Genomic DNA, 54,797 nt, shown 5'->3' with positions numbered 1-54,797 from the left:
CCTGCTCGACGCGTTCCTGGCTGGCGACCCCACCTCCCGGGTCGCGGTGGAAACACTGCTGACCACCGGGCACGTGCACGTGGCCGGCGAGGTCACCAGCTCCGCGCACGTCGACGTGACCGCCGTCGTGCGGCGCACCCTCACCGACATCGGTTACGACGCCGCCACCGGCTTCGACGGCGCGACCGTCGGCGTGCTGGTCTCGATCGGTGCCCAGTCCCCGGACATCGCCCAGGGCGTCGACAAGGCCTATGAGGCACGGGTCGAGGGCGGCGAGGACACGCTGGCCCAGCAGGGCGCCGGCGACCAGGGGATCATGTTCGGCTACGCCACCGACGAGACCCCCGACCTGCTCCCGCTGCCGATCACACTGGCCCACCGCCTCGCCCAGCGGTTGTCGAAGGTGCGTCACGACGGCCTGCTGCCCTACCTGCGGCCGGACGGCAAGACCCAGGTGACCATCGAATACGACGGGGACCGCCCGGTCCGGTTGGACACGGTGGTCGTGTCCGCGCATCACGCCGCCGACGTCGACCTGGCCACCCGCCTGGTTCCGGACATCCGCGACCAGGTCATCGCCCCCGAGCTCAAGCGGTTGGCCGAGGAAAACCTGGGCCTGGAGGTAGACGGCTACCGGCTGCTCGTGAACCCGACCGGCCGGTTCGAGATCGGCGGCCCGATCGGCGACGCGGGCCTGACCGGCCGCAAGATCATCATTGACACCTACGGCGGTTACACCCGCCATGGCGGCGGTGCTTTCTCCGGCAAGGACCCGTCCAAAGTCGACCGTTCGGCCGCCTACGCGCTGCGCTGGGTCGCCAAGAACGTCGTCGCGGCCGGCCTCGCCCGTCGGGCGGAGCTGCAGGTCGCCTACGCCATCGGCAAGGCCGAGCCGGTGGGCCTGTTCGTCGAGACCTTCGGCACCGAGACCGTGCCGGTGCCGGAAATCGCGCGGGCCGTCTCGGAGGTCTTCGACCTGCGCCCGGCCGCCATCATCCGGGACCTTGACCTGCTACGGCCGATCTATGGGCAGACTGCCTCCTACGGCCACTTCGGTCGGACGCTGCCCGACTTCACCTGGGAGCGCACGGACCGCGCCGGCGCGCTGCGCGCCGCCGTCGGCCGCTGACACCGGCGGCCGCTGACACCGCGCCCCCGGTCTTGCCTGACGACGACCCCGGTCCGCGCGGCTACGGGAGGCGCCACCCCCGAGGGGCGGTCAGAGTGGACCGCATGACCACTTCGGACCGGTCCGGGCGACGCGCACCGTCCGGAACACGGCCGCCTCCCGGAACACGCCCCGTCCCCCGGGCACACCCCGCGACTGAATCAGGGTCCGGGGTGTCCCGGCCCGGGGAACGGCCCCGGGACGCGCTTGGCCGCCCCCTTCCCCACGGCGAGACCGGCGTGCCGCCGCTCGCCTCCTCGGCCCCGCTACCGCCGGCCGCAGCGCTCGCCGAGGCCCAGCGACTCCTCGACGCGGGACTTCCCTTCCAGGCACACGAGGTACTCGAAGCCGTCTGGAAGAGTCCGGAGACCGACCCCGGCGAGCGCGGGCTGTGGCGTGGGCTAGCACAGCTCGCCGTCGGCGTCACCCATCTGGCCCGCGGCAACGTCAAGGGCGGCGTGGCCGTGCTGCGGCGCGGCGCGGCGAACCTCATCCCCTACGCGGACCGGCCTCCGCACGGCGTAGCCGTTCCCGGTCTGCTCGCCTGGGTGGACCTGCGGATCGCCGACATCGGCCGGGCCCATCCCGGGCTGCCGTGCATCACCGCCCGGACCGCCCCGGCCGACGGCGGGCCCCGCCTCGTCGGTTAACCCCACCGCGCCACCCGCGGCGCGCCCCTGCCCGTTCTGCCCCGCCGCGGCGGGGCAGAACGGTGGCATTCATCCTAGAACGGCGGTACGATCATCCTTCAGCTGGAGCGAGCAGTCCGGAGGATTTCACAGGTGGGAATCGGGTGGACCAGGGCGACTTCTTCATCAGCTACTGCCAGCGCGACCGGGACTGGGCCGAATGGATCGCCTGGCAGCTGCAGGAGGTCGGTTATCGCGTGTTTCTCCAGGCCTGGCATATCGGCCCCGGCCGCAACTGGGTCAGGGGATGGAGAACTGCCGGCACACGATCGCGGTGCTCTCGCCCGAGTATCTGAATTCCCCGTACTGCCGGGCAGAATGGTAGGCGGCGTTCGAATACGATCCCGAGGGCAACCTCCGTAAGCTCATCCCGGTGCGGATAGCGGAATGCACCCCTACCGGGATGCTCCGGCAGGTGGTCCACTTCGACCTCATCGGCATCGACGACGAGGACGCCGCCCGGGAGGAGCTGCTGCGCAACGTCCGCTCGGCCTGGGAAAAAGAAGGTGGTCTCGCGCCCAAGAAGCGGCCGGGCTTCCCCCCGGCCCAGGGCACCCGGACCGAGCCACCGGAGCCCGACCCCGCCGGTACACCTGGCACCCCCGCCGCCGTCACCCCGGACACCGGCCCCACCCTGCCGTTGCCGCCCACGCAACGCCCGATCACCTCACGGCCCACGTTCCCGCCGGAGGTGCCGGGATGGCGCCGGGCGGCCCGCGCCATCCGTACCGCACTCACGCGGGGGTGGGTCATGCTCCCGACGCTCGCCGCGGCCATCGTCATCGGAATCGCTTTCCAGGTGGCGGACGGCGGCCCCGGCGGAGTGCTGGTCGGCTCACTCGTCGCCGCGCTCGCCGCGCTCGCCGCGGCCGCCCCGGCCTTCATGCTGTTCCCTCCGACGGACCGTACCGCGACGCTGGTGGTCGGTGGGGCCTGCGTGGTGGGCGCGCTCGGGGGGGCGGAAATCGCCCACGGCCGAGCGTGGGCGGCCATGGCCGAGGTGCTGGGCGCAGCGGCGTTTTCGGCCGTCTTCACCATCGCCATGCGCCCACCCCGCCCAGCGCCACTGGCCGATCCGGCGGACCCGGACCCGGACCCGGCTGCAGTCACGGAGCCGGGTGTTCGGAACAAATCGGTCGTTACCCCGTAGCCCTCGGGGATCAGGCACAAGAATCGGCAGCCCTCGACCAACGGCGTCCTGCGCGGCATGGTTGGTATGCGACGATCAGCGCGGTGGGAGCAGGATGCGCGACCGGCCAGGTTCTCACCACCGGGATCCGGGGCACCGGGATCCCGGTGCGGCGGCCCAGTGGCGGACAAGTGCCCCGGAGCTTGCCCCGCGCAAGGCCCGACGTCAGCGTCCCACGGATCGAGGAGTCGCCGCGATGTCCAATACCCGGTCGCGGCTGGGACGGCGTCCCATCGCGATCACCGCCCTGGTGATCCTGGCCGCCATCGTCGGCGTCTTCATCGGCCGGGCCTTCGGCGGAGACGGCCGTAGCCCGATGCTCGTGAGCACGCCCCGAAGCACGCCCTCAGCGCAGACGGCGGCACCGGAACAGGCTCGGCGCGATGCGGCGACGGAGGCGAAGGCGAACCTGCACACGACCACGTGCACGACCGTACGGATCATCGCCGGCCAGCCCCGCACCCCCTACTCGCAGTACGCGAGCACACTCGCGAAGCTCATCAGTGATCCGGCGCTGAACGGCGGCAACGGGTGGCGCGCCTTTCCTGATTCGGACACGAGCGGGACGTCCCAGAACCTCAAGAATCTCGGGGTTCCGGAGAACCGGCGCTGCACTCTCGCGCTGGCCCAACTCAACGTGGTGGTGGACGCCCAGAACGGCCGGGGCGACTTCACCGGCGGGGCCGTCGAGGGCCTGAGACTCGTCGGCCAGATCTATTACGACGTTCTCCAGCTCATCGTCCCGGCCGACTCCAGCATTCATAGCGCGGACGATCTGTGCGGCAAGACGGTCAAAAGCGGACTGCTCGACTCGGGCACCCACCAGATCGCCACCGTGCTGTTCCGTCAGATCACCCGGGTGAAGGGAGCGGGCTGCGTCGTCCGTCCAGTGACCGGGAACCGGATAACCGAGGCGCTCCAGAAACTTCACTCCACCGGCGCGGATCACGCCGACGCGGTCCTGTGGGCGGCGGGCGCTCCCACGATGGCGGTCCAGGAATATAACGACAGTTACCAGAAGATCAAATTCGTGCCACTCGACGACTGGCAGTCGGCGATCCAGCGGGACTGGTACTCCCAGTACCTCGATGTCGGAGCCAACGTCTTCACAAGGGCCGCTATCGAGCCGGGTGACTACAATATCATCCCGTCCCAGCCGACAGCGACCCTCGCGGTGCCGAACGGCATCGTCGCCAGTAGATACGCCGACCCCGCGCTGGTCGAGTTCGCCGCCTGGATGATGGACGAGCACTCCGCCGAGTTCAAGGCCACCCTGTGGGCCACTCATCAGGCGCAGGCGCGCCGCCTCGGTTTCGCGACTCCCGGCTCCTTCATCGCGACCAACATCTGCCGATACGTCCCGCTACATCCGGCGGCGGAGAGATACTATACACATGCGCTCGGTTATCCGACGGGATGCCCGGCCCCGACCCCCTGACCTCCGGTTCACTTGTTGACCCATCAAGAGGGTGGCCCGTAGCGTCGATCCGGGCAGGCGCCAGGCAACGGGCAGGGCGGTACGGGCAGGGCGACGGTCGATCCGCCGTCATTGTGATGCTTGTGACGAGGGAGAACCCATGGAGAACGCAGTCATCGTCGATGGGGTACGCACGGCGTCGGGACGGGGCAAGCCGGGTGGGGCGCTGTCCGAGACCCATCCGGTGGAGCTGCTGGCCACCGTGCTGAAGGCACTGATCGCCCGCAACGACCTTGATCCGGCGCTGGTCGACGACGTCATCGCCGGGTGTGTTGACCAGGCCGGCGAGCAGGCCGTCAACATCGGGCGCACCGCGGTGCTGTCGGCCGGGTTCCCCGAGTCGGTGCCGGCCACCACGATCGACCGCCAGTGCGGCTCGAGCCAGCAGGCCGCCCATTTCGCCGCGCAGGGGGTGCTCGCCGGCGCCTACGACATCGTCATCGCCGCCGGGGTGGAGTCGATGAGCCGGGTGCCGATGGGCTCCACCACTTTCGGCAAGGACCCCAACCGCCCGAGCCTGCACGCCCGCTACCCCGAGGGCCTGGCCCACCAGGGCATCGGCGCGGAGCTCGTCAGCGCCCGGTGGAAGATCAACCGGGAGGACCTGGACATCTTCTCCGCGCGGTCGCACCAGCTCGCGGCGGCCTCCGTCGCGGCGGGGGACTTCGCCGGGGAGATCGTCCCGGTCGAGATCACCCTTCCGGACGGCACGACAGCCCAGCACACCGTGGACGAGACGGTCCGAGCGACCACGACCGTCGAGACGCTGGCGAAGCTCAAGCCGTCTTTCTACACCGAGGCGTACGCCGCCCGCTTCCCGGAGATCACCTGGAACATCACCCCGGGTAACTCCTCCCCGCTGACCGACGGCGCCTCGGCCGTCCTGATCATGAGCGAGACCAGGGCGAACGAGCTCGGCCTGCGGCCACGGGCCCGGTTCCACACGTTCGCGCTCGCCGGGGACGACCCGTTGCTCATGCTGACCGCGCCGATCCCGGCAACCCGCAAGGCGCTCAAGCGCGCCGGTCTGAGCATCAACGACATCGACGCCTTCGAGGTCAACGAGGCGTTCGCGCCCGTGCCGCTCATGTGGGCCCGCGACACCGGTGCCGACCCGGCGAAGCTCGACCCGCGCGGGGGCGCCATCGCGCTGGGCCACCCACTGGGCGGATCGGGCACCCGCCTGCTCACCACAATGCTCAACTACCTGGAGGCCACCGGCGGCCGTTACGGCCTGCAGACGATGTGCGAGGGCGGCGGCATGGCCAACGCCACCATCATCGAACGGCTCTGACCTCCACCGGACGATCCGCCGGTATCGGTCCCCTGGTCCGCGCCCGGTGCACCGTGGGAGCCGGCCCTCACGCCGTGAACGCGGCCACGGTGAGCTGCCGCACGGCGGGATCCCGGCATGCCTGCGTGTCCGGGCCGCTCAGCCGCAGCGCCTCGGTGTTCCCCGGCGGGTACACGCGCAGCGCGGCGACCGGCGCGGTCCCCGAGGGAGGCGTGCAGCTTTCCGCCACGCCGAGATGCAGGATGCGCAGGACCGCCGTCGCGGCGCCCCCGGGCACGAGCCGCACCGGCGCGCCCGCCGGCCCCGTGCGCTCCGCCGCCGCGCCCACCTGCCGGCCGGCCGCGTCCACGAACGACACACCGGGGAATCCGCGTACCACGCAGGGGCTGTGACCGATGTTGGTCAGGACCAGCCGTTCGTAGTCGCTGCCCGCGGTTCCCTGGCGGTCGACGCTGCTCAGAGCGAGTTGAGCGGTCCGGCACCGGGCCGCCACGGACGTCGCCGGAGCCGCCACCGCGGTGGCGGTACCCCCGCCGCCGCCCGGGCCCGCGCCGCATCCGGCGACGAAGATCGACGTCGCGGCCAGGGCGAGTACCGCCGGAAGAGCCCTCCCACGAGACCTGTGCATGACGACCTCCTCGTCGCGCGGCGAGCCGGCTTGCCGGCAAGCCACCCGGTGATGTCACCTACTCCCTTCCCACTGCTACCCTCCGTGACACCGTCGGAGATCCGTCATACCGGGCTCCAGGGCTCTTGTTCTCGTCGGCGCGTCCGGTTCCTCACCATCGCGTACGGCCCACGCCTGCCGATCGGCCTTTCTCCAGTACCGGGCCTGCCGGGCCACGGCACCGGACTGGCTGACTGGCTGACTGGCTGGCCAGCCGGCCCACACAGTGATCTTCTACCGAGGCCCACTCGGGGTCTGGACCGTGCGCCAACCAGAGGTCATCGTGAAACGGACGGGCTATGAAGCGCGTTGTTGCCGCGTGACGGGGTAGGCCCGCGGGCCGGGTCGTCCCGCACCGACCGGAAGGGATCATGAAAGTCTCCGAAGACGCCGGATGTAGTTCCGGCCGACCCACGCGCGAAGAAGCGCCCGCGGGGGTCGACCGATGATCGAGGCGCTTCTGTTGGTACTCAGCCTGGTGCTCGTGGCCGCCTGCGGCGTTTTCGTCGCGGCCGAGTTCGCTTTCGTCACGGTGGACCGGCCCTCGGTGGAGCGGGCCGCCGAACGCGGTGATCGGGGCGCCCGCGGGGTGCTCACCGCGCTGCGCGGTCTGTCCACCCAGCTGTCCGGCGCCCAGCTCGGGATCACCGTCACCAACCTGATGATCGGTTTTCTGGCGGAGCCCGCCATCGCACGGCTGCTCGAGGGGCCGGTCACCTCGCTCGGCGCCTCGGACGGGCTCGCCCGGGCGGCGTCGGTGGCGATCGCTCTGGTCCTCGCGACGGGCCTGACGATGGTGTACGGCGAACTGCTCCCGAAGAACCTGGCGATCGCCCATCCCCTCGGCACCGCGTTGGCGGTGCAGGCTCCCCAGCGTGCCTTCACGAAGGCCACCGGCCTGCTGATCCGCTCGCTGAACATCACGGCGAACGCGGTGCTGCACCGCCTCGGCATCTCGCCACGCGAGGAGCTGGCCTCGGCCCGTTCGGCTCAGGAGCTGTTCTCCCTCGTCGGGCGGTCCGCCGAGCACGGCACCCTCTCCCACGAGACGGCGACGCTGGTACAGCGCTCCCTGCTGTTCGGTGACCGGACCGCCGAGGACGTCATGACACCCCGGATGCGCATGCGCACCATCCACGCCGACGAACCGGTCAGCGAGGTCATCACCCTCACCCGGCGCACCGGGCACTCCCGCTTCCCGGTACTCGGCACGGACAGCGACGACGTCGTGGGCCTCATCCACGTGAAGAACGCGGTCGCCGTCCCCGAGGACGCCCGGGACCATACCCCGGTACGTGACGTGATGGTCCCGCCGGTGACCGTGCCCTCGACGATCCTGCTCGACCCCCTGCTGGAGACACTGCGTGCCGGCGGCATGCAGATAGCGATCGTGGTCGACGAGTTCGGCGGCACCGACGGACTGGTCACCGCCGAGGACCTCATCGAGGAGATCGTCGGCGACGTCGTCGACGAACACGACCGGGTCAGCCCGCGCGCCCTGCGCCGGCGGGACGGCAGCTGGCTGCTCTCCGGCCTGCTGCGCCCGGAGGAGGCCCGCAACGTCACGGGGATCGACATCCCCGCGGACGACACCTACCAGACCCTGGGCGGTCTGATGGCCCGGGTGCTGGGACGCATCCCCCGGGCGGGCGACACGGCGGCCGTGGAGGGCGTGCGGTACACCGTCGAGCGGATGGACGGCCGGCGGGTCGACCGGATCCGTCTGGGCCCGATCGCACCGACGGACGCCACGCCGGAGACGGATGCGGATCCACCGGTCGCGGACCCCGCGGATCGCCGACCTGGCGCAGGCCCGGCAGGCCCGGCAGGCCCGGCAGAGGAGGCCGAGGAGGCCGAGACCGCCTCGGCCGAAAGGGCGGGGTGGGGATGACCGACCTGCTGGCGATCGTCGCCACCGTCGTCCTGCTGGCGCTGAACGCGCTGTTCGTCGGGGCCGAGTTCGCGCTGATCTCGGCCCGGCGGTCGAACTTGGAGCCGATGGACGAGGCGGGCTCGCGGCTGGCAAAGATCACCCTTGGGGCGATGGAGAACGTCTCGTTGATGCTCGCCGGGGCGCAGCTTGGCGTCACCGTCTGCACCCTGGGCCTCGGCGCTCTCGGGGAACCGGCGGTCGCGCATCTGCTCCGCGGGCCGTTCGAGGCGGCCGGGATGCCCTCCGCCCTGCTGCACCCGGTGGCCTTCGCCATCGCGCTGGGCCTGGTGACCTTCCTGCACGTGGTCGTCGGCGAGATGGTCCCGAAGAACATCGCGCTGGCGATGCCGGAGCGTACGGTCTTGCTGCTCGCCCCGCTCCTGGTCGGAGTCGTCCGAGGCGGCAAACCGGTCATCGCGCTGCTCAACACGATCGCGGCCGTGTCGTTGCGACTCGTCGGCGTCGAACCGAAGGACGAGATCGCTAGCGTCTTCACCCGCGACGAGGTCGCCGGGCTCATCGAGGAGTCGCATCGGGAGGGTCTGCTCGCCGAGGACGAGCACGACCTGCTGACCGGGGCGCTGTCGTTCGAGGAACGCACCGCGCGTGCCGTCCTGCTCCCGCCGGACGGGCTGGTCACCGTGTCCCCGGCGGTCACTCCCCGGCAGGTCGAACAGCTCGCCGCGCGCACCGGATTCACCCGCTTCCCGGTGCGGGACCCCGAGGGCGGGCTGATCGGCTACCTGCACCTCAAGGACGTGCTGGAGACCCGGCCGGAGCGGCGGTCCAGCTCGGTCGCGGCCAAGTGGATCCGGCCGCTGGCCCGGGTCGGCGCCGACGACAACCTGCGGACGGCACTGGCGACAATGCAGCACTCCGGCGCGCATCTGGCCAGGGTCACCGACGCCGACGGTACGGTCCTCGGGCTCGTCGCGCTGGAGGACATCCTGGAGGAGCTGGTCGGGGAGATCCGCGACGACGCCGTTCGCACGGCCGTGGTCCCCACCCACCAGCCCGCCTGAACCGTCCGGTCCCGTATCTCCCGTATCTCCCCGGCTACCTTGCCTATCCAGGCCTATCCAGAGGCTTTTGTGCCTGATTTATCCCTCTGGATAGGCAAGGTGGGGATCAGCGGCGGGGGTCCCGGGCGACGATGACCGCCATCAACGGCGCCCACCAGTAGCTGCAGTCCGCCGGCGGCTGCAGGCCGTCGACGACGCGCACGCTGAAGGTGCGGAAGTAGCGGAGCAGGGCCCGCTGATGCCGCCGGGACACCGAGTCGATCTCGTTCGAGTAGTAGGTGAACGAACCGCCGTCGGCCAGGTGGTCGGCGGCGTGCGCGAAGAAGTGCTCGGCGAAGGTGGAACTGCGCACGAAGTACTCATCGACCTCGGTCTCGTCAAGGGGGTAGGTGTCAAAGAGGATGCCGTCGAACCGGCCGAGGCCGGGCATGGCCTCCTGCCAACGCCCGGTGACGATCTCCACCCCGCGGCGCCCCGCGGGGCGGGCCCACTGCTCGGCGACGCGCACCGTGGCCGGGTTCGCCTCGATGATCGTGTGCCGGGCCGGACCGATCTCCTGGACGAACCCGGCGGACAGGCCCAGGCCGAACCCGACCTCGAGGACGGTACCGCCCGGCCGGGTCACCTCGGCGGCCAGCGCCCGCATCAACGGCGCCTCCCAGGTCTGCATCACCTCCTGGCCGGAGACGAGCAGTGTGCCGTCGACCACCGCGGGGACCGCCGCGTCGATGGCTGTGTCGATCGTCGGACGAGGCGCCCCGGCCACCATCGTGCCGGCCGTCTCGTCCAGCGCGCTGAGATCGGCGACGAACTCGTCAAGCGCCCGGTCGAGCAGCAACCGCCGTGGCTCCTCGGAGACCGGGGCGAGCAGGGACCGCGAGGTCGGGGTCGGTGTCACGTCGAACTTCGCCGCACGGCGGAGCACAGGACCTCCCAGATCATGCATCTTTGCCGGTATTGCGCTATGTTCCATCCATACTGGTTCTGTCCATACTGCGATCTTCCATCCCTTACTGCGATACTCGGCCTGTGCGCCCGCGCCCGTCCAGGCATCCGCCATATCTGAGAGGGTCGCCAGTCTCGGCGCACCTTGGGAGCGGGGCACGGTGACGGGGACGACGCCACCTCCGCTGCCCGGCGACGCCGTGCGCCCGCTTCAGCTGACCGATCCGCGGCGGCTCGGGGTCTACCAGGTGATCGGCCGGCTCGGGCAGGGCGGCATGGGCACCGTCTTCCTCGGCCGGGCACCCGACGGAAGCGCCGTCGCGATCAAGATGATCAGGCCGGAGCTCGCGCAACGGCCCGAATTCCGCGCCCGGTTTGCCCGCGAGGCCGAGAGTGCTCGTCGGGTCCGCCGGTTCACCACGGCCGCCGTACTGGACGCGGATCCGTACAGGCCCCAGCCCTATCTCGTGACCGAGTTCGTCGAGGGTCCGACGCTGTCGAGGCGCGTCTCCGTACGGGGGCCGCTGCGGCCCGCCGATCTCGAACAGCTCGCGGTCAGCGTGACGACCGCCCTGAGCGCCATCCACGCGGCCGGGATCGTGCACCGCGACCTCACCCCCGGCAACGTCCTGCTGTCCCCGGTCGGCCCCAAGGTGATCGACTTCGGCCTGGCCCGCGAGTTCAACGCGGACACCGACCTGAGCCACAACGTCCGGCACGCCATCGGTACGCCCGGTTACATGTCCCCGGAGCAGATCCTCGACGCACCGATCACCTCGGCGGTCGACATCTTCGCCTGGGGCGCCGTCATAATCTTCGCCGCCACCGGGCACGCGCCGTTCGGCACCGGTCGCATCGACGCCATTCTCTACCGCATCGTCAACGAGCCGCCGCGGCTCGACGGAGTTGGCGGCGAGCTGCGCAACCTCGTCGAGATCGCGATGGCGAAGGACCCGGCGGCCCGGCCGAGCGCGGAGGAGCTGCGGACGGCGCTGATCGGCGGGGGTACCCTCCCCGCGCGCCCGGAGCCCGGCACCATACCGTCCGGACCGCCCGGCACCGCCCGGCACCGCCCGGCCCACCGGACGTGCCCGCCGCTGGGCCCGGCGCCGGCCGTCAGGCGCCGCGGGGTCGGCGCCCAGGTCGGAGCCGCCGCCCCGCGGCACGGGCAGCACCGCCGGTACCGCCGCGAACGTGGCGGACATGCCCGTCACCCAGCTGTCCCCGCCGCCTGTCGCCTCGCCGCCGCCGATTCCAGCCCGGACCTCGCCGCCGATACCGGCCCGGACCCCGCCGCCGCGTGGACAGCCCGGGTCGGTACCCCCGCATCCAGCAGGAACCCCACACCCACCGGCACCCAGCCCATCACCGGCCCCATCACCACCAGCCCCATCCAGGCTGCGGTGGTCTCGGACGGCGCTGCTCGTCGCCGGACTCGCCATCGCGATCACCGCCGCGACGGTGCTGATCATCGTGCCGCGCGGCGGTGGCCCGTCGCCGGTGTCGGCGGCCGACCGCGCGTCCATCTCGTCGCGCCTGGCCGCGGACGCGGCGGCCCAGCGGGCCCGGCAACCGGACCTGGCCGGTCGGCTGAGCCTCGCGGCCTACCGGATCGCCCCGACGGAGGCCGCGCGCGCGGCCGTCCTCGCGTCCTTCGCCCAGTCCACCGCCACGCGGATCCCCGCCGGCCCCGCAGCCTTCTCCGACATCGCGCTCAGCCCGGACGGCACGACCCTCGCCGGCACCGACGACACCGGCAGCCTCCACCTCTGGAAGGTCGACGCTGCCGGCCGGCCCACCGCCACCACCGGGGGCTCCGCGAACGACCATGCGCACGGCGTCGTGTTCGACCGCTCGGGCACCCGACTCGCAACGGGTGGGGAGACCGACGCCGGCCGGCTCTGGGACATCGCCGATCCGGCGCGCCCCCGACCGCTCAGCACGCTCGACCCCCAGGCCACGCCGGTCCATCGGCTCGCGTTGTCGAGCAGCGCGCATCTGCTCGTCACCGCCGGCGAGGACTGGTCGGTGGGGCTGTGGGACGTCGCCAACCCGGCGCGGCCCGTCTCGATCCAGTTGCTGATCGGCCGCGCCGGACCGGTGACGGATGTGGCACTGCGACCGGACGGCGCCGTCCTCGCCATCGCCGGCGCCGGCGGCCCCGTGCAACTGTGGAACGTCCGCGACCCCCGCAGGCCCGTCCAGATGGCCTCGGTGCCCGGCCACACCGGCGCGGTGAACACCGTCGCGTTCAGCCCGGACGGACGGCGGCTGGCCACCGGCGGCGACGACCGGATCCTGCAGGTCTCCGACGTCGGCGATCCCGGCCATCCGCGGGTCCTGCGCCGGCTGTCCGGCCACACCGCCCCCGCCGTCGCCGTCGCCTTCACCACCGACGATCATCTGGTGAGCGCGGACGGCGGTGGCGCGGTCGCCTACTGGGACCTCTCCGCCCCCACACCCGCGATGACCCCCCTGGGCGTCCTGGACGCACCCGCCCGGGCGGTGGCCGTGACCGGCACCGAGACCGTCGCGCTGACCACCGGCAAGGGGTCGGTCCTCCTCGGGACGCTCGACCCGGCCAGGCTGCGCCGGCTGGCCTGCGCCAGGCCGGGCGCGGCCCTGAGCCCGGCCGAATGGAGCCGGCTCATTCCCCGCCTCCCCTACACCGACTCCTGCTCCGGTTAGGACCGCTCCCCGGCTCCGGTCAAGGCCCGTTCTCCCGCTCCGGTGCGGACCGCTCCCCGGCGCCATCCGGCACGTCACGCCCCGGGGCCCGGCGACGCCGGCAGCCGAGCTCACCCGCACGCCCGGTCCTCACCCGCGGCCGCTCGCCGGTGACCGCTCCCGCACACGGGGGCCCAGGGGCGGAGGCCCAGGCGGGGGCGCGGGCGCGGGCGCGGCTAGGCCGGCACGGGTCCCACGCCGGCCGTCAGGCTCGCGAGCTTGGCGACGTTCTCCCCGACCGTGTCGTCGTTGCGGGGGACGTAGTGCGCGTCGAAGGCGATCTTCCGGCCGTTCGCCAGGTAGTAGCGCAGGAAGGCGGCGGTCGCTGGCCGGCGCAGGGCGTCCGTGCGGGCGTAGACGAACAGCGGCTTGCACAGTGGCAGGTAGAGGCCGGTACCGACCGACACGGCGTTCGGCGCGACGCACCCGTCACCATTGTTGATTTCGACGCCGCGCAGCTTGGTGCCGAAGGTCTCGTAGGTGGGGAAGTCGAGGTAGCCAATGGCCGAGCGGTCGGCGGCCACGTCGTTGGCGACCCCGCTGAGATCGGTCTGCCGGTAGTCGCGAGACCGGTCGCTGGCGTCACTGATCGTGGCGTTGAACACCTGCGCCTGCACGGAGCCGCGCGGCGGCCCGACAAACGTGATCGGCTCGTCCGGGAACGACGGGTCGATCTGGCTCCACCGGGTGACGGCGGAACCGGCCCCCCACACCTGCTTGACCTGCTGCAGAGTCAGACAGTGCAGCCAGGTGTTCTGCGGGTTGACCACGATCGGCAGGGTGTGGTGCGCCACCTCGAACCCGACGACCTTCTTCTCGCAGTCGGGGTTCTTGATGAACCCGGGATTGAGTTCGAACGAAGCGTCGGCGATGTCGGCCTTGCCGCTGCACAGCGCGGCGAAACCGTCCTCGGTCGTCGTGGACTCGATGCTGACGGTGACGTTGCGCTGGACCTGACGAAATTCGTTGTAGGCGGTCTCGGTAATCGGGGCGACCTCCGAGGATCCCGCCACCCGGACGAGGTTCGCGGCGGAGGCGGGTGGCCCGGTTGGGCCGGTGGCGGATGGGGCCGGCGACGACCGCGGCCCGCCGGGAGCCGAAGATTCCCCGGCCGTCCCCGGCGGAGGCACCGTGCGGGCCGCCCACACCGCCCGTCGAGGAGTCCGAGGGCAGGTCGAGCCTCCCCGGCGGCCCGAGCAGAACGTGGTCCCGATCGGCGCCCACCGTCATGAGGCCGGGTGGGATCCGGTGACCGGACGTGTCGGACGGGCCCGGCCCGCCGGCGACGATCCCCGGCGGTGGGGAATCCGCCGCGCCACCCGAGGAGATCATCGTGTCGTCCCCGGCGCCCAAGCCGTGCGGCGCGGAGCCGTCCGGGCCGCTGAGCACCGTCGCCGCGGCCGTCACGCCGTCCGCCTCCGGCACGCCTCGGATCCCGGCCGGACCCGCTGCGCCCGCGAACCCCCTCGGCCCGGACAGCCCCCTCGGCCCGGACAGGAAGGGCGGCCGCGAGACCAGGTACGCGGCGTCCGGCGGCCGGATCACCGCGGTGACGTCGGAGGGGTCCTGAGCAGAGGGTTCCTGAGCGTCACCGACCTCGCCCGACGCGCCGAAACCGCCGGCGGTCACCGCCCCGACGGCCCCGAAGGCCGCGGGCGCTCCCGGAACGCCGACCGCACCGGGCACACCCGGAAGATCGGGTGCACTCCCGGCGCCGACGGCGCCGAACCGGTCAGCGAGGTCGGCGGCGAGCAGCGCCGCGCCCATCGCCACATCCGCGTCCGAACCGTGGTCGATCCGGCCGATCCCGCTGAAGGTCTCCCGCAGCCGGCGGGCCACCAGCGGAAGGTGGGAGATCCCACCGGACAACAGGATCCGGGACAGCTCGGCGGAGGTCACCGGCACCGAGCGGAGCGCCCGGCGAAAGGTCATGATTGTGTCATCGACAATCGGGCCGATGAGGGTCTCCAGCTCCGCCCGGCTCAGCGTGACGAAGGTATCGACTCCGGGAAGGGAGACCGGAACGTCAACTTCGTCCTCACCGGAAAGGATCTCCTTCGCCTGCGCGCATTCCCGCCGCAGCCTGCCGAGCGCGGTCCGGATCATCGGGTCGGAACGGTCGAGCGCCGCACGCTCGACACCCGCGCCGGTCAGCACCCGGTCGACCAGGAGATCGTCGAGCTCGAGGCCGGCGCCGTGGCGCAGACCCGCGGCCAAGCCGAGCAGCTGGAACCCGAACGGCGAGAAGGACAGGATCCCCATGTCGAGGAAGCCTGCGCCGAAGTCGTACCATCCGACCAACTCGACGGTCTGGGTCGAGGAGCCGTGAGACAGCAGGGTTCCGATCGCGTCGGCAGCCGGGAACGCCGCAACGGGCACCGTGACATCGGAGAGCTGGCTCACGGCGTCCGCGAACACCTCGCGCCGGGCCGCCGACCAGAAAGTCGGGAACGTCACGACGACCTGGTCCGGTTCCGACCCGAGCTGCTCGGTGGCGGCCGTGACAACGTAGGACACCAACCGGGCAATCAGCCCCTCCCGGCTGTAGGCGGCACCCCCGAGCAGAACGGGACCGCTGTCCCCGAGCAGGCGCAGGAGGTCGGTTGCGGCACGCTCGGGGTCGACCAGCGACCGGCGGTCCGCCGAGCGGGCGAACTGCAGGCCACCGGCCGGGGCAGCGTAGATCACCGACGGCAGGCGACGCTGACCGCTCAGTTCGAGCACGCGGGGCCAGCCTCCGTCCGCCACCCCGACGATCGTGTTCGCGGACCCGAGGTCGATACCCAGCTGATAGCTCACCGCGTCTCCCGAAACCCACGCGATCATCACGGCGACCGGAGCCACGGTACTCCGCTCGGCCGCCGGAGATCCTTCCACTCCCGTTACCACGATCATCGTAGACGTTTGACCAGGCAATATTTGTGTCCGGGAGCGGACAAAATATTTCCGGCTCCCGTTGAGCCGGTGAGCAGGTCCCTGAGTTGCCGAATGGTGCCGGACGGTGCCGAGCCCCGGCCCGACCGGCCTGCCGTGGACGGAACTGTGGAGGGTTGGGCACAGTCCAGCGGCCGTGGACCGTTCCTAACCCTCCACGCTTTTCCGTCGCGGCTTTCCGTCGCGGCTTTCCGCGGCGTCGGAGGGTGCCGCGGCCCGGCCCTCGTGCGCGGCCAGGCCGTCATGCGCGGCGAGGATGGCGTCGGCGGCCAGGCTCGGAGTGAGGGTGCCGTCGCGGACCCGCCGTTCAAGGTCCGGAGTGATCTCGCGGACCCCTGGATCGGCCCGCAGGCCCGCGAGCAGCCGATCGTGGACCATCGCCCACATCCAGTCGACCTGCTGGCGGCGGCGGCGGGCGGCGAGTTCGCCGGAGGCGTCGAGGGTGTCCTGATGCTTGACGATCTGCGCCCAGACAGTGTCCAGCCCCGTCCGCTCCACCGCGCTGCACGTCAGCACCGGGGTGTTCCAGTCCCGGAGACCGGCGGAGCCCTGCAGCAGCCGCAGCGCGCCGGCGAGTTCCCGGGCGGCACGGCGGGCGTCGAGCTCGTGCGGCCCGTCGGCCTTGTTCACCGCGATGACGTCGGCGAGCTCCAGCACCCCCTTCTTGATGCCCTGGAGCTGATCCCCCGTGCGGGCCAGGGTCAGGAACAGGAAGGTGTCGACCATGTCAGCGACGGTCGTCTCCGACTGGCCGACGCCGACCGTCTCGACCAGGACAACGTCGTAGCCCGCCGCCTCCATGACGACCATCGCCTCGCGGGTCGCCTTGGCGACGCCACCGAGCGTCCCCGCGGTGGGCGAGGGCCGGATGAACGCCGCCGGATCGGTGGACAGCGCCGCCATCCGGGTCTTGTCCCCCAGGATGCTGCCGCCGGTACGCGTCGAGGAGGGGTCGACGGCGAGCACCGCCACCTGGTTTCCCTTCCCGGTGAGCATGGTGCCCAGCGCGTCGATGAACGTCGACTTGCCCACCCCGGGCACCCCGGTGATGCCGATCCGACGGGCCTTGCCCGCGTGCGGCAGCAACGTCACCAGCAGCTGCTGGGCGAGCTCCTGGTGGTCGGGCCTGGTGGACTCGACGAGGGTGATGGCCCGCGCGATCCAGGTCCGCGACGAGGCCAGCACCCCGTCGGCGTACTCACCCGGATCGATCGGTCGTCGGGTCACCATGCCGGATCTGCCGTCACTCGGGGCGGGTCAGGCCGCGGGGTAAGCGGGGTGAGCGAGCTGGGCCGACAGGGTCGCGAGCAGGTCCAGCGCGGCGTCGGCGATGACCGTGCCGGGCGGGAAGATCGCGGCGGCGCCGGCGGCCCGCAGCTCGTCGAAGTCACCGGGAGGGATGACCCCGCCGACCACGATGAGGATGTCGGGCCGGTCGAGCGCGGCGAGCTCCTCACGCAGCGCGGGCACCAGGGTGAGGTGGCCGGCGGCCAGCGAGTTGACGCCGATGATCTGGACGTCCGCCTCGACGGCCTGGCGGGCGACCTCGGCCGGGGTCTGGAACAGCGGGCCGACGTCCACGTCGAAGCCGAGGTCGGCGAACGCGGTGGCGATCACCTTCTGGCCGCGGTCGTGACCGTCCTGGCCCATCTTCGCGACCAGGATCCGGGGCCGGCGACCCTCGGCGCGTTCGAAGGCTGCGGCGGCCTCGCGGGCGGCGACGATGTTGCCGGCGGGTCCCGCCTCGTCCCGGTACACCCCGGAAATGGTACGGATCTGGCCCGCGTGACGCCCGTAGACCTTCTCCAGCGCGTCGGAGATCTCCCCGACCGTCGCCTGAGCCCGGGCCGCGTCGACGGCGAGCGCCAGCAGGTTCTGCTCCAGCCCGGGGCCGCGGCGCCCGTCGCGGGCCGCGGCGGCCGCCGCGGTCAGGGCGTGCAGCGCCGCCTCCACCGCGGCCGGGTCACGGTCGGCGCGCAGCCGGCGCAGCTTCTCGATCTGCTCGGCGCGCACCGCCGAGTTGTCGACCTTGAGCACCTCGATGCCCTCGTCCGCGTCGACGCGGTACTTGTTCACTCCGATCAGCGGCTGGCGGCCGGAGTCGATGCGGGCCTGGGTGCGGGCGGCGGCCTCCTCGATACGCATCTTCGGGATCCCAGCGTCGATGGCCTGCGCCATGCCGCCCGAGGCCTCGACCTCGTCGATGTGCTCCCAGGCCCGGCGGGCCAGGTCGTGGGTGAGCCGCTCGACGTAGTAGCTGCCGCCCCACGGGTCGATCACCCGGGTGGTGCCGGACTCCTGCTGCAGCAGCAGCTGGGTGTTGCGGGCAATGCGGGCCGAGAAGTCCGTCGGCAGGGCCAGTGCCTCGTCGAGGGCGTTGGTGTGCAGCGACTGGGTGTGCCCCTGGGTGGCGGCCATCGCCTCCACGCAGGTGCGCACCACGTTGTTGAACACGTCCTGGGCGGTCAGCGACCAACCCGAGGTCTGCGAGTGGGTCCGCAGCGACAGCGACTTGGCGCTCTTCGGGGTGAACTGGTTGACCAGCCGCGACCACAGCAGCCGGGCCGCGCGCAGCTTGGCGACCTCCATGAAGAAGTTCATGCCGATCGCCCAGAAGAACGACAGCCTTGGTGCGAACGCATCGATGTCCAGCCCCGCGCCCAGCCCTGCCCGGATGTACTCGACCCCGTCGGCCAGGGTGTAGGCGAGCTCCAGATCGGCCGTCGCCCCGGCCTCCTGCATGTGGTAGCCGGAGATCGAGATCGAGTTGAACCGCGGCATCCGCCGCGAGGTGAAGGAGAAGATGTCCGAGATGATCTGCATCGACGGCTGCGGCGGGTAGATGTAGGTGTTGCGGACCATGAACTCCTTGAGGATGTCGTTCTGGATGGTCCCGGCGAGCTGCCCCGGGGCCACCCCCTGCTCCTCGGCCGCGACGATGTAGAGCGCCAGCACCGGCAGCACGGCGCCGTTCATGGTCATCGACACGCTCATCTTGTCCAGCGGGATACCGTCGAACAGCTGGCGCATGTCGAGGATGGAGTCGATGGCGACGCCGGCCATGCCGACGTCGCCGGTGACCCGCGGGTGGTCGCTGTCGTAGCCGCGGTGGGTCGGCAGGTCGAAGGCGACCGACAGGCCCTTCTGCCCGGCGGCGAGGTTGCGCCGGTAGAAGGCGTTCGACGCGGCGGCGGTGGAGAACCCGGCGTACTGGCGGATGGTCCACGGCTGGGTGACGTACATCGCCGGGTATGGGCCGCGCAGGAAGGGCGCGATCCCCGGGTAGGTGCCCAGGAAGTCCAGGCCCGCGGTGTCGGCGGCGGTGTAGAGCGGCTTCACCGCGATGCCCTCGGGGGTATCCCAGGTCAGCGCGTCGGCGTCCTTGCCGGTCGCCGCCTCCAGGGCGGCCCGCCACTCACCCTCCGCCGCGTCCGCCCCGGCCGGCGTGGTGCCCAGCTCCACCGCGGAGAAGTCCGGGACCATCGTGGCACGTTGCGAGCTGTCCGTGGACATCAGGCCACCCCAACCTCGGCGAGCGCCGCCCGCAGCACGGCGACGGCATTGCATCCAGTGAACACGTATCCGCCGATGCCCGCGGCGGCATCGGTCCGCGCGCGCGCACCGGCCTGGCCCGCGAGCCACACCCGGCTCGCCCCGGCGGCCCGCAGCGCCTCGGCGACCGGCCCAGCGTGCTCGGCGTATACCTTGTCGGCCGAGCACAGACAGGCCACGGTGGCCCCGGAGGCGCTGAACGCCGCCGCGATCGACGCCGGGTCCGTGCCCGGGCCGGACGTCGGAGTCTCGAACCCGCCCGCCTGGAACAGGTTGGCGGCGAAGGTGGCGCGCGCGGTCGAGGCCGCCGCGCTGCCCAGGGTGGCCAGGAAGACCACGGGCCGGCCGCCCGTCGCCGCCAAGTGCGCGTCGGAACGGGCGCGCAGCTCCTCGAAGGTGAGGTCGTAGGTGACCTCCGGCAGCCCGGCGCCCACCGCCGTGGCGGCCTCCCCTCCGGCGCCGGCGGGGCTCACAGCGGGCACGGGGCTCGCAGTAGGCACGGCGGGCCGCTCGGGGAGCTTCTCGCCCAGGTTCGGGAACTCGCTCACCCCGGTGATCGGGTCCCGCCGGTGGGCGATCGCGTCGGAGCGCGTCGCCCAGGTGGCCGCGATCCGCTCGGCGACGAGCCCGGACCGCAGGCCGGCGACGATCCCGCCGGCCCGCTCGATCTCGGTGAACCAGGCCCAGGCCGCCTCGGCGAGCTCGGCGGTGAGCGACTCGACGTACCAGGAGCCACCTGCCGGGTCGGTCACCCGGATCAGGCTCGACTCCTCCTGCAGGAGGGCCTGGGTGTTGCGGGCGATCCGGCGGGAGAAGTCGTCGGACCGGCCGAGGCGCGTGTCGAACGGCAGGACGGTGACCGCTTCGGCGCCGCCGACACCGGCGCCGAAGCAGGCCAGCGTCGTGCGCAGCATGTTCACCCAGGGATCCCGGCGGGTCATCATCGCCGCCGAGGTGACCGCGTGCTGACGCTGGGCCCGGTCGGCCGGCTCAGCGCCGCACACCTCGGCGACCCGTGACCACAACTGGCGGGCGGCCCGCAGCTTCGCGATCGAGGAGAACTGATCGGCGGTGACCGCGTAGCGAAACTCGATCTGGGCAAGCGCCTCGGCAAGGCTCAGGCCGGCCTCGGTGAGCTCCCGCAGGTAGGCGACGCCGGTGGCCAGTGACGCCCCAAGCTCCTCGGCGTCACTGCCACCCGCGCGATGGTACGGCTGGGCGTCGACGACGAGGGCGCGGATCCCGGGGAACTCCCGCACGCACCGGCCGGCGAGCGACACCGCCTCGGCGAGGCCCACCGGGCCGCCGGCCGGCAGGCCGGTCCGCGCGGCCAGACCGATCGGGTCGGCGCCGAGGCTGCCCGTGAGCTGCGAACCGGGCAGGCCGCGGGCGGCGACGAGGCCGAAGAACTCCTCGGCGGCCGCGGCGGTGAGCTCCCCCGCGTCCAGCACGATCGGCGCGAGGTCGAGGTAGACCTCGCGCAGCACCGCACCGAGCCCGCCGATCGGCAGACCGGCGGGCCCCAGCCGCAGCCAGAGCGAGGTGGCGCCGTTCTCCAGATCGGCGAGGACCGCTTCGGCGGCGAGCGTGGCATCGGGGTTGTCATGCAGCGCGCGGACATCCCAGCCGCCGGTGCCCGCGCCCTGCGCCCGCCCACCCCGCACGAACGGGGCGAACCCCGGCAGGCCCACCCCCGCCGGCGGGGGTGTTCTCGGCGATGTAGAGCGGACGGATCCGCAGACCGTCGTAGGTCCGCGTGGCCAACAGCTCCTCGACTTCGCCGGGAGTAGTCGCCTCGGTCGCCACGCCGGACTTGCGCAGCACCTGCAGGACGAGCGTCTGCCAATCGGCGCGCGTCGCCTCCGGAAAGTCTGCGGCCAGCGACAACCCGGCCGATGGAACGCTCATGTTCCGGATCGTAGGCCCGGGGGGCCCAGGCGGCCTGGAATGTACTTCCCGTCACAACGCCTTGCGCGCGTTTCGCCGGATCGTGTCCCTGCTCACGATGCCCACAGCCGCTCAGCCACCGCGGCTGTGCCGGCGGCGGACGCCTCAGCGACCACTCTGGACGCCTCGGCCCGCTCGGCCGCCCGCGCCGCCAGGACCCGGGTCACCGCCGAGACGACCCGCTCCGGATGCCAGGTCACGTCGGCCACGCTGAAGCGCAGCACCGTCCAGCGCAGCGCGGCGAGGATGTTGCCGCGATGACGGTCCTGGTAGATCATCGCCGGCGGGCTGGTGGCCGAGAAGGTGTCCGCCTCCACGTCGAGTCGCTGCGCAGGCCAGGCGAGATCCAGCCGGGTGATGATCTGGCCGGTCCCGTCCATGACCGGCCACTGCAATTCCACGGGCGCGAGCCCGTTGTCGGCCAGCAGCAGCCGCAGCCGGGTCTCCAGGGGGGTCTCGGCCCGGCCGTCGGCCAGCGACCACCAGTCGGTCGTCTGCCGGAAACCGCGCCGCCCCTCGGCTGCCGCCCGTGCCCCCGCCAGGCTCGGCACCAGGCCGCGGTGCAGGGCTGCGCCAGGTGGGCGACCGCCACCTCACGCGACTGGGCGGCCAGCACGAGATCCGCCAGCGTCCGCTCCGGCGAGGTGAGTGGGATCCCACCCAGCTCGACGCGCTGGTCGACGTCGAGATCGCTGAAGTGCAGCCGGATCCCGCGCGGCTGGGCCCGGGTCTGCCGAGCCGGAAGAAGAAGGTGCACGGGTTCGGCGGAGCTTTCCGGAACCTCGAGCGGAAAACCGTGGAGCCGGGCGGCGGTGATCCCGCAGACGACGGCTCGGGGACGCCCGATGAGCGCGGCCCGTACCCGTGCCGAAAATGGCGAGAAGAAGACCGGGAGAATCGGCGTTGTATTTTCACCGCCGACGACCGACGCCGCGTGTCCGGGGCCCGCGGTGATGGCACCATGGCGCTTTCTTCGTCGGCACGCGACGTCGTTCCGGACAAGTCCGGCGGATTCCTTCTCCCGGATTTCAGAATGCTCGGCGCGCCGCCGGCCCCCCGGCCGCGGGACGTCGTCGACGGAGCCGGGGAGCTCCGTCGGGCCGAGAGGTACGACGAAGACACCGCGCACCGGATGGCTCCACTGGCCAGAGTGGACGAGCTGGCGCAGCTGGCCGCGGGTCAACCCAGCGGCCATCGCCTGCCGGTAGGTGATCGCACCCCCCTGGCGACCGGCGATGCGGACCGCGGGGTCGAAACCTGGATAGCGCACGGGACGGGTCGGCGGGGACGAGGCCGAAGCGGAAAACGTCATGGACCGAGAATCCATCAGGTAGCCCCGGTAATCCAGCGCCGCAGGCCACCTGTGGATAACTCCTCACAGGAGGACGACGAACGTAGGGCCCACCGGTAACCCAGCCGGCTGTCACCGGAACCATTTCCTCAAGCCGGCTTAGGAAGAGTAGCCGCTACCTGGCCGAGTTGCTTGCGCGAATGTACGATAACGACGGCGTGCACCGTCCGATAACGTAAGATAGTCCACGGACGGCCGGTTCAACGGACGGCCGGCTGGTCAGCCACGGATCAGCAACGCGATCGCCACGATCGCACCGAGCGTGATGACCACGCCACGTAGAACGTTCGGTCGTAGCCGGCGGGCCACCCGGGCACCGATCGTCCCACCGAGCAGGGATGCGACCACGAGGATGCCGGCGAACCCCCACGAGGCCTTCGCGGTGACCAGGAAGACCGCCACTCCCACCGCGTTGGCCCCGAACGCGAGCAGCGTCTTCAGCGCGTTGGTGCGCTGCAGGTCGTCGGTGAGCAGAATGCCCAGCACCCCAAGGAGCAGCACCCCGAGCCCCGCGCCGAAATACGATCCGTAGGCTCCCGCGACGAAGATCCCGAGCCGAGTCGGCCAGGTCACCCGGTCGGAGGCGAGCGAACCGGAGGCGGGCGACAGCAATGCGGCCGCGGGCGAACCGGATGGCCCGGATGGCGCCGACTCCGGCGGCCCGCCACCCGCCGCCGTGCTGGCTCTCCGGCGTGCCACCACGGCCGCGAGCCGGGGCTGAGCCGCCAGGAGCAGACAGGAGACCAGCACCAGGTACGGAACCAGCGCCCGGAAGCTGTCGGAGGGCGTGGCCAGCAGCACAACGGCGCCGGCCAGACCGCCGAGCAGAGCCGGCGGTCCCAGGGCACGCAGCCGGACGGCCTGCCCGGCAAGCTCGCGGCGGTAGCCCAGCGCCCCACCGGCGTACCCGGTGACCAGCCCCACCGATGAGGTGATGTTGGCGGTCAGCGCCGGCAGACCGGTGGCGAGCAGCGCCGGGAAGGCGATCAGGGTCCCGCCGCCCGCGATCGTGTTCACCGCGCCCGCGAGCAGACCCGCCCCGCCCGCGAGCAGGGCATCGGCTGGTCCCACGTGTCCTCTATGCCGATGGAAGGGTGACGGGGTGACGGGGTGACGGGTTCGGTGCAGTGCGGCCGGTCCGGCTCAGAGGTCGAACTCCTCCGGGTTGATGCCGACCGCGAAGCACGCCTCCCGCACGACGGCCTGCTCCGTCTTGTCGAAGTTGCCATCGGCCCCGCCGATGACGATCCCGATCTGGATGACCGCTCTGGCCTCCGCCGGCTTCTTCTTCGTCTTCCCGATCTCCTGGAGGATGGAGACCTTGCCGAACTCGAAATCGGCCTGCAGCTTGCCGACATAGTCGTTGAAGCGACGCTGGAGATCATCCGCGGGAAAGTTGTTGAGCACGTCGTTGGAGATGATCAGCGCGGCGACCCGCTGCCGCTCGGCCGGGTCGATGGTCCCGTCCGCCGCGGCGACCAATGCGCACATCGCCATGCTGGCATCGCGGAAGGCACCGCTCTTCAGGTCGTTTTTCTTGGCGTTCAGCTGGCCCTGCATCGTCTGGGCGGACTGACGCAGCTGGTTCCAGATCGGCACCTGGGCTCCCTCGCACGGTGACGTATCACTAGATGGTTCCTCGCAGGTCAACGCATGACCGCCCGGACATGCTCCCACCGGCTGGCCGAGGGTCAGGAACCGGCACCGCCGCGAACGCGGTTGAGCCGGTCCACCGCCGCCTGCGCGTCACCGATCGTGGCGAAGTCGACCGCGACGAACGTCGGGATCCGCCCGCGCTCCTGGCGACAATGCTGTGCCCGGGTGAACACGGTCTCGGCGGCGTTCGCGCCGAGGGCGGCACGGCGGCTGGGCGCGGCGGCGGTGAGCCAGTGGTTCATCAGGAGCAGCGAGGCACCGTCCACGCCCCGGTTGCGGGCGCAGGTCCGCAGATCCTCGGGTTTCTTCGCATCGAACGGAGTGTCCTCGGCGTACCGGTAGAAGCTGCGCAGGAACGTGCCCGGCAGGTCCTGCCGCTCGGTGAAGACCACCAGGCGTCGGCCCGAGGCAACCATCTCGCGCAGGGTCGGCCATCGGCCATGCGGATCCTCCGGCGGCGTCGTCACCATCCCCGCGAGGCCCGCGGCCGCCACGCCGCCGGCGATCTCGCTCGCCGGCACCTCATTATCCTGGATGATCAGCGTCACGACCTCGGTGGGATTGCGGTTCATCCAGTCCCGGACCCGAGTCAGCTCCGCCACGAAGTCGAGGGAGCCGAGCTGGCACAGGTCATGGCACAGCCAGGTGCCGGGGCGTTCCGACCGGGCGCCTCGCGTCAGCGGGGCGAGCGCGTCGCGGGTCGCGGGCGGCAGGGTCTGCAGATAAGCGTCGACCTGGGTCGGCGATGTCCAGTGGTGCACATCGAGCAGCAGGGCGCGCACCCCCAGGTCGAGCTGGTGCGTGATCGCCGGGTCCTGGGCAGGCCCGAGAAACCGGTCCTCGCTGGTGGCCATCGCGTTGTGGGTGGCCAGGTAGCTCACCTGGTCATAGCGCCGGTCGCATAGCGCCTGCTGGCTGTTGCAGAGCTTGCGGGCCTCGGCGGCGGCGCCGGGGAAGGCCGTCCAGGTCACGATGATCATCAGGGGCGCCGCGAGGGCGAACGCCGTGGCGACCCGGCGCCGCCGGCCGGTCCGGTTCCACCGGGCGGACACCGCGACGAGCCGCGACAATCCGTAGCCGACCAGGCCGGCCACCAGCGTCCAGGCCACGATCCGCAGGAAGTCGCTCTCGAGCGTGCCGTAGGCGCGCGAGGAGAAGTCGACCAGCACTGCGCCGGCTCCCGGCGGCAGGGGCGACGACGGCCTGTCCAGCGAGGTCAGCGGATTCGGCAGCGCGATGCGCAGGACGACGCCGAGCAGCCCGGCACCAACGCCGGCGAGGACCACCGCACCGGTCGCGGCCCGGACCCGGGACACCCCCCGCAGCCCGGCCAGCACGACGATGCTGACCATGGCCGCCGTCATGATCAGGGCGAGCAGGAGGGAGACCCACACCAGGGTCGCGGCGACGTCGTGCAGCCGGTCGATCGCGACGATCATCGGCCGGTCACGCAGATCCGACAGGCGGACCCCGAGATCGAGGGTGGATCCGTGGAGATACGCCTGGAGCCGGCCGATGGCCGTCTCGTCGCCCCGGAAGACCTCCGGACCGACCAGCGCCAGCGCTCCGGCGATGTTGCCCGACCTCAGCAGGGCGCGCAGCGGAGCCTCGATGCGCGCCCGGGTGTCGGCGTCCACCCGGTCCAGCACCACGGGCAGGACGCGGTCGGTGTCCTGCGGGGAGAGCTCGATCGCGGGCAGGGACTTCGGCGGGCGCCCGGCGGCGATGTCGTCGAGCGCGGTGACGACATCGTGGGTGAACTCCTGCACGGTGGTGACCTGGTAGCTGGTGCCGGCACCCAGTTCACCGGCGACGTACCGGTTGGCCAGGCCCGAGATGTTGTCGAAGATCGGCCGGAGATCGACGGCGAGTTCGACGTCGTCCGTGTCGGCCCGCAGGTAGTCGACGATCCGGTTGATCTGCTCGTCGGTCATCGCCTGGATCGTCGACGGGGGCAGCACCGTGCGCAGGTTCGCGGTGACGAGGGAGCTGTCGACCGGGAGGCCGGCCAGCAACGTGTCGACCGCAGGATCGGGCAGTACCTGGGTGTAGACGCGGTCGAAGGCGTCGGCCCGGTTCAGCGACTGCGAGTAGAAGGCCGGGTTCAGCACGGTCCGCCACGCGGTGATGACGACGACCAGCGGCAGCCAGCAGAGCACGACGAGGGCGACGAGGGCGAGGCGCCCCCGCTCCCCTCCTCGGCGACCCATGGCCTACCGACAGACAGGCAGACCTGGCCGGGCCCGCAGACCCGGATGGGCCCGCAGACCCGGATGGGCGACGTCCGCCAGCATCTCCTCGATGCGGGCCGCAACCTCGTCCGGGCTGCCGGAACCGTCCACCGTGCGCAGCAGGCCACCCCGCTGGTAGTAGCGGCGCAATGGTGCGGTCTCCTGCTCGAAGACCTTCAACCGGCGACGGGCGGTGTCCTCCGCGTCGTCGACCCGGTCCTCGGTGCGGGACCGGCGCCGGATGCGGTCGAGCACCTCGTCGACGTCGACGACCGCGTCGAGCGGGCCGCAGGTCACCACGAGCATCCGGTCCAACGCCTCGGCCTGGGGGTAGGTCCGGGGGAACCCGTCGAACAGGAACCCCACCGCACAGTCGACGCCACTCTCGAGCCGGTCGGCGACGATGTCGAGCACGATCTCGTCGGGGACCAGCTCGCCCGCGCGGACGTAGCGCTCCGCGCGATGGCCCAGCGGCGTACCCGCGGCGATCTGCCGGTCGAACAGCCGACCGGTCGAGATCGAGGGGATGCCGTGCCGGGCGCTGATGCGAGCGCCCTGGGTTCCCTTGCCGGAGCCGGGTGGACCGAGCAGCACGAGCCTCATGGCACTGAACGGTACCGCCGCAGGTCACCAGGCCGGTCGGCGAGTCCGGTCAATCGCCGCGGATCCGGCATGGAGCAAGGCAGATCACATGAATCTTCGGCCGAAAAGTGCTCCGATGTTCCGGCCGCACGCCGGGGCCGGCAGGCTCCCGGTCAGCGACGCGTCGGCGTGATGGGCTCGGGCAGGTCCGTCCTGCCCATCAGCCAGCGGTCGGTGGCGGCGGCCGCGGCACGTCCCTCGGCGATCGCCCAGACAATCAGCGACTGCCCGCGTCCCATGTCCCCGGCGACGAACACGCCGGGGACCGAGGAGGCCCACCCGGCGTCGCGCGCCACGTTGCCGCGCGCGTCCAGCTCCACCCCGAGATCGGTCAGCAGGCCGGACTGTTCCGGACCGGTGAACCCCATGGCGAGCAGCACCAGCTGGCAGGGCAGCTTGGTGTCGGTACCCTCGACCTTCTCGAACTTCCCGCCGACGAGGCGCACCTCGTGCATGCGCAGCGCCCGCACGTTGCCGTCCTCGTCACCGAGGAAGCGCTCGGTGGAGACGGCGAAGACCCGCTCGCCGCCCTCCTCGTGCGCGCTGGAGACCCGGTAGATGATCGGGTACGACGGCCACGGGTTGGCCGGGGCCCGCAGCTCCGGCGGCCGGGGCATGATCTCGAGCTGGTGCACGGAGAGCGCGCCCTGGCGGTGGGAGGTGCCCAGGCAGTCCGCGCCCGTGTCACCGCCGCCGATGATGACCACGTTCTTGCCCTTGGCGGAGATGGGCGACTCGGGCAGGTCCCCCTGCGCGACCCGGTTCGCGGGCACCAGGAACTCCATCGCCAGCTGGATGCCACCCAGCTGGCGGCCGGGAACGAGCAGGTCCCGGCCGACCGTCGATCCCCCGGCGAGGACCACCGCGTCGTGGGAGGAACGCAGCTCGTCCGCGGAGATGTCGAGGCCGACGTTGCAGGACGTGACGAACGACGTGCCCTCGGCCGCCATCTGCGCGAGCCGGCAGTCCAAGACCCGCTTCTCCATCTTGAACTCGGGGATGCCGTAGCGGAGCAGGCCGCCGATCCGGTCGGCCCGTTCATAGACCACGACCTCGTGGCCGGCCCGGGTGAGCTGCTGGGCGGCGGCGAGACCGGCCGGGCCGGAGCCCACGACCGCCACCCGCTTGCCGGTACGCAGCGACGGCGGAACCGGGACCACGGTGCCGTCGGCCCAGGCGCGGTCGATGATGCTGACCTCGACCTGCTTGATGGTCACCGGATCGTCGCCGATGCCGAGCACGCAGGCCGCCTCGCACGGCGCCGGGCACAGCCGCCCGGTGAACTCGGGGAAGTTGTTCGTCGCATGCAGCCGCTCGATGGCGTCCACCCAGTCGCCGCGCCGGGTCAGGTCGTTCCATTCCGGAATGATGTTCCCGAGCGGACAGCCCTCGTGACAGAACGGGATGCCGCAGTCCATGCACCGACTGGCCTGCGTGCGCAGATGCTCCTCGGGGAACGACTCGTACACCTCACGCCAGTCGGTGATCCTGACGTCCACGGGACGGCGCTTCGGCAGCTCCCTGCGGTGCTTGAGGAAGCCGGTCGGGTCAGCCATGCCGCTCCTGTCGGGTCCGTGCGATCGCGATGATGGTCGGGTCGTGCTTGGCGGCCCGGTCAGCCACGAGCCGCCGCCATGATGACCTCGTCGGCGACGAGCCCCTGCTCCTGCGCCTGCCGGATGGCGGTCAGCACCCGCTTGTAGTCCCGTGGCATCACCTTACGGAACGACCCGCGCACGGTGTCCCAGTCGGTGTACAGCCGGGCGGCCACCGTCGAACCGGTCTCCCGGCGGTGCCGGACGAGCAGGTCCCGCACGATCGTCTCGTCGGCGTCGTCCAGCGCCTCGACGTCCACCATCTCGGTGTTGATCCGCGCCTCGACCGGGTCGTACAGGTAGGCCACGCCGCCGCTCATGCCCGCGGCGAAGTTGCGCCCGATGGCCCCGAGCACCAGCACGGTGCCGCCGGTCATGTACTCGCAGCCGTGGTCGCCGACCCCCTCGACCACCGCGGTCGCCCCGGAGTTGCGCACGCAGAACCGCTCGCCGACGATTCCGCGGAAGAACGCCTCGCCGCCCGTCGCCCCGTAGAGCAGGACGTTACCGGCGACGATGTTCTCCTCGGCCCGCAGCGGGGACTCCTTCGGCGGGAAGACGAAGATCTTGCCGCCGGACAGGCCCTTGCCGGCGTAGTCATTCGCGTCGCCCTCGAGGGTCAGTGTCATGCCGCGGGGCGCGAAGGCGCCGAAGCTCTGCCCCGCGGAGCCGGTGAACCGCAGCTGGATCGTGTCGTCGGGCAGCCCCGCCGCGCCGAAGCGCTTCGTCACCTCGTAGCCGAGCATGGTGCCCACGGTCCGGTTGACGTTGCGGATCGGCATCTCCAGCCAGACCGGCCGGCCGTCGTCGAGCGCTCCCTCGCACAGCTGGATCAGCGAGTTGTCCAGCGCCTTGTCCAACCCGTGGTCCTGGCTGGACGTGCAGTTCAGCGAGCCGCCGAAGGGCCGCTCCGGGGTGTGCAGCAACGGGGTGATGTCGAGGCCGGAGGCCTTCCAGTGGTCGACGGCGGCGCGGGCGTCGAGCAGGTCGACCCGGCCGACCGCCTCCTGCAGGCTGCGGAAGCCCAGCGCGGCGAGGTAAGTGCGCACCTCCTCGGCGATGAAGGTGAAGAAGGCCTCGACGAACTCGGGCCTGCCGGTGAACCGCCTGCGCAGTTCCGGGTTCTGGGTCGCCACACCGACCGGACAGGTGTCGAGATGGCAGACGCGCATCATCACGCAGCCGGCAACCACCAGCGGGGCGGTGGCGAAACCAAACTCCTCGGCCCCCAGCAGCGCCCCGACGATGACGTCGCGGCCGGTCTTCAGCTGCCCGTCGACCTGCACGACGATGCGGTCGCGCAGGCCGTTGAGCAGCAGCGTCTGCTGGGTCTCGGCCAGCCCCAGCTCCCAGGGGGCACCCGCGTGCTTCAGCGAGGTCAGCGGCGAGGCGCCCGTCCCGCCGTCGTGCCCGGAGATCAGCACCACATCGGCGTGCGCCTTGGAGACCCCGGCGGCGACCGTGCCGACGCCGACCTCGGCGACCAGCTTGACGTGCACCCGGGCCTTGGGATTGGCGTTCTTCAGGTCGTGGATGAGCTGGGCGAGGTCCTCGATCGAGTAGATGTCATGGTGCGGCGGCGGGGAGATGAGCCCGACACCGGGCGTCGAGTGCCGCGTCTTCGCGATCCACGGGTAGACCTTGTGGCCAGGAAGCTGCCCCCCCTCGCCGGGCTTCGCCCCCTGGGCCATCTTGATCTGGATGTCGTCGGCGTTGGCGAGGTACTCGCTGGTCACCCCGAACCGGCCGCTGGCGACCTGCTTGACCGCGGAGCGGCGCAGGTCCCCGTTCGCGTCCGGCGTGAACCGCTCCGCGTCCTCGCCGCCCTCGCCGGTGTTCGACTTCCCGCCGAGCCGGTTCATGGCGATAGCCAGCGTCTCGTGCGCCTCGGCGCTGATCGAGCCGTAGGACATGGCGCCGGTCGCGAACCGCTTGACGATCTCCGAGGCCGGCTCGACCTCCTCGATCGGCACCGGCGTGCGCACCCCGGTACGCAGCTCGAACAGACCCCGCAGCGTCGCGTTCTCCCGGGACAGACCATCGACCCGGGCGGTGTACTTCTGGAAGGTCTCGTACTGCCGGGTACGGGTGGCGTGCTGGAGCAGGAAGACGGTCTCCGGGTTGAACAGGTGCAGCTCACCCTCGCGGCGCCACTGGTACTCGCCGCCGACCTCGAGCGTGCGGTGCGCGTGCTCGGAGGCGATCGGCGGATAGGCCCGCCGGTGCCGCGCTGCCACCTCCGCCGCGATGACGTCGAGTCCGATGCCGTCGAGGCGCGACGGGGTACCCGCGAAATAGGCGTCGATCAGTTCCTGGGACAGCCCGATCGCCTCGAAGACCTGGGCACCGGTGTAGCTCGCCACCGTCGAGATGCCCATCTTGGACATCACCTTCAGCACGCCCTTGCCGAGCGCCTTGATCATGTTCTCCTCGGCCTGCTCCCGGGACACCCCGACGATCTCGCCCTCGGCGATGAGGCTGTCGATCGACTCGAATGCCAGGTACGGGTTGACCGCCGCGGCGCCGTAGCCGGTGAGCAGCGCGATGTGGTGCACCTCACGGGCGTCACCGCACTCGACGATGAGGCCGACCTTCGTCCTGGTCCGCTCCCGGATCAGGTGGTGGTGCACGGCGGCGGTCAGCAGCAGCGACGGGATCGGGGCCTTGCGCGTGTCGGAGTCCCGGTCAGAGAGCACGACGATGCGGGCACCGTCGGCGATGGCCTCGCTGACCCCGGCGCAGATTTCCGCCAGCCGGGCGGCGAGCGCCGCGCCGCCCCCGTCGACGTCATACAGGCCACGGACCGTCACCGAGGCGAAGCCGGGCATGTCACCGTCGTCGTTGATGCCGATGATCTTCGAAAGCTGGCTGCTGCTGATCACCGGATAGGGCAGGTGCACCATCCGGCAGGACGCCGGGGACGGCGCGAGCAGGTTGCCCTCCGGGCCGAGCACCCGGCCCAGGCTCGTCACCAACTCCTCGCGGATCGCGTCCAGCGGCGGGTTGGTGACCTGCGCGAACAACTGGGTGAAATAGTCGAACAGCAGCCGGGGACGGCTGGAGAGCACCGCCACCGGCGTGTCGGTGCCCATCGAGCCGATCGGCTCCGCGCCCGTGCGCGCCATCGGCGCGACGAGCACGCGCAGCTCCTCCAGCGTGTAGCCGAACACCTGCTGGCGACGCAGCACCGAGGAGCGCCCGTAGAGGAGCTGCTCCCGCTCGGGCAGGTCGTCCAGCTCGATCAGACCGGCGTGCAGCCACTCCGCGTACGGCGCCGCGTTCGCGAGCTCGGACTTGATCTCCTCGTCGCTGACGATGCGCCCCTCGGCGGTATCCACCAGGAACATCCGCCCCGGCTGGAGCCGGCCTTTCTGCACCACCTTGTGCGGCGGGATGTCGAGCACGCCCACCTCGGAGGCCATCACGACCAGGCCGTCGTCGGTGGCCCAGTACCGCGAGGGCCGCAGCCCGTTACGGTCGAGCACCGCCCCGATGACCGTCCCGTCGGTGAACGCGATGGAGGCCGGGCCGTCCCACGGCTCCATCAGCGTGGAGTGGAACTGGTAGAAGGCGCGCGGTGCCGGGTCCATCTCGGTGTGGTTCTCCCACGCCTCGGGGATCATCATCAGCACCGCGTGCGGCAGGCTGCGACCGCCCAGGTACAGCAGTTCCAGGACCTCGTCGAAGCTCGCCGAATCGCTCGCCCCGTCCGCGCAGACGGGGAACAGCCGGGAGAGGTCACCGGAGATCAGGTCGCTGGCGAGCAGCGCCTCGCGGGCCCGCATCCAGTTCCGGTTCCCGCGGACAGTGTTGATCTCCCCGTTGTGGGCGACGAACCGGTACGGGTGCGCCAGCGGCCAGCTCGGGAAGGTGTTCGTGGAGAACCGGCTGTGCACCAGCGCGATGGCACTGGTGAACCGGGGGTCGTCGAGGTCGGGAAAGTAGACCGAGAGCTGGTGGGTGGTGAGCATCCCCTTGTAGACCAGGGTCCGCGACGACAGCGACGCCAAGTAGACGCCGGTCTCCCGGCGGATCCGCTTGCGGGCGCAGAACGCCCGACGTTCGAGGTCGGCCTGGTCGAACCCGTCCCCCGCGCCGCCCTCAACCGGACCGGCGGCGGGCAGACTACCGGGCAATGCGAGGAACAGCTGCCGCATCCGCGGCTCAACCTCGTGGGCGGCGTGCCCGATGATGTGGCTGACGACCGGCACCTCACGCCAGCCGAGGACCCGCAGCCCCTCCTGGCGGACGATGCGGCTGATGGTGCGCACGGCTTCGTCCCGCTCCCCCGAGACCTGCGGCAGGAAGGCGATCCCGACGGCGTAACGCCCCGGGGCGGGCAGCGTGAAGTCGACGACGTCACGCAGGAACAGGTCGGGGACCTGCACCAGGATGCCGGCTCCGTCGCCGGTGTCCGGGTCGCTGCCCGAGGCACCCCGGTGGTCGAGGTTACGCAGCACGGTCAGGCCCTGCTCGACCAGCTCGTGACTGCGCCTGCCGTGTACATCGACGACGAAGCCGACGCCACAGGCATCGTGTTCGAAGGTGGGGTCGTAAAGACCTTGCGCACTCGGCATCCGGCGAAGTCCTGTCCATCTTCAGGGGCTGAAGGGGGTGCGGACAACGCTGTCCGAGTGGTGTGACGGCACGGCGACGCTGGCCCGGCGCCCCGTGTCTCTACCGAGTGTGCCACGCGGCCCGCTCATGCGCCGCGATCAAATATGTCCAGGAGATCACCGCCAGATGACGTCATACCTCCCCGCCCGGCCTCGGTCACTACAAGTAGGGGAAGGTCGACGGTCCAGCCGACGCCCGGGGCCCCGCCGGAGACGGCGTCTCAGGCGTCTCCGGCGTCTCATCAGGGCAGCTGCGGCTCCTCCGGCGGAACGGCCGCGGCCGACGTGTGCCCACCGCTCGCCGGCAATCTCGTCGCCAGGCCGCGGCTCTGCTGCGAACCAGCCGGTACGGCGGTGGTGGTGGTGGCGGCGGTGGTGGTGGCGGTGGTCGGCCCGGAGGCATCGGGCACCGCGGCATCGGGCACCGACCCGGCGGAACCAGGATCGGCCTGATCGGGACCAGCCGGATCAGGATCGACCGAATCGGGACCAGCCGAATCGGGACCGGCCGCCCGCTGGTCGGCGGTACCGGCAGTCGTCACCGTGGACCGCGCCGCGGGCCGGGAACGGGCGATTCCGAGGGCCTCCTGCTCCTCCCTGGACAGATTCGGATCCACGGGACTGCGGGTGACCGCCAGCGCCAGCAACGCCCCCAGACAGACAACGATCGAGGTCCAGATGTTGACCCGCAGCCCGAGGATCTGGTTCGCCGTGTCGATGCGCAGCATCTCGATCCACAACCGGCCGAACGTGTAGAGCGCGACGTAGAGGCAGAACAGCTTGCCGCGGCCGAGCCGGTGCCGCCGATCGACGACCAACAGGATCCCGGCCACCACCAGGTTCCACAGGCACTCGTAGAGGAAGGTCGGCTGATAGGTGGACACGCCGGGGATGATCTGGTGCTTCTCGTCGATGCGCACCGCCCAGGGCAGGGTGCTCGCCTTGCCGTACAGCTCCTGGTTGAACCAGTTGCCCCAGCGTCCGATCGCCTGGGCCAGGATGATGCCCGGCGCCGCGGCGTCGCCGAACAGGGCGAGGCTGATGCCGTAGCGCCGGGTCGCCAGCCACGCGCCGAAGGCCCCGCCCGCGATGGCGCCCCAGATACCCAGCCCGCCGTTCCAGATCTTGATGACGTCCAGCACGTTGCCGTCCCGGCCGAAATAGACGGCCGGAGTGCTGACCACGTGGTAGACGCGGGCGCCGACGATGCCGAACGGGACGGCCCAGTAGGCGACCTCGCTGGCCACCATGGGATCCATGCCGCGGGCGCGCAGCCTTCTTCCCGTCACGAATACGGCGACGAAGACGCCAATAATGATCATCAAGGCGTAGGCACGCAGCGGCACCGGCCCGAGATGCACCACGCCACGCGATGGGCTGGGAATAGCGGCGAGAACCACGGTCGCCAGGCTATCCCGTGGACCCGTCCATCACGCGCGGGGTGCCCCGGCCACGTGTCGCACAGTCACGTGTCTCGCTCGGTGCGCGGCGGGGTGATATATGCGGCGCTCGATGCGGGCAATACTCGATGTGGGCGACAGATGTGACGGCCGGGTCGGGACGGCCGGGAGTTCACGCCGAAACGGGAGCGCGCACCCCTCCGGCGAGTTCCGCGGCGAGCCGACGGATTCCGGCGAGGCCCGCTGAGGCGCCGGCTCCGGAACGTTCCGCCTCAAGCAGGACCTTCACCAGCGCGGAGCCGACGATCACACCGTCGGCGAAGCCCGCGACCTCGGCGGCCTGCGCCGCGGTGCTCACCCCGAGCCCCACCGCCACCGGGAGCTCGGTGGCGGACCGCACCCGGGCGACCAGATCGGCCGCCCGTTCGCCGACCGCCGCCCGGGTCCCGGTGACACCCATCAGCGAGGCGGCATAGACGAAGCCGCGCGCGACGCCGGCGACCAGCCGGAGACGGGTGTCCGAGGAGCTGGGAGCGACGAGGAACACCGGGGCCAGGCCGTGCGCGGCGCACGCGTCGAGCCAGGGCCCGGCCTCCTCGGGCGGCAGGTCCGGAGTGATTGCCCCGGCGCCCCCGGCGGCGGCCAGATCGGCCGCAAACGAGGCCGCGCCGTAGCGGTCGATCGGGTTCCAGTAGGACATGACCAGGGCCGGGGCCCCCGTCGCGGCGACGGCCTCGACGGTGCGGATCACGTCCCGCGTCGTGACCCCGCCGCGCAGGGCCGCATCCGCCGCGTCCTGGATCACCGGACCATCCATGGTGGGGTCGGAGTAGGGCAGGCCGACCTCAACAACGTCGACTCCCACCGCCACCATGGCCCGCATGGCCTCGATCGCCCCGTCCACCGTCGGGAATCCCGCGGGCAGATAGCCGACCAGCACCGACCGCCCCTCCTCGCGAGCCGCCGCGAACACTGCGTCCAACCGACTCTGCACCGTGCGTCCGTTCCGTCGAGCCCGAGGGCCTTTATGGCCTGTCTGTCCTGCGCGTTCTGTGCGTCCCGTCTTGGTTGCTGCCGGTCCCGAGACAGGGTCCCTCAGGGTCCCTCAGGCCGGTCGCGCCGGACCGCCGACGGCATCGGCCTCGTCGAGGAGGTCGAACCAGCGGGCGGCGGTGTCGACGTCCTTGTCCCCCCGACCGGAGCAGTTGACGACGACAAGCGTGCCCGGACCGAGCTTCCGGGCGACGTCGAGGGCACCCGCGAAGGCGTGCGCGCTCTCGATCGCGACCAGGATGCCCTCGGTACGGGCCACCAGCGCGAGCGCCTCCATCGCGGCAGTGTCGTCCACGACCCGATAGCTCGCCCGACCGGTCTCGTGCAGCAGGGCATGCTCGGGGCCGATGCCAGGGTAGTCCAGACCCGCCGAGATCGAGTGGGAGACCTGGGTCTGCCCGAACTCGTCCTGCAGCAGGAACGTCCGCATGCCGTGCAGCACGCCCGCGGAACCGCCGGCGATCGCCGCGGCGTGCCGACCGGTGGCGACCCCGTCCCCCCCGGCCTCGCAGCCGATCAGCGCGACCTCGACGTCGGGGATGAACGGGTGGAAGATGCCCATCGCGTTCGAGCCGCCACCGACGCAGGCGACGACGGCGTCGGGCAGTCGGCCGACACGGTCGAGCACCTGGGCGCGCGCCTCGACCCCGATGATCCGCTGGAAGTCGCGGACCAGCATCGGGAACGGATGCGGGCCCATCACCGACCCGATGCAGTAATGGGTCGTGTCAACGGTGGCCACCCAGTCGCGCATGGCCTCGTTGATGGCGTCCTTCAAGGTTCGGCTGCCGGAGGTGACCGCGACGACCTCGGCGCCGAGCAGGCGCATCCGGGCGACGTTGAGGGCCTGCCGGCGGGTGTCCTCCTCGCCCATGTAGACGACGCAGTCCAGGCCGAGCAGGGCGCAGGCGGTGGCCGTGGCAACACCGTGCTGACCGGCTCCGGTCTCGGCGATAACCCGGGTCTTGCCCATCCGCCGGGTCAGCAGGCACTGCCCGAGAACATTATTGATCTTGTGGGAACCGGTGTGCGCGAGATCCTCACGCTTGAGCAGGATGCGGGCACCGCCAACGTGCGCGGTGAGCCGGTGGGCGTCGGTGAGCGGAGTGGGCCGGCCCGCGTAGCTCGCCAGCAGCCCGTCCAGTTCCGCGGTGAAGCCGGGATCCACCCTGGCCGCCGCGTAGGCTGCGGTGAGCTCGTCCAGCGCCGCCATGAGGGCCTCGGGGACGAAGCGACCACCGAAACGCCCGAAGTGCCCCGAAGAGTCCGGGAACGCCTGCCAGCTCGATGCGTCCGGACGGACCAGACCGGAGCCCGACGGCGTCCCGGTTCCGGCGGCCGCGGGGCGAACTGACTCGGCAGCGGTTCGGATGGTCACGGTGCGACTGTATAGGGCCGAGCCCCGGATACCAGGGCACGGGCACCAGGGCACGGGCGCCGGTGGCCTCAGCGCCCGACCCGGGCCGCCGGATGCGCGCCGGCCGCCACCAGATCGGCGACCGTCTGACGAGGATCGCCGGTGACGGCTGCCTCGCCGACCAGTACCACGTCCGCCCCCGCGGCGGCGTAGGCGAGCAGATCGTGCGGCCCCCGGATGCCGGACTCGGCGACCGCGAGCACTTCCGGGGGCACCATCGGCGCGAGCCGGGCGAAGGTGCTCCGATCGATCTTCAGCGTGTGCAGGTCGCGGGCGTTCACCCCGACCAGTTGGGCGCCGGCGTCCAGCGCCCGCAGCATCTCCGCCTCGTCGTGCACCTCGACCAGCGCCGTCATGCCCAGGGACTCGATCCGCTCGCGCAGGCCGACGAGCCGCGGCTGGTCCAGCGCCGCGACGATGAGCAGGACGATGTCCGCCCCGTGCGCCCGGGCCTCGAAGACCTGGTAGGGCGACACGATGAAGTCCTTGCGCAGCAGCGGGACGTCCACCGCGCGACGCACGGCGTCGAGGTCGGCCAGGGAGCCACCGAAGCGCCGTTGCTCGGTCAGGACACTCACCGCGGCGGCGCCCGCCGCCTCGTACTCGGTGGCGAGGGCAGCGGGGTCGGTGATGGTCGCCAGCTCCCCCTTCGAGGGGGAACGGCGCTTCACCTCGGCAATCACCGAGACCCGGGAGTCCCGGAAGACGGCAAGCGCGTCCTTCGGGTCGGGAACGCGTTCCACCCGCCGCTTGAGATCTGCCAGAGAGGTCTGTTGCTCGCGGGCGGCAAGATCGATCCCGACCCCGTCGAGGATCTCGGTGAGAACGCTCATCGCCCCGCGCTCGCGACTGTCGCGGTCATGCCGCCGATGGTAGGCCAGGCAGGCACGGTGTGCCCGGCGCCCCCACATGCGGCTACGATCCACGACTCCACATAGTTGACTTTCCCGTGAGGAATCGGGTAGCAGCCCGAACACACCCATCTTCACGGACGCTGCACTGTCAGCCACTTCGGATCCGCCTGCACCGATCAGCTACGGTCCGCAATCGATCTTGCGTCGTGAGCCCGTTGACAGAGTAACGCGACGAGGCCGGTGAACCACCGTGTGCAGAGGCACCACCGGGTTACCACCTCGATCGCCGGGCGACGACATCACGAGATCCGGCCGGCCGCACGACGGGTTCTCGGGATCGGCTGCCGCGACGCGCCGCGCGCACTCGGGACCGCCGCGCCTTCGCCGACCGGAAACACGCATGGCACGCCGCACATGTCCTCGGGCGGACCCGAACCCTCGGGCGGACCCGGGCAGCACCCCAGGGACAGCGTGGCGGGCTGGCGTCGATCGTCGGCACCCCCTACGCTCAAACATGAGTTCGATACCAAGGAGAGTTCCGATGGACAGCCGCCCCCTCTCGTCCCCCCTCGGCGCCGCCCGGGTGCCCGCGGCGCGCGACGCCCCGGGTGCGCACCGGCGGCTCCGCCTCGAGCCCGAGCTCGCCGAGCAACTCGACGAGCTGTCCCGCTGCCTGATCCGGATGGACGCCGTCATGATGATGCTCGAAGCCGACCTGGACCGCCGGGCACTGGCTCTCACGGAGCTAGTCGACCCGTTTCCCGACCTCCCACCCGCGGACCTGGCGCCCGCCGACCCGCTGGCCGGTGGCGCTCCCGGTTCCGGCTGGCCGGCCCGCCAAGCCGGGCGTCGCGGAGACGCCAGGTGATCAGGTCGGGTCGTGGCCCCGCTCGATCGCGTCCCAGGCGTCGGCCGGAGTGGCATCGCGGGCCTGGTAGCGGCCGGACATTGCGGGCCATGACCGGCCGCGCAGGACGACGAGGGCGCCGCCGAGGATGAGCAGCAGCCCGCCCGCAAACGACAGCCAGGGAGCGATCGTCTGGCTGACGTCATCGATCCGCGCCTGGCCACCGGGCACGAGCTGGCGGACCTGATCGGTCTCGCGCAGCGTCGGGAGTGGATCCCAGCCGATGCGTCCGGCCACGTAGGCGATACCGGTCCCGGCTGCCGCGGTGAGCACACCGATGACCAGCCGCCCGATGCGCCGGGTGGCCACGATCGCCACGGCCGCGGCAAGCCCGACCAGGGCGAGAGCGGTCGCCGTCGATGCGAGCGCCCCGCCGGTCCAGTGCACGGCGAGTGGCGCTGCGACGGCGCCGCCGTCCGCCCCACCGCGGGGCCCGCTCACCCGGGCGGACACCCAGGTCGCACCGCCCGACACGAGCACGACGCCGGCACCGAGCAGACATCCCAGCACCGCGAGGGTGCGTTCCCGGTGGCCGCGTCGCATCGCCTCGACCGCGTGCACATCGCCTCCGGGACGGTAGCCCGGCGAAGGCGGCTCCGCGGTGCCGGCCCGGTCGCGCGGGGAGGATGGGCGCCCCGCGGGGGGGAACCCCGCGGCCGTCATGACGGCGGTCGCAACGACTCGGCGACCTCGACGGCGCGCAGGACGGCGGCGGCCTTCGCGCGGCTTTCCAGATCCTCGGTGTCGGGATCGGAATCCGCGACGATGCCGGCTCCGGCCTGAACGTAGGCCATACCGTCACGCATCACTGTGGTGCGGATCGCGATCGCGGTGTCCAGATCACCGCCGAAGTCCAGGTAGCCGACCACGCCCCCGTACAGGCCCCGCCGGGTCGGCTCCAGCTCGTCGATGACCTCCATCGCCCGCACCTTGGGCGCCCCCGAGAGCGTCCCCGCCGGAAACGTCGCGGCCAGCACGTCCACGGCGCTGCGGTCCGGAGCCACCTCACCGATCACCGTGGAGACAATGTGCATGATGTGCGAGAACCGTTCGATGGCCGCGAACTCGACGACCCGGACCGAACCGGGGTTGCAGACCCGCCCGAGGTCGTTGCGGACCAAGTCGACCAGCATCACGTGCTCGGAGCGTTCCTTCGGATCCGCGAGAAGCTCCGCCGCAAGCTCGGCGTCCTGTTCGGGAGTGCCTCCCCGGGGCCGGCTGCCCGCGATGGGATGCAGCAACGCCCGGCGGCCGGTGACCTTGACGTGCGCCTCCGGGGAGGATCCGACGACGTCGTGGTCGGCGAAACGCAGCAGGTACATATAGGGACTCGGATTCGAGGTCCGCAGCACCCGGTAGACGTCGAGCGCATCCGCGGTCGTCCGCCGTTCGAAGCGCTGCGAGACGACGATCTGGAAGCACTCGCCGGCACGGATCTCCTCGATGGCCCGCTCGACCGCGGTCTGGAAGGCACCGGGAGGCGTGGCGGAGACGAAGTCGCCGACCCCCGCGGCGGTGCCCGCCGTGGTCGCCACGGTCGGCTCGTTCCACTTCGCGAGATCGCTGGTCATGGCCTCCAGCCGGGCCACCGCGTCGTCGTAGGCGGCGTCCAGGTCGATCCCGGCCGGGTGTGCGGCGGCGTCCGCGTCCCCACCGGTGGTGCCGGTGGCGCCTGCGTCACCGGCACCATTCCCGCAGCCGGTGAAGACGTTGGCTACCAGCAGGCAGGAACCATCCCGATGGTCCAGCACAGCGAGATCGGTGGTGAGCAGCATGCGCAACTCGGGAAGGCCGAGGTCGTCGACGGCGTGCGCGGGGAGCCGCTCGATGCGGCGCACGATGTCGTAGCCGAGATAGCCGACCAGACCACCCATGAGCGGAGGGGCCTGTGGGCTGTTCGAGGCCTGCAGGGTGCTCTCCACCGCACGCAGGATGTCGAGCGGGTCACCGTCGACCGGCACTCCGGGAGGCGGCGCACCGTCCACCCACACCGCCTGCCCGTCGCGCTCGGTCAGCGTCGCCGCGGCCCGCACACCGATGAACGAACACCGCGACCACACCCCGCCATGCTCCGCCGATTCCAGCAGGAACGTCCCGGGGCCGCCGGCGAGCTTGCGGTAGACGCCGACGGGCGTCTCCCCGTCGGCGAGCAGCCGACGGGTGACGGCGACGACCGGATGCGCTGCCGCCGCGGCCCGGAACTCCTCCCGGCCGGGGATGATCTGCCCGGTCGTCATCGGTCCGCACCGGCCTTGCTCACGCCGGCCCTGTCCACGCCAGCGTGGACACCGGCGGCACCGGAAACGCTGGCGGCACCGGAGAGGTCGCGGGGCCGGGCGGTATCCGCGGCCTCGACGGTCACCGTGGGCAGAAGATTGCCGTCGAAGCAGGTCCGCGTGCCCGTGTGGCAGGCCGGGCCCACCTGGTCCACCCGGACGAGGACGGTGTCCCCGTCGCAGTCGAGTGCGACCGACCGCACCCATTGCCGGTGCCCGCTGGTCTCCCCCTTGACCCAGTACTCCGCGCGGCTGCGGCTCCAGTACGTGGCCCGGCCCGTGGTGAGGGTCCGGTGCAGCGCCTCGTCGTCCATCCACCCGAGCATCAGCACCTCACCGGTGTCGTACTGCTGGGCGACGGCGGGAAACAGGCCCGCGTCGTTGCGGCGCAGCCTACGGGCGATGGCGGGATCCAGAGCGGAAGGGCGAACGGTCACCCCACCATTCTGCTCGCGCTGCTCGCGCCCGGCGCCGCAACGGTGCCGGGCGACGGGCCGTCCGCCGGTCCCGTCCCGACCGACCCCCCGCCGCCCAGGACCGGCGCAGGCGCTGGTACACGCCGCGCATCGCGATCAGATCCCGGCGCGGACCGCGCTGGACGATCCGTCCGGCGTCCACGACGACGACGTCCTGTGCCGCCTCGGCCGTCGGCGCCCCGCCGGCGGACGCGCCTGGTCAGCGCACGGGTACACCCGCGCCGCGCAGCACCGTCTTCACCTCGCCGATGCGCAGCTGCCCGAAGTGGAACACGCTCGCCGCGAGCACCGCGTCCGCGCCCGCGTCGATCGCCGGCGCGAAGTGAGCCAGGTCGCCGGCCCCGCCGCTGGCGATCACCGGGACGTCGACCTCGGCACGCACCGCGCAGATCATCTCCAGGTCGTAGCCGTCCCGTGTGCCGTCGGCATCCATCGAGTTGAGCAGGATCTCCCCGGCGCCGAGCTCGACCACCCGCGCCGTCCAGGCCACCGCGTCGATGCCGGTGCCCTTGCGGCCGCCGTGCGTCGTGACCTCGAAGCGCGGACCGTCGGGACCGGGTGAGCGCCGGGCGTCCACCGAGATGACGATGCACTGGTTACCGAACCGGTGGGCGCACTCGCGCACCAGCTCGGGCCGGGCCACCGCCGCCGTGTTGATGCCGACCTTGTCGGCCCCCGCCCGCAGCAGGCGGTTCACGTCGTCGACCGAGCGGACCCCGCCACCCACGGTCAGCGGGATGAACACCTGTTCGGCGGTCCGCCGCACGATGTCGTAGGTGGTCTCCCGATCGCCGCTGGACGCGGTGATGTCGAGGAACGTCAGCTCGTCGGCACCCTCGGCGTCGTAGAGGCGCGCCATCTCGACCGGGTCGCCGGCGTCGCGCAGGTCCGTGAAGTTCACGCCCTTCACGACCCGGCCGGCGTCGACGTCAAGGCAGGGAATCACCCGAACCGCGACACTCATCGACCCACCGCACCCGCACATCCGTTTCCGATATTCCCGATATTCCCGATATTCCCGGCAACGGCCAGGGCCTCGGGCAACGTGAAGGCGCCGGCGTAGAGCGCCTTGCCGATGATCGCGCCCTCCACTCCGGGCACCACGGCGATCGCGGTGAGGTCGTCGAGCGTGGCCACGCCGCCGCTGGCGACCACCGGCCGGCTGGTGGCCGCGGTCACGGAGCGCAGGAGCTCGACGTTCGGCCCGGTGAGCGTGCCGTCCCGGCGCACATCCGTCACCACGTACCGGGCGCAGCCGTCGGCGTCGAGGCGGGCGAGCACATCGAACAGCTCGCCACCGTCCCGCGTCCAGCCCCGGGCCGACAGTGTGGTCCCCCGGACGTCGAGACCGACCGCGATACGGTCACCGACCCGGTCGATGGCCCGGCGGACCCAGTCGGGATCCTCGAGCGCAGCCGTGCCGATGTTGACCCGGGCCGCGCCGGTGGCCAGCGCCGCGTCAAGCGATGCGTCGTCGCGGATGCCGCCGGAGAGCTCGACGGCCACGTCCACCGCGCGTACCACCTCGGCGATGAGCTCCCGATTCGACCCCCGGCCGAAGGCAGCGTCGAGATCGACCAGGTGGATCCACTCGGCGCCGTCGCGCTGCCAGGTCAGCGCCGCCTCCCGCGGGTCGCCGTACGAGGTCTCGGAACCGGCCTCGCCCTGGACGAGTCGGACGGCCCTGCCGTCGGCCACGTCCACGGCGGGCAGCAGAGTAAGCGTCACATCGGCCACCCTACGGTCCGGCGGGGCGCTGGAGCCGCCCTAATTACAGGACATCCGCATTACAGGACATCCGCCCTCGCGTTCACGCTCACTCAGACCAGGGCTCACTCAGACCAGGGCTCGCTCAGAACAGGCTGCCGAGCCAGTTCGCCAGCAGATGCGCTCCGGCATCCCCGGACTTCTCCGGGTGGAACTGGGTCGCGGCGAGCGCACCCCGTTCGACGGCGGCGGCGAACGGCTCGCCGTGCTCCCCCACGGTGTCCCCGGCGGCCGGATCGGCCTTCGCCGCGTACGAGTGGACAAAGTAGAACCGCGTGCCCGCGGGCAGTCCGGCGAACAGGATCGATCCGGCGGGCGGCGCCACAGTGTTCCAGCCCATGTGCGGCAGGATGTCGGCGGCGAGCCGGCGGACCTCGCCAGGGATCACGCCGAGCCCGACCGTCCGCACCCCGTGCTCGTCACCGAGCTCGTACAGCACCTGCATCCCGACGCAGATCCCGAGCACGGGCCGTCCCGCCGCTACCCGCTCCCGCACCACGGGCGCGGCGCCCACGGCGTCGATGCCTGCCATACAGGCCGCATAGGCGCCCACGCCCGGTACGACCAGGCCCGCCGCGCCGCGGGCCATGTCAAGATCCGCGGTCACCGTCACGTCGGCGCCGACTCGGGCGAGCGCGCGCTCGGCCGACCGCAGGTTTCCCGAGCCGTAGTCCAGGACGACCACCCGGGGACGCCGGCCGGGTCCGTCTCCGGTCACAGCACACCTTTCGTGGAGGGTATCCCGGCGACGCGGGCGTCGAGCGCCACCGCGTCGCGCAGAGCCCGCGCGACCGCCTTGAACTGGGCCTCGACCACGTGATGGGCGTTGCGGCCGGACAGCACCCGCACGTGCAGCGCGAGCCGGGCGGACGCGGTGATCGACTCGAAGATGTGCCGGGTCAGCGTTGTGTCGTAAGTTCCGATCATCCCAACGAGATCCGGTTCGACGTGCACGCAGTACGGCCGGCCGGACAGGTCGACGGCGGCTTGGGCGAGCGCCTCGTCCAGCGGGACGGTGGCATCCCCGAACCGGCGGATACCCGCCTTGTCGCCGAGCGCCTCGCGCAGGGCGGACCCGAAGGCGATCGAGGTGTCCTCGACGGTGTGGTGGGCGTCGATGTGCAGATCCCCCCGGGTACGCACGGTGAGGTCGAACCCGCCGTGCTTGCCGAGCTGGGACAGCATGTGGTCGAAGAACGGGACGCCGGTGTCCGACGAGGAGATTCCCGTCCCGTCGAGGTCGAGCTCGACCAGGACGTCCGACTCCAACGTCTTGCGTTCGATTCGCGCGGTGCGTGCCATCGGGGGCTTCCTCGGTCTCTGTAGATCTCAGGCCGGGCCAGGGGCTCAGGCGGTGGCGAGGCTGATGACACCGTCCGCGCCGATGACGCTGCCGGTGAGAGTTCTGCCCAGCGCCCCGAGAAACGCGTCCACCTCGTTCGGCAGCCCGGCGGTGACCCGCAGCCAGCCGGTCAGACCGACATCGCGGACCAGCACTCCCGCGTCCAACAGGCTCTGCCACACCGCCCGCTGATCGGCGAACCGGCCGAAGAACACGAAGTTGGCGTCGCTCGGAGCCAGCCGCAGACCGAGCGCAGGCAACTCCCGGACGATGCGGTCGCGCTGGGCCTTGACCGCCTCCACCGTGCCGAGCAGCTCGTCGGCGTGCGCGAGCGCTGTGCGCGCGACGGCCTGGGTGAAGCTGGACAGGTGGTAGGGCAGCCGCACCAGGTACAGCGAGTCCACCACGGCGGGGTGCGCGGCAAGGTAGCCTACCCGGGCACCGGCCAGCGCGAACGCCTTGCTCATTGTCCGGGTGACGACGAGCCGCGGATGACGGGGCAGCAGCGTCAGCGTGCTGGGCACGCCGGCCCGGCGGAACTCGGCGTAGGCCTCGTCGACGACGACCATGCCGCTGCCGGTGGCCTCCACCGCCTCACAGGCGGCGACGACGACCTCGGGCGGCAGGGCCGTGCCCGTCGGATTGTTCGGTGAGCAGAGGAAGACCAGGGCGGGTCGGTGCCGGGCGATCGCGTCGGCGACCACGGCCGGGGAGAGCGTGAAGTCCTCCGCTCGCTGCCCGGCCACCCACTCGGTGGCGGTGGCCAGCGCGATGAGGCGGTGCATCGAGTAGGACGGCTCGAACCCGAGCGCCACCCGACCGGGCCCGCCGAACGCCTGGAGGAGCTGCTGGAGGATCTCGTTGGAGCCGTTGGCGGCCCAGACCTGACTGGTGTGCACGCCGAAGCCGGCATCGGGTGTCAGGTAGTAGGCGAGGTCGGCACGCAGCGCCTCGGCGTCCCGGTCGGGATAGCGGTTCGCCTCGGTGGCGGCGAGGGCCGCGGCCTTGCCGATGGCGTCGACCAGCCCGACCGACGGCGGGTGCGGGTTCTCGTTGGTGTTGAGCCGCACCGGCACGTCGAGCTGCGGAGCGCCGTAGGGCGAGAGCCCGCGCAGGCTGTCGCGCAGCGGCAGGCCGTCAGCGTCCCACGGGCGCCACGGCCGGTCCCCGGCACCGCTCCCGGCCGCCTTGAATATCATCGGAGTCGAACCTCCACCGCGTCGACGTGAGCTGTGAGGTCCTCCGCCCCGCCGAGCGCTACGATACGCGGGGCGACGGCGGCGAGCCCCTCCCGCGTGCACTCGACCACCTGGACCTGACGTTGGAAGGCGGTGACCGCCAGACCGCTGGAATGCCGGGCGGTGCCGCCGGTGGGCAGGACGTGGTTGGACCCGGCCAGGTAGTCGCCGAGCGGGACGGGAGCGTAGTCGCCGACGAAGACCGCTCCGGCGTGGCGCACCCGGGCGGCGACCGCGGCGGCGTCCGCGGTGTGGATCTCCAGATGCTCGGCGGCCCAGCCGTCCGCCACCGCGAGACCCGCGTCGACGTCCGCGACGAGCGCGACCGCCCCCTGGCCGGCGAGCGACTCCGCCACCCGCTCCCGGTGGCGGGTGACGGGCACCTGCTTGCCGAGCTCGACGTCGACCGCGTCGGCGAGTTCCACCGACGGGGTGATCAGCAGGCAGGCGGCCATCGGATCGTGCTCGGCCTGGGCGATGAGGTCGGCGGCGACGAAGGCCGGATCCGCGGTGGCGTCGGCGAGGATCGCGACCTCGGTCGGGCCCGCCTCGGCGTCCACCCCGACGACCCCACGCAGCAGGCGCTTGGCCGCCGTGACATAGACGTTGCCGGGCCCGGTGATCACATCGACCGGCGGGCAGCTCGTGGTCCCGTAGGCGGCCATCGCCACGGCCTGGGCTCCGCCTGCCGCGTAGACCTCCTCGACACCGAGCAGCGCGCAGGCGGCGAGGATCACCGGATGCGGCAGCCCGCCGTTGTCCTTCTGCGGCGGGGAGAAGACCGCGAGCGAGCCGACCCCGGCCTCCTGGGCGGGCACGACGTTCATCACGACGCTGCTGGGGTAGGCGACCCGCCCGCCCGGCACGTACAGGCCGACCCGCTCCACCGGCACCCAGCGCTGCGTCACCGTGGTGCCGGGCGCGACCTCGATCGCCAGCGGCTCCCGCAGCTGCGCACGGTGCACCAGCCGAGTCCGGCGGATCGCCTCGGTCAGCGCGTCGCGCACGGCCGGATCCAGGGCATCCGCGGCGGCGGCGAGAACCTGGGCGGGCACCCGCAGGCTCGGCGGGCGGACCCCGTCGAACCGCTCCGCGGCGGCGAGGACGGCCGCGTCGCCGCGGTCCCGCACGTCCGCACAGACCGGCCGGACCGCATCGACGGCGACGTCGACGTCGACGTCGGCCCGCGGCAGTAGCCGTCGGATCTCGGCTGCGGCAGGCACCGCGCCACGCAGATCAAGCCTTCTGAGCACGACAAGAGATTAGCTGGCCTCGGCGGGACCGGTAGAATCGTGTGTCCGCCGCAGGTGCGACGCTGGTTGCGTGTCCCCTCCACATACCCTGTCAGGACCGGATCACCCGGGCCGGGCGCCGGGTCCAGCCGAATCCGGCGAGTCGTTGGCGACCCTGCTGGCGGGCTACCGGGTGCATGCCCGGGCGCCTCGCGCGGCGGTGGCGGCGCTGACCGAGCAGCCACGCACCCTGCGCCAACTGGTCCAGAGTTCGGGCCTGCCCCGACGGAGCGTGGAGGAGATCCTCGCCAGCCTCGGCGACGATCTGCGGACCGGCCCCGACGGGCGTCACGTGCTGCGCCCCGCGTCGATCGACCGCTACCGCGGCCTGATCCGCTATGACGAGCTGAGCGGACAGACCCCGCTCGATCCCCTCGCCGCCGTGATCGCCCGCCACGGTCCGCTGGTCACGACCATGCATGATCTCATCGCTGCCGCGCCCCGACCGCGGGCCGACCTCGACCACGTACCCGCGACGGCGACGACCGTCGTGCGCCGGGCCGTCTGGCTGCAGACACGTTACGACCTGCGCGGCGCGCATCTGCTGTGCATAGGTGATCATGATCTCACCTCGCTGGCGGCGGTCTCGTTGATCGACGGGCTCACCGTGACCGTCGTCGACATCGACGACGAGCTGCTCGCCTACCTGGACAGCTCGGCCCGGTCGTTGGGCGTCCGGCTGCGGTGCCTCTACGCCGACCTGCGCTTCGGCCTGCCGCCGGCGGTGGTGGGCACGGCCGATCTGGCGTTCACCGATCCGCCCTACACCCCGGAGGGCGTGGCGCTGTTCACCGGGCGCGGCGCGCAGGGTCTCGCGGACCGCGAACATGGTCGCGTCCTGCTGGCCTACGGGTTCAGCGACCGGGTACCGACGCTGGGTTGGAAGGTGCAGCGGGCACTGATCGATCAGGGCTTCGTGTTCGAGGCCGTCTGGCCAGGCTTCCACGTCTACGAGGGCGCGGAGGCGGTGGGCGCCAGAGCCGACATGTACGTCTGCCAGCCGACCCCGGCCACCTGGAAGCAGCTGGACCGCTCGGCCACGGCGGCCACGGCGGCCACAACCGCGACGGCCGCCATCTACACCCGGGGCCGGCAGTCCACGCAGAGTCGGCCGACGCGCCTGACCGCCCCGGTCCTCGACGCGGTGGCCGCCTTTCTCGCCACCGGCCCGGCGGGTCGCGCCGTGTTCGTTGGCGAGCGGCGGGAGGTCGACGCGGTCCACGTGCGTCTCGCGACCGTGTTCGACCAGGGGCTGCCCACGTTCGCCTCGACCGGCCCCGGCGCCTCAACCGAGGACGGAACGGTCAGCGTGGCCACCGACCTGTCGGACGATCCGGGCCCCTGGCTGACCAGGCTCCTCCTGGCGGTCAACGCGGACCGGCTCGCCGTCGTCGTCTCCTCCGATCATCCCGATCTGGGCGTCCGCCGCCGGCGGGCCCAGGATGACCCGCTGCGGCAGCTGCGGGCGAAGTGGACCGCCACCCCCGCCCGGGACCTCGGGGACCTGCGGCTCGTGACGTTCACGGCCGTCGGCCCGGCGGCGCTCGCCCCCGCCGACCGGCTCGCCCGGTGGCTGCTGGACCGCCCGCACGGCAAGATCGGCAACGTCTGGCGGGACGGGCTCATCCGGATCGTCCGGGAGGATTCGGGGCGCACGCTCTCCCAGCGCGACGCCCGGGCCGCCGTGACCCGGGCCGCGCGCGATCCCGACCTGCTGGCCGCCCGGCTGATCGATCTTCCCCGGCACGCCCTCGGGGGAATCCTCGCCGCGGTGTCGTCCGGCGACACGCTGCTGGCCGAGCCGGTGAGACCGGGCTGGATCCGGCAAAATTGGCAGACGCTGCGAAACGAGTAGATATGACGGAATCGGAGCTGGCGACGGCGGAATCGCGGTGGCACCCGCGGGGCCGGCGGCCGGACGCGCCCGGTGCCGCCTACTGTCGTGCTATGGCGACGCTTGCAGGCAACGGCTCCCGAGCACACGCATCAGACCTGCAGCGGTATCCCGATCCCGCCGGCGCCCGGGTGCTGGTGGTCGAGGACGACGACGGCCTCGGTACCCAGCTCGTGCGCGGTCTGGACCGGGCCGGCTACACCGCCGACCGGGTGCGGACCGGGGAGGCCGCGCTCGCCCGGGTCGAGGGCGTGTCCCCGCCCGATCTCGTGCTCCTGGACCTGGGACTGCCCGACATCGACGGCGCGGAGGTGTGCCGGCGCATCCGCGAGCGCGGGGACACCCCCGTGATCGTGGTGACGGCTCGGGGGGACGAGGCGGACCGGGTCGAGGCCTTGGACCTCGGTTCCGACGACTACCTGGTCAAACCATTCGGATTCGCCGAACTGCTGGCCCGGATACGGGCGGTGCGGCGGCGCGCCGCCCGGGCCACCGGTGAGAGCTCCGACGTGGTCCGACACGGACCGCTCGTCCTCGACCAGCGCAGCCGGCGGATCTCCGTCGACGGCCGTCCGGTCCAGGTGACGGCGCGGGAGTACGATCTGCTGGCCTTCCTGGCCTGCGATCCCGGCCGGGTCCGGACCCGACGGGAGATCTTCACCGCTGTCTGGGGCGACTGGTTCGGCTCATCGAAGGTCCTCGACGTACACATCGGCGCGATCCGCCGCAAGCTCGGGATTCCCGAACTGATCGAAACGGTGTACGGGGTCGGCTTCCGCCTGGGCGGGCCGCCGGCGCCCGGCGCCGATCCGACCCCCGGTGACCGGAGCGCGCCACCCCTCGGCCGATGACCCGGCACATCCAATGACCCGGCGCATCCTGGCCGCCCAGCTCGCGCTCACGACGGCGCTGCTTGTCGGCCTGTGCGTCCCGATGGGGCTCGACGCCACCCGTCACGACCGGGCGCTGTTCGGCCTGCGGCTCACGGCCGCGATGCAGGCCTACTGCGCCGAGGTGAAGTGGCGGCGGCTGTCCGCCGGCGCGGCCCCGCTGCCCGCCCCCGTACGCGACAGTACGGCCGTGCCACCGGACGAGCTCCGGCTGTTCGACCCGAACGGTACGCCCGTGGCCGACACCGGTGACGACATCCCGATCATGGCCTGGGATCTGGATCGGGCCCGCCGGGAGAACGTGGTCATCAACCCGAACGCGGCCAATCGACACCGGATGATCCTTATTGCTCCGGTGTCCAACGCGCAGGGCCTGGTCGGCATCCTGGCCGTCGCGCGCAGCGATGCCGGGCTGCGCGCCTCGATCATCCACCGATGGACGATGATCGCCCTCGCGGGCGTCCTGGTCGCGCTGGCCGCATTGGGGATCTCGATGCTGCTGGCCCGCTGGGTGGGCCGGCCGCTGCGCCGGCTCGAGCAGGCAGCGACCGAACTCGGTGCCGGTGATCTCACGATCCGGGCCAGAGCCGTCGGTGGCCCGCCCGAGGCACGCAAACTTGCCACGACGTTCGACGCGATGGCGGGACGGCTCCAGTTGCTGGTCGACAGCCAGCGCCGGTTCCTCGCCGACGTCTCCCACCAGATCCGCACCCCGCTGACGGCGATGCGCCTGCGCCTAGAGCTGCTGCAACAGGACGTGGACGCGGACACCACCGACGAGGTCGCGGGCACCCTGGTCGAGGTACACCGGCTCTCCCGGATGGTCGACGGGCTGCTGGCGGTCTCCCGGGCCGAGCATGCACCGATCCCGACCCAGCCGATCCCCCTCGCGGTCGCCGCCGAGGAACGATGCCTGATCTGGCGACCGGTCGCAGCCGCCGCCGGAGTGACGCTGACCTGCGACGTCGACGCGGACCAGGTCGTCCAGTGCACCCCGGGGCATCTGGAGCAGATCCTCGACAATCTCCTCAGCAACACGCTGGAGGCCACCCCGTCCGGCAGCCGGGTCAGCGTCACGTCCGGGACGAACCCACCGGCCCAGCCACGCCCGGTGGGCGCCGGAGGCACCGCGGAGGCGGGCCTCGGGACGGGGAGCACCGCGTACGAATTGGACGAGATGAACGTCACCGGGCCGCAGAGCACCATGACGGCGGAAAGCATGACGCGGCTCACGGTCGCCGACAGCGGACGCGGCATGAGCGCCGAGCAGCGGGCCGCCGCCTTCCGCCGGTTCAGCTCCAACCTCAGTGCCGACCAGCGAGAAGCCGACCAGCGAGGAGAGGTGCCCGGCCGGGCCGATCGGCGCGGGAACGGCCTCGGGCTCGCCATCGTGCATGCCCTGACGACCGCCGACGGCGGGACGGTCACTCTGGCCGAGAGTGACAACGGGGGTCTGTGCGTCGTCCTCGACCTGCCCCGGACACATCCAGACCGACGGCCGACGGCCGCCCGGCCGGCACCCGCGCAGAGATCCGTGGACGCGGCGGGCGGCACCTGCATCGCGGCCGCGCCGGGTTCCGGGGGCACGGACGGCCCGGGCCCCCGGCGGACATCGGCCACCATCCACGAACTACTGGAAGTAGTGGATTACGTCACGACAGATTATGCCATGGCCGACGACAGGCCGTGACGACCGGACAACGGCTTCACCGGACTCCCGATTCACTAGATGATCTTTACTGGTTCTTTCCGAGCCGAGGAGCGGTCCGTAACCACAATGCGCCCCGGGCCAGTTATTTTCGAACTGAGCCACCAGGGATGGAGTTCCACTGATCATGGCAAAAAGTCCGGCACAGAAGATTCGTGAAGTCGCGACAACCGGCGTCGGCACGCTTCGCCGCGGACACCCGTACAGGCTCCCCCGGCCGGGGGTCCGCGGTCGCCATGAGGAGACCGGCACCGGCCCAGTGCCGGCCAGTGCCGGCGCGGTGTCACACTCCGGCCGCGCTCCCGCCGAGGTCTGACCTCGGCAGGCGGCACCCGTGGGACGCAGGTGCTGTCGGGACAATCTTCTACGAAGAGTAGAAGGCAAGATGGTCGAGTGACCGTCACCTCGACAGGCGCGCTCCCATGCACCTGACCCAGTCGACCGACCTGGCGCTGCGGGCACTTATGCTCACGGCCACCCGGGAGGATCGCCTCACCGTCCGCGACCTCTCGAAAGCCCTCGATGTTCCGCTCACCCACATGGCGAAGATCGTGCAACGCCTCCAGCGGCTCGACCTCGTGGTCACCGTGCGCGGGCGCACCGGCGGGGTACTGCTCGCCCCGGGCGCGACGCAGGTCACCGTCGGGCACATCGTCCGTGCCCTCGAGGGCACGGACGAGTTCGTCTCCTGCGACGGTCCCCCGTGCCCCCTGCGATGCGCCTGCCGACTGCGCCCCCTCCTGCGGCAAGCCCAGGAGAACTTCCTGGTCACGCTCGACGAGGTGACCCTCGCCGAGCTCACCGACGAACCCGCCGGTGAGCTCCTGCGCTCCCTCGCGCCACCGGTCCGCTGACACCCGGCCCCGCCCGCCACGAACCACCCTGGAACTATCCGGGGCTGGACCAGCGGACCCCGCCGTTCCGTCGGACCTGCGGGATAGAATCGCCTGGAACGCAGGCCGGTTACGGGAGGGATCCCCCCACAACGTAGCTGTTCAGCTCGGGTGAGAGGCCCTGCGCTTGTGTTTGCGCAGGCCGGGGTGGCCGTCGGCGGGTATCGGGTGTGCTGTCCGCGGGCGGCTCGGTGGGGCGGGGTCGTCAGCCGGGTTGGGCGGCGGGTGGGAGCCAGGGGCCGGTGGTGAACAGGTCGACGAGGACGTCGAGGGTGCTTAGGCCCCATTTGGTGGCGGTCGACAGGTAGGACTGGACGACGGCGAAGTCGGCGAGGCCGGTGAGGGTGCGCCAGGCGCCGCCGGAGGTGTTCTGCTGGACCTTGACGGGCCTGGCGGCCTCCTCGGCCAGGTTGTTCGTGAACGGCACCGCGAGGTCGACGACGAAGCGCAGGATCATGTCCTCGTGGCGGCGCATCCGTCCTATCAGGGTGCGGGCGTCCTTCGTCAGGGGGCTGCGCCTGCCGGCGTTGTCGGCCTCGCCGCGGGCGAGCGCGCCGAGGTAGTGGTTGCGGATCCGGGCGACGGTTGTGGGGTCGAGGGCGGCCTGGCCGGCCTGGCGGGCGGCGCGGGCGGCGTGGTGGGCGTCGAGCAGGGTGGTGGCCATCGCGTCGGCCCAGACCTGGCCGTCGGGGTCGCCGTCGTGGACGGCGCGCAGGTCGCGCAGGGTGTGGGCACCACACCAGGCGTGCAGCGCGCCGGTCAGGTGGGTGTAGCCGGCGTAGCCGTCGCGCATCAGGGTGCCGGTGAAGGCGGGCCAGACGCCGCCGGCGTCGATCGCCTGCGCGGTGCGGTCCCCGGTGTGCATCACGGTGAGGTACTCGGTGCAGGCGACGTGCACATAGCGCAGCCCGCCCGCGGCGCGGGCGGTCGTCTCGTCGGCGTGCGCGACCGGCGCGGCGGCGATCAACGCCCGCACCCGGGGCAGGAACGTGGTCTCGAGCAGGCGGGCGGACCGGCCGCGTACCGAGGCGACCCAGCCGACGGAGACGACGGCGCCGAGCAGAGCGGCCAGGACCGCGCCGGCCCGGCGGACCGGCAGGTGGTGCGCGCACACCAGCCACGCCGCCCGCCCGAGTAGCCGCGGGCCCCAGACGAGTCGGCCGGTCAGCGGCACCGGCGCGGTCCCGGCGGTCGTCGCCGCGCAGCACGGGCAGGTCCGCGCCACGACCCGGTACTCGGTCACGTGCGGCCGGGGCGGGGCCGGTGGAGCGTCGAACACCTGGTGGCGCCTCGTGGCGAACACCGGCGCCCCGGCCAGCGAGGCGCCACAGCCCCCGCAGCACGGCGGGTCGATCGTGAACATCTCGTCCGGGTCGTCGACCATCATCCGGGTCTGCCCGGGCACCCCTGGCTGCTTGCCCCGCGGCCGGCCCGACGACCGCGCCGGCGCCTTCGTGTACGGGTCGTCCGACGACGGCAGCCGCGACGAGTTCTGGCTGTTCTTCCCCGCCTGGCGCTCCAGCTCGGCGACCCGCCCGCCCAGCTGCTCGATCAGTTCGGTGGCCGCCGCGAGCCGCTCGGCCATCCCCGCGATCTGCCTGTCCTGGGCCGCGATCGTGGCGTCCCGGTCCGCGAGCAGGCGCACGAGACCCTCGTACGTCGGCCGGCCACCAGACTCCACACCCGCGACGCTAGCGGATCACCACCCACCGCCACGCGATCACACGAACGATCACCACACAAGATCCGGAAGAC

The 54,797-nt window shown here is 71.8% G+C and carries 40 protein-coding genes and 3 pseudogenes; 15 read left to right on the top strand and 28 right to left on the bottom strand.

What is annotated here, in order from left to right; genetic code table 11:
• The 6 genes from metK to AC08OX_RS01020 all read left to right on the top strand — a co-directional run.
• The coding region (gene metK, locus AC08OX_RS01045; RefSeq protein WP_476606065.1) for a methionine adenosyltransferase at positions 1-1,129 on the top strand (1,129 nt) is incomplete at its 5' end.
• Positions 1,130-1,341: 212 nt separating this feature from the next.
• Entirely contained in the window at positions 1,342-1,818 is a 477-nt protein-coding gene (locus tag AC08OX_RS01040; protein ID WP_011437379.1) for a DUF309 domain-containing protein, read from the top strand.
• Positions 1,764-2,153: a toll/interleukin-1 receptor domain-containing protein gene (locus tag AC08OX_RS01035; RefSeq protein ID WP_476606064.1), complete on the top strand. Its 390-nt coding sequence runs from the start codon at positions 1,764-1,766 to the stop codon at positions 2,151-2,153. Before AC08OX_RS01040 ends, AC08OX_RS01035 begins: the two co-directional genes overlap by 55 nt.
• Before the next feature lie 107 nt (positions 2,154-2,260).
• On the top strand, positions 2,261-3,007 hold the full coding sequence (locus AC08OX_RS01030) for a hypothetical protein (RefSeq protein WP_476606063.1): 747 nt from the start codon (positions 2,261-2,263) through the stop codon (positions 3,005-3,007).
• A gap of 235 nt (positions 3,008-3,242) precedes the next feature.
• Positions 3,243-4,484, top strand: coding sequence for a TAXI family TRAP transporter solute-binding subunit (locus AC08OX_RS01025; protein WP_476606062.1), 1,242 nt, complete (start codon positions 3,243-3,245; stop codon positions 4,482-4,484).
• Between the two features lie 139 nt (positions 4,485-4,623).
• Positions 4,624-5,817 carry a thiolase family protein gene (locus AC08OX_RS01020; protein WP_476606061.1) on the top strand — a complete coding sequence of 398 codons (1,194 nt, stop codon included), beginning with the start codon at positions 4,624-4,626 and terminating at the stop codon, positions 5,815-5,817.
• 67 nt (positions 5,818-5,884) lie between these two features.
• Here AC08OX_RS01020 and AC08OX_RS01015 read toward each other — a convergent pair whose 3' ends face one another.
• Positions 5,885-6,445, bottom strand: coding sequence for a DUF4232 domain-containing protein (locus AC08OX_RS01015; protein ID WP_476606060.1), 561 nt, complete (start codon positions 6,443-6,445; stop codon positions 5,885-5,887).
• Positions 6,446-6,929: 484 nt separating this feature from the next.
• On the opposite strand from AC08OX_RS01015, the gene AC08OX_RS01010 reads away from it, so the two are divergent.
• Together AC08OX_RS01010 and AC08OX_RS01005 are read left to right on the top strand one after the other, a co-directional pair.
• Complete coding sequence (locus AC08OX_RS01010) at positions 6,930-8,375, top strand: hemolysin family protein (protein ID WP_476606059.1); 1,446 nt, start codon at positions 6,930-6,932, stop codon at positions 8,373-8,375.
• On the top strand, positions 8,372-9,439 hold the full coding sequence (locus AC08OX_RS01005; RefSeq protein ID WP_476606058.1) for a hemolysin family protein: 1,068 nt from the start codon (positions 8,372-8,374) through the stop codon (positions 9,437-9,439). Before AC08OX_RS01010 ends, AC08OX_RS01005 begins: the two co-directional genes overlap by 4 nt.
• A 106-nt stretch (positions 9,440-9,545) precedes the next feature.
• On the opposite strand, the gene AC08OX_RS01000 is transcribed toward AC08OX_RS01005, so the two are convergent.
• Complete coding sequence (locus AC08OX_RS01000) at positions 9,546-10,364, bottom strand: class I SAM-dependent methyltransferase (protein WP_476606057.1); 819 nt, start codon at positions 10,362-10,364, stop codon at positions 9,546-9,548.
• A 295-nt stretch (positions 10,365-10,659) separates the two neighbouring features.
• Here AC08OX_RS01000 and AC08OX_RS00995 point away from each other — a divergent pair.
• Positions 10,660-11,316, top strand: a pseudogene (locus AC08OX_RS00995) (serine/threonine-protein kinase); the annotation flags it as partial.
• Positions 11,317-11,587: 271 nt separating this feature from the next.
• Complete coding sequence (locus tag AC08OX_RS00990; RefSeq protein ID WP_476606056.1) at positions 11,588-13,072, top strand: WD40 repeat domain-containing protein; 1,485 nt, start codon at positions 11,588-11,590, stop codon at positions 13,070-13,072.
• Between the two features lie 215 nt (positions 13,073-13,287).
• Here AC08OX_RS00990 and AC08OX_RS00985 read toward each other — a convergent pair whose 3' ends face one another.
• From AC08OX_RS00985 to trpC, 16 genes and pseudogenes are all read right to left on the bottom strand, one after another.
• Positions 13,288-14,124 (bottom strand): substrate-binding domain-containing protein, encoded by an 837-nt coding sequence (locus tag AC08OX_RS00985; protein WP_476606055.1) that lies wholly within the window; start codon positions 14,122-14,124, stop codon positions 13,288-13,290.
• A gap of 790 nt (positions 14,125-14,914) precedes the next feature.
• Positions 14,915-15,937, bottom strand: a pseudogene (locus tag AC08OX_RS00980) (Hsp70 family protein); the annotation flags it as partial.
• Between the two features lie 255 nt (positions 15,938-16,192).
• Positions 16,193-17,275, bottom strand: coding sequence for a methylmalonyl Co-A mutase-associated GTPase MeaB (gene meaB, locus AC08OX_RS00975; protein WP_476606054.1), 1,083 nt, complete (start codon positions 17,273-17,275; stop codon positions 16,193-16,195).
• 27 nt (positions 17,276-17,302) lie between these two features.
• Complete coding sequence (gene scpA / locus AC08OX_RS00970; RefSeq protein ID WP_476606053.1) at positions 17,303-19,558, bottom strand: methylmalonyl-CoA mutase; 2,256 nt, start codon at positions 19,556-19,558, stop codon at positions 17,303-17,305.
• A pseudogene (locus tag AC08OX_RS00965) lies at positions 19,558-21,505 on the bottom strand (methylmalonyl-CoA mutase subunit beta). Before AC08OX_RS00965 ends, scpA begins: the two are co-directional and overlap by 1 nt.
• Before the next feature lie 92 nt (positions 21,506-21,597).
• Positions 21,598-22,095 carry an endonuclease domain-containing protein gene (locus AC08OX_RS00960; protein ID WP_476606067.1) on the bottom strand — a complete coding sequence of 166 codons (498 nt, stop codon included), beginning with the start codon at positions 22,093-22,095 and terminating at the stop codon, positions 21,598-21,600.
• A gap of 1,019 nt (positions 22,096-23,114) precedes the next feature.
• Entirely contained in the window at positions 23,115-23,966 is an 852-nt protein-coding gene (locus tag AC08OX_RS00955; protein WP_476606052.1) for a sulfite exporter TauE/SafE family protein, read from the bottom strand.
• 72 nt (positions 23,967-24,038) lie between these two features.
• On the bottom strand, positions 24,039-24,494 hold the full coding sequence (locus AC08OX_RS00950) for a tellurite resistance TerB family protein (RefSeq protein WP_011437394.1): 456 nt from the start codon (positions 24,492-24,494) through the stop codon (positions 24,039-24,041).
• Positions 24,495-24,586: 92 nt separating this feature from the next.
• The gene (locus AC08OX_RS00945; protein ID WP_476606051.1) at positions 24,587-26,761 is read right to left on the bottom strand and encodes a phosphoinositide-specific phospholipase C-related protein; all 2,175 of its coding nucleotides are present in this window, start codon (positions 26,759-26,761) and stop codon (positions 24,587-24,589) included.
• 3 nt (positions 26,762-26,764) lie between these two features.
• Positions 26,765-27,385 (bottom strand): adenylate kinase, encoded by a 621-nt coding sequence (locus AC08OX_RS00940; protein ID WP_476606050.1) that lies wholly within the window; start codon positions 27,383-27,385, stop codon positions 26,765-26,767.
• A gap of 152 nt (positions 27,386-27,537) precedes the next feature.
• Entirely contained in the window at positions 27,538-28,980 is a 1,443-nt protein-coding gene (locus tag AC08OX_RS00935) for a glutamate synthase subunit beta (protein WP_476606049.1), read from the bottom strand.
• A 59-nt stretch (positions 28,981-29,039) separates the two neighbouring features.
• The gene (gltB, locus tag AC08OX_RS00930) at positions 29,040-33,596 is read right to left on the bottom strand and encodes a glutamate synthase large subunit (RefSeq protein ID WP_476606048.1); all 4,557 of its coding nucleotides are present in this window, start codon (positions 33,594-33,596) and stop codon (positions 29,040-29,042) included.
• 281 nt (positions 33,597-33,877) lie between these two features.
• Positions 33,878-35,035 (bottom strand): prolipoprotein diacylglyceryl transferase, encoded by a 1,158-nt coding sequence (lgt, locus tag AC08OX_RS00925; RefSeq protein WP_476606047.1) that lies wholly within the window; start codon positions 35,033-35,035, stop codon positions 33,878-33,880.
• A 172-nt stretch (positions 35,036-35,207) separates the two neighbouring features.
• On the bottom strand, positions 35,208-36,029 hold the full coding sequence (gene trpA, locus AC08OX_RS00920; RefSeq protein ID WP_476606046.1) for a tryptophan synthase subunit alpha: 822 nt from the start codon (positions 36,027-36,029) through the stop codon (positions 35,208-35,210).
• A 111-nt stretch (positions 36,030-36,140) separates the two neighbouring features.
• Positions 36,141-37,466: a tryptophan synthase subunit beta gene (gene trpB / locus AC08OX_RS00915; protein WP_476606045.1), complete on the bottom strand. Its 1,326-nt coding sequence runs from the start codon at positions 37,464-37,466 to the stop codon at positions 36,141-36,143.
• A 68-nt stretch (positions 37,467-37,534) separates the two neighbouring features.
• Positions 37,535-38,338, bottom strand: a complete 804-nt coding sequence (gene trpC / locus AC08OX_RS00910; RefSeq protein ID WP_476606044.1) for an indole-3-glycerol phosphate synthase TrpC — start codon at positions 38,336-38,338, stop codon at positions 37,535-37,537.
• A 562-nt stretch (positions 38,339-38,900) separates the two neighbouring features.
• Between trpC and AC08OX_RS00905 the strand changes: the two genes are divergently transcribed.
• Positions 38,901-39,227 carry a hypothetical protein gene (locus AC08OX_RS00905; protein ID WP_476606043.1) on the top strand — a complete coding sequence of 109 codons (327 nt, stop codon included), beginning with the start codon at positions 38,901-38,903 and terminating at the stop codon, positions 39,225-39,227.
• Here AC08OX_RS00905 and AC08OX_RS00900 read toward each other — a convergent pair whose 3' ends face one another.
• The 9 genes from AC08OX_RS00900 to hisD form a co-directional block, all read right to left on the bottom strand.
• Entirely contained in the window at positions 39,228-39,929 is a 702-nt protein-coding gene (locus tag AC08OX_RS00900) for a Trp biosynthesis-associated membrane protein (protein ID WP_476606042.1), read from the bottom strand.
• Positions 39,926-41,503, bottom strand: coding sequence for an anthranilate synthase component I (locus tag AC08OX_RS00895; protein WP_476606041.1), 1,578 nt, complete (start codon positions 41,501-41,503; stop codon positions 39,926-39,928). Before AC08OX_RS00895 ends, AC08OX_RS00900 begins: the two co-directional genes overlap by 4 nt.
• The gene (hisI, locus tag AC08OX_RS00890) at positions 41,500-41,979 is read right to left on the bottom strand and encodes a phosphoribosyl-AMP cyclohydrolase (RefSeq protein ID WP_476606040.1); all 480 of its coding nucleotides are present in this window, start codon (positions 41,977-41,979) and stop codon (positions 41,500-41,502) included. The genes AC08OX_RS00895 and hisI overlap by 4 nt, the downstream gene beginning before the upstream one ends.
• Before the next feature lie 238 nt (positions 41,980-42,217).
• The gene (gene hisF, locus AC08OX_RS00885; RefSeq protein ID WP_476606039.1) at positions 42,218-42,982 is read right to left on the bottom strand and encodes an imidazole glycerol phosphate synthase subunit HisF; all 765 of its coding nucleotides are present in this window, start codon (positions 42,980-42,982) and stop codon (positions 42,218-42,220) included.
• Positions 42,979-43,746 (bottom strand): bifunctional 1-(5-phosphoribosyl)-5-((5-phosphoribosylamino)methylideneamino)imidazole-4-carboxamide isomerase/phosphoribosylanthranilate isomerase PriA, encoded by a 768-nt coding sequence (gene priA, locus AC08OX_RS00880; RefSeq protein ID WP_476606038.1) that lies wholly within the window; start codon positions 43,744-43,746, stop codon positions 42,979-42,981. Before priA ends, hisF begins: the two co-directional genes overlap by 4 nt.
• Positions 43,747-43,870: 124 nt before the next feature.
• Entirely contained in the window at positions 43,871-44,503 is a 633-nt protein-coding gene (hisH, locus tag AC08OX_RS00875) for an imidazole glycerol phosphate synthase subunit HisH (RefSeq protein ID WP_476606037.1), read from the bottom strand.
• Positions 44,500-45,087, bottom strand: a complete 588-nt coding sequence (gene hisB, locus AC08OX_RS00870) for an imidazoleglycerol-phosphate dehydratase HisB (RefSeq protein WP_011437410.1) — start codon at positions 45,085-45,087, stop codon at positions 44,500-44,502. Before hisB ends, hisH begins: the two co-directional genes overlap by 4 nt.
• 45 nt (positions 45,088-45,132) lie before the next feature.
• Complete coding sequence (locus AC08OX_RS00865; protein WP_476606036.1) at positions 45,133-46,326, bottom strand: histidinol-phosphate transaminase; 1,194 nt, start codon at positions 46,324-46,326, stop codon at positions 45,133-45,135.
• Positions 46,323-47,618, bottom strand: a complete 1,296-nt coding sequence (gene hisD / locus AC08OX_RS00860; RefSeq protein WP_476606035.1) for a histidinol dehydrogenase — start codon at positions 47,616-47,618, stop codon at positions 46,323-46,325. The genes AC08OX_RS00865 and hisD overlap by 4 nt, the downstream gene beginning before the upstream one ends.
• Before the next feature lie 70 nt (positions 47,619-47,688).
• Here hisD and AC08OX_RS00855 point away from each other — a divergent pair, with 70 nt between their 5' ends.
• From AC08OX_RS00855 to AC08OX_RS00840, 4 genes are all read left to right on the top strand, one after another.
• Positions 47,689-49,512 (top strand): bis-aminopropyl spermidine synthase family protein, encoded by a 1,824-nt coding sequence (locus AC08OX_RS00855; RefSeq protein ID WP_476606034.1) that lies wholly within the window; start codon positions 47,689-47,691, stop codon positions 49,510-49,512.
• 92 nt (positions 49,513-49,604) lie between these two features.
• Positions 49,605-50,402 carry a response regulator transcription factor gene (locus tag AC08OX_RS00850; RefSeq protein WP_476606033.1) on the top strand — a complete coding sequence of 266 codons (798 nt, stop codon included), beginning with the start codon at positions 49,605-49,607 and terminating at the stop codon, positions 50,400-50,402.
• A 13-nt stretch (positions 50,403-50,415) separates the two neighbouring features.
• Positions 50,416-52,131, top strand: coding sequence for a sensor histidine kinase (locus AC08OX_RS00845; protein ID WP_476606032.1), 1,716 nt, complete (start codon positions 50,416-50,418; stop codon positions 52,129-52,131).
• Between the two features lie 440 nt (positions 52,132-52,571).
• Complete coding sequence (locus AC08OX_RS00840; protein ID WP_476606031.1) at positions 52,572-53,003, top strand: RrF2 family transcriptional regulator; 432 nt, start codon at positions 52,572-52,574, stop codon at positions 53,001-53,003.
• Positions 53,004-53,247: 244 nt separating this feature from the next.
• Here the strand turns inward: AC08OX_RS00840 and tnpC are convergent, their stop codons facing one another.
• Positions 53,248-54,687, bottom strand: coding sequence for an IS66 family transposase (gene tnpC, locus AC08OX_RS00835; protein ID WP_476606066.1), 1,440 nt, complete (start codon positions 54,685-54,687; stop codon positions 53,248-53,250).
• Between the last annotated feature and the right edge of the window lie 110 nt (positions 54,688-54,797).

The organism is Frankia sp. CoBUL1, assembly GCF_978021245.1.
This window is presented reverse-complemented; position numbering and strand designations above follow the sequence as displayed.

What these genes read in the sequence shown, in the direction of transcription:
- AC08OX_RS00895 (WP_476606041.1), bottom strand. Translation starts at nt 41,503, where the DNA reads ATGACGACCGGGCAGATCATCCCCGGCCGGGAGGAGTTCCGGGCCGCG.
- trpC (WP_476606044.1), bottom strand. Translation starts at nt 38,338, where the DNA reads ATGAGCGTTCTCACCGAGATCCTCGACGGGGTCGGGATCGATCTTGCC.
- hisF (WP_476606039.1), bottom strand. Translation starts at nt 42,982, where the DNA reads ATGAGTGTCGCGGTTCGGGTGATTCCCTGCCTTGACGTCGACGCCGGC.
- hisB (WP_011437410.1), bottom strand. Translation starts at nt 45,087, where the DNA reads ATGGCACGCACCGCGCGAATCGAACGCAAGACGTTGGAGTCGGACGTC.
- AC08OX_RS00865 (WP_476606036.1), bottom strand. Translation starts at nt 46,326, where the DNA reads ATGATATTCAAGGCGGCCGGGAGCGGTGCCGGGGACCGGCCGTGGCGC.
- AC08OX_RS00945 (WP_476606051.1), bottom strand. Translation starts at nt 26,761, where the DNA reads ATGGGTCGCCGAGGAGGGGAGCGGGGGCGCCTCGCCCTCGTCGCCCTC.
- AC08OX_RS01005 (WP_476606058.1), top strand. Translation starts at nt 8,372, where the DNA reads ATGACCGACCTGCTGGCGATCGTCGCCACCGTCGTCCTGCTGGCGCTG.
- AC08OX_RS00940 (WP_476606050.1), bottom strand. Translation starts at nt 27,385, where the DNA reads ATGAGGCTCGTGCTGCTCGGTCCACCCGGCTCCGGCAAGGGAACCCAG.
- AC08OX_RS00900 (WP_476606042.1), bottom strand. Translation starts at nt 39,929, where the DNA reads ATGACGGCCGCGGGGTTCCCCCCCGCGGGGCGCCCATCCTCCCCGCGC.
- AC08OX_RS01030 (WP_476606063.1), top strand. Translation starts at nt 2,261, where the DNA reads ATGCTCCGGCAGGTGGTCCACTTCGACCTCATCGGCATCGACGACGAG.
- meaB (WP_476606054.1), bottom strand. Translation starts at nt 17,275, where the DNA reads ATGGTGACCCGACGACCGATCGATCCGGGTGAGTACGCCGACGGGGTG.
- AC08OX_RS01015 (WP_476606060.1), bottom strand. Translation starts at nt 6,445, where the DNA reads ATGCACAGGTCTCGTGGGAGGGCTCTTCCGGCGGTACTCGCCCTGGCC.
- AC08OX_RS00905 (WP_476606043.1), top strand. Translation starts at nt 38,901, where the DNA reads ATGGACAGCCGCCCCCTCTCGTCCCCCCTCGGCGCCGCCCGGGTGCCC.
- AC08OX_RS01025 (WP_476606062.1), top strand. Translation starts at nt 3,243, where the DNA reads ATGTCCAATACCCGGTCGCGGCTGGGACGGCGTCCCATCGCGATCACC.
- AC08OX_RS00935 (WP_476606049.1), bottom strand. Translation starts at nt 28,980, where the DNA reads ATGGCTGACCCGACCGGCTTCCTCAAGCACCGCAGGGAGCTGCCGAAG.
- gltB (WP_476606048.1), bottom strand. Translation starts at nt 33,596, where the DNA reads ATGCCGAGTGCGCAAGGTCTTTACGACCCCACCTTCGAACACGATGCC.
- AC08OX_RS00850 (WP_476606033.1), top strand. Translation starts at nt 49,605, where the DNA reads ATGGCGACGCTTGCAGGCAACGGCTCCCGAGCACACGCATCAGACCTG.
- scpA (WP_476606053.1), bottom strand. Translation starts at nt 19,558, where the DNA reads ATGTCCACGGACAGCTCGCAACGTGCCACGATGGTCCCGGACTTCTCC.
- AC08OX_RS00990 (WP_476606056.1), top strand. Translation starts at nt 11,588, where the DNA reads ATGCCCGTCACCCAGCTGTCCCCGCCGCCTGTCGCCTCGCCGCCGCCG.
- AC08OX_RS00840 (WP_476606031.1), top strand. Translation starts at nt 52,572, where the DNA reads ATGCACCTGACCCAGTCGACCGACCTGGCGCTGCGGGCACTTATGCTC.
- AC08OX_RS01010 (WP_476606059.1), top strand. Translation starts at nt 6,930, where the DNA reads ATGATCGAGGCGCTTCTGTTGGTACTCAGCCTGGTGCTCGTGGCCGCC.
- AC08OX_RS00845 (WP_476606032.1), top strand. Translation starts at nt 50,416, where the DNA reads ATGACCCGGCGCATCCTGGCCGCCCAGCTCGCGCTCACGACGGCGCTG.
- AC08OX_RS01020 (WP_476606061.1), top strand. Translation starts at nt 4,624, where the DNA reads ATGGAGAACGCAGTCATCGTCGATGGGGTACGCACGGCGTCGGGACGG.